We start from the raw sequence: 57,671 nt of genomic DNA, 5'->3' as shown, positions 1-57,671 counted from the left end.
TCGTTGCCCTCGAAGTAGGACACCACCCGGCCGGCGGGCACGACGCCCAGCGCCTGGGTCAGCCGGCGCAGCCGCCGGGTGTCCTCGGCCGCGATGACGTCGGCCCCGGCGAGCTCGGCGCGCAGCCGGGGCGGCGCGTCCTCGACGTCGCCGATGGGGGTACCTGCCAGTACGAGAACACCAGTCACGGGCACCATCCTCCCCTACCGGCGGCCGGCCCGGGGCTGGTGGAGCGGGTGCGGGGGCGAGCGAGGGTCGGGGACCCCTTGTGACTTCAGCCATTGCCCCTACGATGTGGCCCGTGAACGGCGACATGGAGAGTGGTATGGACCACCCTGAGCGGGGCGGCGTGACCGTGCTGGAACCGGCCGACCCGGCCGCCGTTCCGGCGCCGCGCGCGGAGCCCGAACCGGCCTCCCGATGGGCCCGCGCACTGTCCGGCGTCGGCTACCGGGAGCGGCAACGCGCTTCCGCGGCCGAGCAGTTGGTGCCGCCGATGCCGGACGGCCCGGGGGTCACGCCCGCGGTCGTCGAGCCCTCCCCGGTGCTCGCCAGGTTCGGCGTCCGGCTGCCCGCCCCGCTGTGGTCCTGGCTGTGCCGGTGGGCCGGCTGGCTCGGGCCGGTCGGCGTCGCGGTCTTCGCCGGCGTGCTGCGCTTCGCCAACCTCGGCAGCCCGCACGCGCTGATCTTCGACGAGACGTACTACGCCAAGGACGCGTACACGCTCTGGGACCGAGGCTACGAGGCGAACTGGCCCGGCGACGCCAACGGCCTGATCACCGCGCCCAACCCGGTGGTGTCGCCGAGCGACACCGCGGCGTTCGTGGTGCACCCGCCGGTCGGCAAGTGGATCATCGGCCTGGGCGAGTACTTCTTCGGCATGAACCCGTACGGCTGGCGCTTCATGGTGGCCGTGCTCGGCACCCTCTCGGTGCTGATGCTGGCCCGGATCGCCCGCCGGATGTTCCGCTCGACCCTGCTGGGGTGCGTGGCCGGCCTGCTGCTGTCGGTGGACGGGCTGCACTTCGTGCTCAGCCGCACCTCGATCCTCGACCTGGTGGTGATGTTCTGGTTCCTGGCCGCGTTCGGGCTGCTGCTGGTCGACCGGGACAGGAGCCGCGCCCTGATCGCCGAGCGGCTGGCGCGGGGCGCGGGCGCCGACTGGTGGCACCTGGGCCGGCGGCCCTACCGGATCGCCTCGGCGGTCTGCCTGGGCCTGATGACCGGCACCAAGTGGAGCGGCGCCCCGGCGGTCCTCGCCCTGGTCCTGCTCGCCGGGTTCTGGGACTCCTCGGCCCGCCGGCTGGCGGGCAGCCGCCGCAACCTGCGCGGCCTGTGGGACTTCGCCTGGTCCGCGGTGTCGGTCGGCCTGACCGCCGGCGTCACCTACCTGCTGACCTGGACCGGCTGGATCGTCTCCTCCCCCGCGCCCGGCAAGGGCGGCTACCTGCGCGACTGGGCGGCCAACAACCCCAGTGACACCTGGGGCTGGATGCCGGACTGGGCCCGCAGCCTGTGGCACTACCACCACGAGATCTGGCACTTCAACGTCAACCTGCACGACCCGCACACCTACCAGTCCAACCCGTGGAGCTGGCTGCTGGTCGGCCGCCCGGTCTCGTTCTTCTACGAGTCACCGAAGAACGGCCAGGCCGGCTGCACCACCACCGAGTGCGCCCGCGAGGTGCTCGCCATCGGCACCCCGTTCCTGTGGTGGGCGGGCATCGTCGCGCTGATCTACTGCCTGTACCGCTGGGTGATGCGCCGCGACTGGCGGGCCGGGGCGATCCTGTGCGCGCTGGCCGCCGGCTACCTGCCCTGGTTCAACTACCAGGCCCGGACGATCTTCCTGTTCTACGCGGTGTGCTTCGTCCCGTTCCTGGTGCTCGCGGTGACCATGATGATCGGCGCGATGCTGGGCCGCGCCGACGCCTCGCCCGACCGCAGGCTCGCCGGCGCCACCGGCGCCGGGCTGCTGGTCGTCGCGATCATGTGGAACTTCCTGTACTTCTACCCGATCTACACCGGCCAGACGATCCCGATGGACGACTGGCGGGCCCGGATGTGGCTCGACAGCTGGATCTAGCGGGCCCGGCCGCCGCCGGGCCGATCACGTGTACCGGAACTGTCACAAAAGGGTTCCGTGTCGTGAGTGCACGGAAGACGTCTGCCTATGGTGTCGTGGCCGCTGAACTACGACGGCCACGACACTCCATGGGGGACTCGACGTGAACAAGGGCGCGAAGATCGGCGTCTCCGTCATCGCCGCTGCGGTGCTCCTCGGCGGCGGGTACGGGGCGTACGCACTCGTCTCCGGGGGCGACTCCGGCAAGGACGGGGCGAAGAAGCCGCGCACCGTGGTCGCCGAGCCCCCCGGCCCGGAGCTCGCCGCGTCCGGCGCCAAGGCCTTCCTGGACGCCTGGGCCAAGGGCGACCTGTACGGGGCCGCCAAGCTCACCGACGACCCGGACAAGGCGCAGGCCGCGCTGCAGGCCTTCCAGGACGGGGTGAAGCCGAGCGCCGTGCACCTCACGGCGGGCGGCCCGACCACCGCGCCGAGCCCCGCCGCGGCCAAGTCCGCGAGCGCGTCGGCCTCCGCCCAGGCGTCCGCGTCGGCCACCGGCAGCCCGGCGCCCACCGGCGTGCTGGAGGGCTTCAAGGCCTCGCTGGAGTTCGCCGACACCGGCACCCCCTGGAACTACGACGGCGTCCTCGGCGTGGTGAAGATGAGCGACGGCACCGCCGCCGTCCACTGGGCCCCCAGCGTCATCCACCCCAAGCTGGACGCGGGCGAGACCATCACGGTCAAGCCGCTCTACGCGGCCCCGGCCGCCGTCACCGACCGCAAGGGCAAGCCGCTCGGCGGCTACCCCTCGCTGGTCGGCCTGCTCAACCAGCTCAAGAGCGCGGCCCCGCAGGACGGCGACCCGGCGAACGCGGGCAGCGGGGTGGTGATCTCCACCCCGGCGTCCGCGGGCGGCAAGGCCACCGACGAGAAGCTGTTCACCGTCAAGGAGCCCAAGCCCGTCCCCAACCTCAAGCTCACCCTGGACGCGGACCTGCAGGGCGCCGCCGAGCAGCAGGTCGCCGCGCAGGGCGGCAAGCCCGCCTCGCTGGTGGCGATCGAGCCCAGCAGCGGTAACATCCTGGCGTACGCGTTCTCGCCCTCCACCGGCCAGAACCGGGCCTTCTCCGGCGCCACCGCACCCGGCTCGACCATGAAGGTGCTCACCTCGGCGGCCCTGCTGGAGGCCGGGGTCACCCCCACCACCGGGATGCCCTGCCCGGAGACCACCATGGTCACCGGCAAGTCGGTCTCCAACGACGAGCCCGGCGCGCACCCGGACTACACGCTCACCGACGCGTTCATCCACTCCTGCAACACCTCCTTCATCGAGAAGGGCAAGGACGTCCTCAAGCCGGGCAGCCTGCCCGCGATCGCCAAGGACGTGTTCGGGCTCGGCCTGGTCTGGCACACCGGCCTGTCCAACTTCGACACCGAGGTCCCGGTCGAGGGCAACATGGCCGGCGCGGCGAGCGAGTTCATCGGCCAGGGCAAGATCCGCACCAACCCGCTCGCGATGGCGTCCGTCGCGGCGACCGTGCAGTCCGGCGTGTTCCACCAGCCGATCCTGATCCCCGGCCTGGAGCAGGCGAAGGCCGCCCGCAACCTCTCCCCCGACGTCCTCGGCAGCCTGCGGTCGCTGATGGTGAAGACCGTCCAGTCCGGCACCGCCTCCGAGGTCTCGCCCGCGCTGCCGGCCGGCTCCGGTGCGAAGACCGGCACCGCCGAGGTCGACACCAGCCCGAACGCGAACTCCTGGTTCACCGCCTACTCCGGCAACCTCGCGGTGGCCGCCGAGGTCGAGGGCGGCGGCCACGGCTCCGCGGCCGCCGGCCCGGCGGTCTCCCGGGTCCTGGCGGTCGGCAACAAGGGCTGAGCGCCCCCGGCGGTGCTCAGCGCCCGCGGGCGAGGCGGGAGTGCTTGGCGCTGTAGGCGAAGTAGAGCACCGCCGCCAGCGCCAGGACGACCGCGAAGGCGACGAAGGTGTCGGCGTGCAGCCTGGTGATCAGGTAGACGCAGAACGCGGCGCTGAGCACCGGGGTGACGGGGTAGAACGGGACCTTGAAGCCGCGCGGCAGGTCGGGGCGGGTGCGGCGGAGCACGACGATGCCGATCGAGACGGCCGTGAAGGCGACCAGCGTGCCCATCGAGGTCATGTCGGCCAGCAGTTTGAGCGGGAAGACCGCCGCGAGGACGGCGACCGCGGCGCCGACCACCAGGGTGTTCCAGACCGGGGTGCCGGTGCGGGCGGAGACCCGGGTGAACGGCGGCGGGAGCAGCCCGTCCCGGCCCATCGCATAGAGGATGCGGGTCTGGCCGTAGATCACCACGAGCGTGATGGAGAAGATCGAGACGATCGCCCCGCCCGCGAACACCAGGGCGGGCCAGGTCTGCCCGGTGACGTTCTGCAGGATCTGGGCGAGGCCGGCCTCCTGGCCGTCGAACTCCTGCCAGGGCTGGGCGCCGACGGCGGTGACGGCGACGGCGATGTAGAGCGTGGTGACGACCACCAGCGAGATCAGGATGGCGAGCGGGAGGGTGCGCCGCGGCTCGCGGACCTCCTCGCCGGCGGTGGAGACGGCGTCGAGGCCGATGAAGGAGAAGAAGATCGTGGAGGCGGCGGTCTGCACGCCGTCCCAGCCGTTGGGGGCGAACGGGGTGAAGTTCCCGGCGGTGAAGCCGGTGAGCCCGACCGCGACGAAGAGCAGCAGGATGGCGAGCTTGACCGCCACCATCGCGGCGTTGACCTTCGCGGACTCGCCGACGCCGCGGATCAGCAGCGCGGTGACCAGCACGACCAGCACGACGGCGGGCAGGTTGACCACCCCGCCCGCGCCGGGCGGGGCGGTGAGCGCGGCGGGCAGGTGCACGCCGAAGGCCAGGTCGGAGAACTGGTCGAGGTACTGGCCCCAGGTGACGGCGATCGCCGAGGCGGAGACGCCGTACTCCATGAGCAGGCAGATGCCGACGCCGAAGGCGACCAGTTCGCCCATGGTGGCGTAGGCGTACGAGTAGGAGGAGCCGGAGACCGGGATGGCGGAGGCGAGTTCGGCGTAGCAGAGCGCGGTGAGGCCGGCGGTGACGGCGGCGATCACGAAGGACAGGACGACGGCGGGTCCGGCCTCGGGCACCGAGGTGGTGAGGACGAAGAAGATGCCGGTGCCGACGGTGGCGCCGATGCCGATGGCGGACAGCTGCCACAGGCCGATGGAGCGGCGCAGGTGCCCGGCTCCGGTGCCGCCCGCTTCGGCGATCAGGGTGTCGACTGGCTTGCGCCGCAGCAGGCCGGTGGTGCTCATCGGTGTCCTTCTGGTGGGGAATCGGACCGGGACATTACCAAATGACGCTCTTCCTACCGGTTTGGGCCCGGCGGCGGGACGGCCGGGCGCGGCGGGACGGCCGGGCGCGGCCGCCGGGCCGGGCCCGGCTACCGGTCGAGCACGGCCTGCATGACGGACTTGGCGATGGGCGCGGCGAGGCCGCCGCCGGTGACGTCGTCGGCCTGGCTGTCGGCGATGACGACGGCGACGGCGACCGGCGGGACGGCGGTGGAACCGGCCGGGCGGGCCCAGGCGATGAACCAGGCGTAGGGGGTGCCGGTGTTGTCGACCCCGTGCTGGGCGGTGCCGGTCTTGCCGCCGACCTCGGCGCCGGGGATGCGGGCGTTGCGGCCGGTGCCGTTCTCGACCACGCCGACCATCAGCTGCTGGAGCTGCTGGGCGACGGAGGACCCGAACGCCTGGTGGTAGAGGCGGGGGTGCATCAGCTGGACCTGGCTGCCGTCGGCCTTGGTGAGCTTGTCGACGAGCTGGGGGTACATCACCTGGCCGTTGTCGGCGGCCCCGGCGGCGACCATGGCCATCACCAGCGGGGTGGCGGCGGTGTCGTACTGGCCGATGGAGGAGAGCGCCAGCTGGGACTCGTTCATGTCGGTGTCGAAGTTGGAGCGGGCGGCGCGCACCGGGGTGTCCAGCCTGGTGTCGTTGAAGCCGAAGTTCTGCGCCATCGCGGTCATCCGGTCGAGGCCGGTCTGCACCCCGAGGTAGCCCATGACGCTGTTGCAGGACAGCGTCATCGCCTCGTCCAGCGACAGCCCGGCCCGGTTGCAGGCGCCGGTGTCGTTGTTGAGCGGGGTGGTGGTGCCGGGCATGACGTACGGGTAGGGGGCGTCGGTGGGCGCGTCGATGTCGGTGACGACGCCGTTGGCCAGCGCGGCGGCGGCGGTGACCACCTTGAAGGTGGAGCCCGGCGGGTAGATCTGGCGCAGCGCCCGGTTGAGCATCGGCTGGTCGGGGTCGGCCTGGAGCCTGTTCCAGGCGGCCTGGTCGGCGGCGGAGGTGCCGGCGAAGCTGCCGGGGTCGTAGCTGGGGGTGGAGGCGAGGGCGAGGATGCGGCCGGTGGCGGGTTCGATCGCGGCGACGGCGCCCTTCTGGTTGCCGAGCCCCTGCACCGCGGCGCGCTGGGCGGCCGGGTCGATGGTGGTGACCACGTCGCCGCCGGGCTGCTGCTGCCGGGTGACCGCGTCCCAGACCGCCCAGCCGGCCAGCTCGGGGGCGGTCCCGGAGAGCACGTCGTCGTAGACGCCCTCCAGCTGGGTGTTGCCGTAGGTCTGGGACGAGTAGCCGGTGACCGCGGCGTACAGCGCGCCGTCGGTGTAGGTGCGCTGGTAGGCGTACCGGCCGCCGGTCCCGGTGGAGCCGGTGACGGGTTGGCCGGCCACCAGCAGGTTGCCGCGGGGCTGGGAGTAGCGCTGGATGGTGGCGCGCTGGTTGGCGGCGTTGTGGTCGAGCTCCTTCTTCTGGAACACCTGGACGCGGGTGGCCTGGAGGGCGAGCGCGACGATCAGCAGCATGCAGAAGGTGCCGGCCCGGCGTCCGGTGGTGGAGATGCCGGGCAGCCCCTGCGGTCCGCCGTTGGTGCCCGGGGGCCGGGTGAACCTCACGCGTCCTCCTCGGGGGCGGGCCGCCGGGCGAGGTCGCTCATCCGCACCAGCAGCGCCACGATGACCCAGTTGGTGACCACGGACGAGCCGCCCTGGGCGATGAACGGCAGTGTCATGCCGGTCAGCGGGATCAGGTCGAGGACGCCGCCGGCGACCACGAACACCTGGATGGCGACCAGCGCGGCCAGGCCGATGGCGAGCAGCCGCCCGAACGGGTCGCGCAGCGCGATGCCGGTCTTGAAGCCGCGGGAGACCAGCAGGGCGTACAGCAGGAAGACCGCGAACAGGCCGGTCAGTCCGAGCTCCTCGCCGACGGTGGCCAGGATGAAGTCCGACTTGGTGGCGAAGCCGATCAGCGCGGAGTGGCCCAGGCCCAGGCCGGTGCCGAGCTGGCCGCCCCAGGCGAACGCGAACAGCGACTGGGCGATCTGGTTGGCGCCCTGCCCGGCGTCGATCGAGGCCAGCGGGTGCAGCCACTCGGTGACCCGGCTGTGCACGTGCGGCGACAGCCAGCCCACGCCGACGGCGGCCAGCGCGGACAGCAGCAGCCCGATCACGATCCAGCCGGTGCGGGCGGTGGCGACGTACAGCATCACCACGAACAGGCCGAAGAACAGCAGCGAGGTGCCGAGGTCGGTCTCCAGCACCAGCACGCCGACGAACGCGGCCCAGATCAGCAGCACCGGTCCGAGCACCCGGCCCAGCGGCAGCTGGAACCAGAGCACCTTGCGGCCGGTGAGCGCCAGCGCGTCCCGGTGCGCGGCCAGGTAGGCGGCGAAGAAGACCGCCAGCAGGACCTTGGCGAACTCGCCGGGCTGGAAGGACAGCGGGCCCAGCGTGATCCAGATCCGCGAGCCGTACACCGGCGGGAAGAACACCGGCAGCACCAGCAGGACGAGCGCGACGAACGCCCCGACGTACGCGTAGCGCTGGAGCCGGCGGTGGTCGCGCAGCAGGAGCAGCACCGCGATGAACAGGCCCACGCCGAGGGTGGACCAGAGCAGTTGGGTGGGCGCGGCCTCGCTGTTCGGGGTGTTGCGGTCCAGCCGGTAGATGACGACCAGGCCGATGCCGTTCAGCAGCACCGCGATCGGCAGCAGCAGCGGGTCCGCCCACCGGGCCCGCCAGCGCACCGCGGCGTGCGCCAGCAGGGCGAGCACGCCCAGCGCCCCGCCGTACTGGGCGGCGTCCGGCGGGGCCTTGCCGTCGAGGTTGACGCCGACCTCGACGTAGCCGAACACCGCCAGGCCCACCGCGGCCAGCACCAGCACCAGTTCGGTCCAGCGCCCGGTGCCGGCCCGCCGCGCACGGGGCACCCGGGCCGCCCGGGTCGCGGAGTCAGTCGCCACCGCCAGCCGTCCTCGCCAGCTCGAAGGGGCACGGACGGCGGGGCACCGGGCGACGCGCGCCCGGCACCCCGCCGGAGGGAGTCTGCGGGTGCGTCAGAGCGTGGACGCCGGGTACGCCGCCTTGGCGATCTCCCGCAGGTGCTCCTCCTCCTCGTGGCTCAGCGAGGTCTGGATCAGCTCGCCGCCGAACTGCGCGACCGCCGGGATCACCTTGTCCTGCGTCGCCGAGCGGACCAGGGCGAAGACCGCGGCCTTGCCCGGGTCCAGCTTCTCGCCGACCTGGCGCATGAAGTTGTCGTCGACGCCGGTGTCGGTGGAGGCGCCGACCGCCGCGCCGGTCGCGCCGCCGACCGCCGCGCCCAGGAACGGCATGAAGAACAGCAGGCCGATCACGCCGCCCCACAGCGCGCCCGAGGCGGCGCCCATGCCGGTGTTGGAGACCGCCTGGTGCAGCTTGATCTTCCCGTCCTCGCGGCGCTCGACCACCACGACGTCCTCCAGGTCGATCAGCTTCTGCTTCTGCAGGCCGACCAGTTCGTCACGGACCTTCTGCGCGGTGGCGACATCCGGGTAGGCGATCGCGAACAGGTTGCTCACGGCGGGCTTCCTTCCGACAGGCGTTGGGCACGTCTCCCAGCACCCTAGCCAGAATTCGCCATATTTAATCCGATCGAGGACGGTGTGTCCGTTTCCTGCCGGTGCGGCCGCGCTCAGTCGCCGTGCCGGACCGCGACCGCCACCGCCGCCCAGCAGCACCCCGCCGCCAGGGCCGCCGCGGCCGGGAGCGTCCACCACGGCACGGCCGGGGCCCGCCGCGCGCCAGCACCAGCGCCCGCACCACCGCGTTCGCGGGCGAGCCCGGCAGCAGCAGCACCGCCACCGCCCCGCCCAGGCCCAGCGGCACCGCGTACGCCCCCGTCAGCACCGGGCGGTTGCACACCGCGCCCACCGCCGCCCCCGACAGCGCGCACACCGCCGTGGCCAGCGCGCCCCCGGCGACCGCCGCGCCCGACCCGCCGCTGCCCAGCGCCAGCACCGCGGCCAGCCCCGCCGCGCCCAGGCCCAGCCCGGTGAGCAGCGCCGCCAGCAGCGCGGCCAGGTGCGTGCGCGGCCACCCGGCCGCCGCGACCAGGCAGGCCCGGGACTGCGGGGGCTCCGACCCCACCGCCGCACGCACCAGCCAGCCCGTCACCGGCACCAGCAGCCCCGCCGAGAAGGCGGCCGCCCCCGCCACGTCGTCCCCGCCCGACAGGCCGAGGCCCAGCACCACCGCGTACGTCAGGGCGGGCGCGAGCCAGCGCTGCGAACGCACCAGCAGTTCCAGGTGGTACCGCGTCAGGGCGCGCAGCGTCACGGCCGGACTCCTTCGGGCGCTTCGGGTGCTCCGGGTGCTCCGGGCCCGCCGGGCCAGCCGGGCCAGCCGGGCTCTGCGGGCCCGCCGGGCTCTGCGGGGGAGGCCACCCGGTGGACGTGCACGGCGGGCGTCGCGTCGAGGAGCCGGCGCAGCAGCACGTCCGAGTACGGGGCGGCCACCTCCAGGCGGGTGGAGCCGTCGGCGAGCGGCCTGCGCTCGGGGTCGCCGGGCAGGTGCGCGGGGAGGCGCTCGGCGCGGACCACGATCACCGCGCGGGGGCCGTCCCGGTCCGCCGCGGGGAGCGGGACGGCGTGCAGGGCGCCGTCCCTGACGAGGTGTCCGGCGGTGGTGAGGCCGGCCAGCCGGGCCGGGTCGTGGTCGACGAACACCACCAGGCCGCCGGCGGCGGCTCGTTCGGCGACCGCCGCGTCGAGTTCGCCGCGGGCCGCCCGGTCGAGCCCGGTCCAGGCCTCGTCCAGCAGCAGCAGGTCCGCCTCGGCCAGCAGGGCCTGGGCGACCGCGACCTTCTGGCAGGTGCCCTTGGAGAGCCGGCCGATCGGGGTGTCCGCGTACCCGGCGATGCCGAAGCGTTCGAGCCAGTAATCGGCGCGGCGGCGGCCCTGCTCGGCGGTGAGGCCGCGGACCCGGGCCAGGTGGCGCAGGTAGTCGCGGGCGGCGAACGGCAGTGCGGGCGGGAAGCGTTCGGGCACGTAGGCCCGGCTGCCGGAGACCTCGACGGTGCCCAGGTCGGCCCGCTCGACGCCCGCCAGGACCTTCAACAGGGTGGATTTCCCGGTGCCGTTGGCGCCCTCGATCCGGACGGTCCCGCCCGGCCGGAGCGTCAGGGCGACGTCCCGGAGGATCCACCGGCCGCCGCGCCCGTAGCGCTTGCCGACCCCGGCCAGACGCACCGTCATGCGCTCTCCTCCCCCGCTCCGCCCGTGCGTTCAGGGTAGGCGCCGCCCACCACCCGCGTTGGGCGGATCGAACTGACGGTCCCTAGGATCGGCGGGTGATCACAGCCACCACACCACGACGGACGGCCCGCGCGGCCGCCCTGCTCGGGGCCCTGACGATAGTCGTGGCCACCGGGCTGGGCGCCTTCCCCGCGCAGGCCGACGAGCCCGGGGCGCCGCCCGCCGCGACCGAGGCCCCCAAGGTCGACCTGATCCTGGACGGTTCGGGGTCGATGCGCACCACCGACATCCAGGGCAAGAGCCGGATGGAGGTCGCCCAGCAGTCGATCAACGAGGTGATCGACGCGCTGCCCGGGGAGACCGAGTTCGGCATCCGCACCCTCGGCGCGACCTACCCGGGCAACGACCAGAAGGAGGGCTGCAAGGACACCCAGCAGCTCTACCCCGTCGGCCGGACGAACAAGACGGAGGCCAAGACGGCCGTCGCCACCGTCCGTCCGACCGGCTGGACCCCGATCGGGATCGCGCTGCGCGCCGCCGCCCAGGACCTGGGCACCGGCCCGACCACCCGCCGGATCGTGCTGATCACCGACGGCGAGGACACCTGCGCCCCGCCGGATCCGTGCGACGTGGCCCGCGAACTGGCCAGCCAGGGCATCCACCTGGTGATCGACACCCTCGGCCTGGCGCACGACGACAAGACCCGGCAGCAGCTGCTCTGCATCGCCAACGCGACCGGCGGCACGTTCACCGACGTGCGCAGCCAGGAGCAGCTGACCAAGCGCGTCAAGCAGTTGGTCGAGCGCGCCCAGGACACCCACGCCGTCGCCCCGGCGAAGGTGGCCGGCGCCGACCGGTGCGCGGACGCCCCGATCCTGACGCCCGGCGTCTACACCGACCGGGAGAAGTTCTCCGAGCACCGGGTGTACCGGGTGCCGGTGAAGGCGGGCGAGGAGCTGCGCGCCTCGGTCAGCGTCACCCCGGACCGGGCCGTCGCCCGCGACTACGGGGTGCTGCTGCAGGCCACCGACACCACCGGCCAGGAGCTGGTGCGCGGCAGCGACGCCGGGTCGGGCCGCACCGACGTGGCGTCGACCGGCGTGCGCTGGTCCGCGTCCGAGGACGACTCCGACGCGGCCTCCGCCTCCCCGTCGAAGGGCTCGGGCTCCACGGCCGCCACCGCCCGGACGGTGTGCCTGGTGGTCAGCAACTCCTTCGCCCCGCAGGCGGCCGTGCAGGCCGACCCGGGCCTGCCGCTGGAGCTGACGGTGGACGTCGCCGCGGCCTCCCCGGCCCCGGACGGCCCCGCGATGGGCCTGGGCCGCGGCTGGATCCTGCTCGGTGTCCTGACCCTGGCCGGCCTGCTGGCCGGTCTGATCTTCGGCTGGCTGGCACGCTGGCGGATCGCCGTCTGGCGGGAGAACTGACGATGCGCACCTTCCGCACCGCCGCGGCCGCGGCCGCCGCGTTCACCGGCCTGCTCCTGCTGGCCCCGGCGCCGGCCTCCGCCGCGTCCCCGTCCGCCTCGCCGTCCGCGTCGGCGTCCGGCACCGCCAAGCCGGTGCTCAACTCGGTGGGCACCAGCTTCCTGACCGCGACCACCCTGGCCTCCGGCCAGGACGCGGACGTCCCGGTCTCCACCGGTGACTACCTGTACTGGGCGTTCCCCGCCGCCGAGGGCCAGACCCCGACCGTCCAGGTCAAGGTCACCCTGCCGGACGCGGCGGACCGGCACGGCGCGCAGACCTGGACGGTCGAGCTGTTCGACGGCCTGCGCCGCCGGCAGTCCTGCACCGCCGGGCCGCAGAACGGCACCGCCGAGCAGAGCGCGGCCACCCTGGAGCTGAGCTGCACGCTGCGGCAGATCCGCTCCTGGGCCGAGCCCTGGTCCGGCGACCCGCTGCCCGGCACGTACTACGTCCGGCTGTCCACCACGGACATCCCGCAGACCGACCTCGGCCTGGCCTCCACCGTCCACGTGCACGTCGCCACCAAGGGCGGCGCGGACGACGCCCAGCCCGAGGGCGGCTCGCTGAAGGACCCGCTGGTGCCGCCGGTGAACGCCGGTGCGACGGCGGCCGGGGCGGCGGCCACCCCGGCGCCGAGCGCGAGCGCGTCGTACGCCGCCGCGCCCGCCGAGGAGGAGGGCCACTGGTACTCGGACCTCTTCTCCGGCTGGAACACCCGCTGGTGGTGGACGGTCGCCGGCGGCGTCCTGGCCGCCCTCGCCGGTGTCCTCGGCTACACCCTCACCCGGCACCCCCGGGGCCACCGCCACCACCCGCGCCACCCGGCCCCGGCGCCCGTCCCGCACCAGGCGCCGCCGGCCCAGCCGCGGCAGGACAACTGGCAGTAGGACGCGCGCCATCCGCCCGGACCGGGGCGCGGGGGGCCACCCCCCGCGCCCCGGTTCTGCGTCTCGGCGGCCGGTGTCTCGGCGGCCGGTGTCTCGGCGGCCGGTGTCTCGGCGGTCGGTGTCTCAGCGGTCGGTGTCTCAGCGGCCGATGGTCTCCAGGATCCGCATCGCCGACGTGCCCAGTTCGGCCGGGACGGCGGTGCTCGGGGCGAAGTGCCGCCGCAGCGCGCCGTCCGTATACCGGACGCACCGCTGGTGCCAGTTGAGGACGGCGGCCATCCAGTCCTCCAGCTCGCGGACGTACCCGTCGAGGGCCTGCTCGGCCTCTCCCTCGATGGCGAAGTCCTGCTTGAGGAGCGGGAGTTCGCCCTCGACCACGTGCGCGAACTGGCTGAGCCGGGAGACCGCCAGGTCGGTCACGATGTCGACGGCGACGGCGCGCTCGCAGGAGAAGAAGTTCTCCACCACCCGGACCAGGTTGTGGAACTCGCCCTCGAACTCGACCTCCTTGCGGTACGAGTGCAGGTCGTTGACCAGGCAGCCGTAGTCCGCGGCGGAGTTCTCGATCGCCCGCAGGGTGCCGCTCGCGTAGACCTCCTCGGGGAGCACCCCGCCGCGGCCGATCCGGGCCAGGCCCATCGTCAGGTCGGAGCCGAAGGTGGCCCGGCGCATCTCGATGTAGTCGACCGGGTCGGGGATGCGGTTCTGGGCGGTGTTGGCGAGCTCCCAGAGCCAGCTGTCGAGCATGTCGCCGACGGCCTTGCGGAACGCGGCCCGGGCGCCCCGGTCGAACGGGGCGGTGGTGCGCCGCCAGAGGTCGGCGAGGCCCGCCTCCAGGGCGTTGCGCGGCTCGAACGGCAGGCTGCCGTCCAGCGTCATCAGCGCGTGCAGCCGCTCGTTGGCGGCCTTCGCGCCGGTCAGGTCCCGGGGGCGGCCGAAGACGGCGGGGTAGTAGTCGTCGGCGTAGGTGCCCCAGGTCAGCCAGGCGGAGGAGAGGTCGAGCTCGGCGGGGGTGGCGTCGGGGTCGATGCCCGCGGCGCACAGCGCGAAGTCGTAGTCGCGGAGCTTGCGCTCGTCCCAGACGTCGGACGCGGGGACGCCGGGCTCCGGGTCGAGCAGGCCGAACTCGCGGGCCCAGCGGACCACGTACTCCCGGGAGCCGTCCAGGTGCGGGCTGAGCGAGAGGGGGTACGGCATCGGGAGGACGGGCGACGGCACGGAACCGACCTTGCGGTACGGGGCGTGGACGAAGCTGCGCAGGCCGCGGACGCCCGCCGCGAGCCGGAGGTCGGCGGCGGAGGTGCCCAGGCCCCGGGGGCCGAGCGCGGGGGCGGCCGCGCCGCCGCCGTTCATGTACCGGCTGGAGCGCAGGTGCCACTCGTGGCCGCCGGACTGCCAGTCCTGCAGGCCCTTGACGTAGGCCAGGACCCGGGCGACCTCCCCCGGGTCGAGCGCGTGCTCGACCACCAGCGGGGCGAGTTCGGTGAGCGCGGTGTTCTCGAACTGCTGGAGCCGGGAGGTGAGCAGGTCGTTGACGGCGTCCGCGGCCTGCTGGGTGGAGCAGCCGAGGAAGGTCTCCAGCACCAGGACGCCGTTGGAGAGTTCGCCCTCCTCGCCGATCTCGCGCTCGTACGAGAACAGGTCGTTGCGCAGGTGCACGCCGTCCGAGAAGGCGTCCCGCAGGACGCGCAGCGGGCGGGAGTGCGCCACCGCCTCGGGCACCTCGGCGCCGGCCGCGTACTCCACCAGCCCGGCGGACCAGGGGGCGCCGCCGACCTTGCGGCGCATCTCGATGTACTCGACCGGGTTGGCGACCCGGCCCTCGTTGATGTTCGACAGCTCCCAGAGCGACTCGTTCAGCAGGTTCCTGGTCGACTCGGCGAACCTGGCCCGCCAGTCGGCCGACATGTGCGGGACGGTGCGCTGCCACAGGTCGGCCAGGCCGGCCTCGACCGGGTTGGTGGCCTCGGGGTAGCCGTCCGCGAGGTCCATCGGCATGAACGCGGGCAGCCGGTCCAGGTAGGCCTTGCCGCCCTCGCGGTCGAGGGTGCGCTTGAAGGTCTCCAGGAAGTGGTCGTCGAAGAAGAAGACCCAGGTGTACCAGTCCGTGACGAGGTTCAGCGCCTCGCTGTCGCAGTCCGGGTGGGTGTAGGAGCAGAGCAGCGCGTAGTCGTGCGAGTCGAGGTCGTGCTCCTCCCAGACGCCCGAGCCCTCCAGCATGCCGAAGCCGCGCGCCCAGTCCTTGGTGTGGACCCGGGCCTCCTCGTAGTGCGGGTTGATCCGGGCCGGGTACGGCACGTAGAAGTCCGGCAGTTCGAACGGCTGAGCCACTGGGTCCCGCCCCTTGTGCGTCTTGGTCTGCGTCTTGGTGTACGACTTGGTGTGCGTCGACGGAGATCGGCGCGCTGCCTAACGAGCCCGGGGGCCCGCGGTCACCGGTACCCCGCTGGGCCACTCGGATTCCACAATCCACTCGTACGGGTGAACCCCGCGCGTGCCGCCACCGCACCCCGGGGGAGCACTCGGCGGACCGGCGCCCGGCGGCGAGAATGGCGGTCCGTCCGAACGGATCCGCCCCGAGGAGGAGAGCCCGTGCTCGCCGAACCCCCGGTCACCCGACCGCAGACCGAGGACGCCGCGGGCGGCGCGGGGGGCGGGGGACGCGAGCCGTTCTTCGACCACGTGAAGCTGCTGGCGATGGTGCTGGTGGTGTGCGGGCACTTCTGGGAGCCGCTGGTGCGGGCGCCGGGGCACCGGGTGCTGCACGCCGGGTACCTGCTGGTGTACGCGTTCCACATGCCGGTGTTCGTGTTCGTCTCCGGCTGGTTCTCCCGGTCCTTCGCCGCCCGCCCGGACCAGCTCGGCCGGCTGCTGGGCGGCGTCCTGGCGCCCTACCTGCTGTGGACCACCCTGCTGGGGGCCTACACCGCCTGGCTGGACGGCGGGACGTTCGCGCTCGACCTGCTGACCCCGGTCTGGGTGACCTGGTTCCTGCTGTCGCTGTTCCTGTGGCGGCTGAGCGCCCCGCTCTGGCACCGGCTGCGCGCGCCGCTCACCACCGCCGCGGCCGTCTCGCTGCTGGCGGGGGCGCTGCCGCTGACGCCGCAGCTGTCGATCGGGCGGACGCTGCAACTGCTGCCGTTCTTCGTCGCCGGGCTGACCCTGGACCGCCGCCGGGTGCTCGCGCTGCGCGGCGACCGGCGGCTGCGGGCGGCCGCGCCGGCGGTGTTCGGGGCGGCCGCGCTCGCCGCGTACTGGCTGGTGCCGCGGCTGGACGCGGCCTGGTTCTACCGGAGTTCGAGCGCGGCCGGGCTGCACGCCGGCTACCCGCGCTGGCTGCTGGTGTCGCTGGGGATCAACCTGGCGGGGGCGCTGCTGGGCGCGGTGTTCCTGGCGCTGGTGCCGGTGCGGGCCGACCGCTCCGGGCGGTGGGCCGCGCTCGGCGCGGCGAGCATGGCGGCGTTCCTGGTGCACCCGTTCCTCCAGGAGGCGCTGGTGCACGCGGGCTGGTACGGGCGGGGCTTCCTGCCGACCGCGGCCGGGCAGGCGGTGCTGACCGCCGGTGCGGCGGCGCTGGCCCTGCTGCTGTGCACCCGGCCGGTCGCCCGGCCGCTGCGGCCGCTGCTGGCGCCCCGGCTGCGGCTGCTGCTGCGCGGGTAGCGGCCGACGGCGGCGGGCCCGGTGTTCGAGCCGTCTATGATCCCGGGAACACACCGTCCCGAGGGGCGGAGCACCGGGGGGTAGGGATGTCCGCTGTCCGCGCCTGGCACCGCAGGCCGTTGATCTGGGTCCTGGTCGTGCTGTTCGCCCTGGGCGGCGGCGTGGCCGGTGCCCGCGAGGCGTGGGGCGACTGCTGGCCGATGCACCCGCACGACGCCCGCGCGTACCGCCAGTACGACTGCGCCAACCTGGGCGGGCCCCGCAACCTGGCCACCCTGCTGCGCTACTACGGCGTGACGCTGCCCGCGGGGGCGGGCGGGGTGCGGTACTACAGCGACGACGACTCGGTCTCCGGCCCGGACGTCCTCTTCCTGCGCTTCACCGTCCCGGCCGGGACGGCCGCCGACTACCTGTCGGCCCTGCGCGCCACCGAGGCCGGCACCGACCCGGAGGCCGCCCTGCGGGACACCGCGGAGCTGCGCCGCCGCGACCGGGTCGACTGGACCTTCCCCGCCGACGTCCCCCACCGGGTGCTGACCTTCGGCCCCTCCCCCGCCGGCACCGCCGTCGCGTCCCCGGACGGCGACGCCACCACCGTCCTGCTGACCGTCCTGCACCCCTGACCCCGTCCGGATGGCGAAAACGGCTCCGGCCCGGTGGAGGGCGTCCACCTGCTCCCCGGCCGGGCCGGGGACGCGCCGCCGGTGGAACGGCCCGCCCAGGACGCCCGTTCGAAAGGTGGTCGTCGGCGGCACGGGAATCGGGTTCAAGCCCGCCGGCTGAGCCGTCGGACCGTCCCCGGCGCGGTCGGCCCGGCCGTCCGGCGGCGGTGGTAGGCGAGGGTGACGGCGGCGAGCAGCGGGGGCCACAGCAGCAGCGGGAGGTAGCAGGCCGCGAACAGCACCCGGGACCAACCGCTGACCTCCAGGTGGGAGTCGGGGGTGCCCTTGTCGCCGACGCTGGGGGTGAAGTGGACGTGGAACAGCAGCGGGTCGAGGACGTACCAGGCGGCGATCAGGGTCAGCAGGACGACGCCGGTCGCGGCGGGCAGGACCGCGGCCCGGACCGGGACGCGGCGCCCGCCCAGCAGCGGAACCCGGCGGGGCACCCGCTCGCCCCAGGGCTTGACCAGCCCGAGGGTGAGCAGCGCCAGGCCCTCGCTGACCAGCGAGAGTGCCAGCACGTACGCGTAGTCGGCGAGCGTGGAGCGGTGGCCGGGGTCGGCGGAATGGTCGACCCCGGCCGCTCCGGCGGTCATCAGCAGTCGCCACAGGCCGGAGGGCAGCACCGCCAGCGGGACGGCGTGGGCGGCGATCCGGGCCCAGCGGGGGGTGCCGGGGACGTACGTGGTGGTTCGCATGGGTCGAGCCTGCTGCGGCGGGGCGGGGTGCGGGCAGGTGCCGTTCGGCAGGCGGCGGGCGGCGCGGCGGGCCGCGGGGGTGCCGTTCGGCAGGGGCGCCGGGCGTCAACTGCCGCGTAGGGTCTGGTGCGTGCTGTTCGTTCTGCTTCCCGCTGCCGCCGCCGGGTGCGCGGCCCTGGCCGTGCTCGTCCGGTGGCCCCGGTCACGGGCGGCGCTGCCCGGTGCGACCGGTGCGGCGGCGGCGTGCTCGCTGGCGGTGACGGCCCTGCACCCGGACGGCGCGGGCGGCCCGCCGGCGGGGACGGTCGGCACCCTGGAGGCACTGCTGCTGGTGGCGCTGGTCGTGCCGACGGCCCGGTTCGCGCCGCCGCGCCGGGCGGTGCCCGCGGTGGCCGCCGCGGGCCTGGCGGCTGCCCTGTGGGTGCTGCGCAGCTGGTCGCCGGGGATGGGCGGGACGACGGCGGGCGGCTGCGCGTTCTGGTCGCTGGCGGCGGGGGCGGCCGCGGCGGGCGGCTGCTGGCTGCGGTCGCTGGACGGGCGGCGGGCCCGGGAGGCTCGGGAGGCGCGCCGCCGCCAGCGCCTCGAACTGGCCGCGGACCTGCACGACTTCGTGGCGCACGAGGTCAGCGAGATGCTGGCGCAGGCGCAGGCGGGCGGCTACCTCGGGGAGTCGGACCCGGCGGTCGCGGTGGCGGCGCTGCGGCGGATCGAGGAGGCGGGCCTGCGGGCGCTGGCCTCGATGGACCGGACGGTGCGGATGCTCCGCGAACAGGCCCCGCCGGCCGCCCCCGGTCTGGAGGAACTGCCGTCCCTGGTGGCCAGGTTCGGATCGGCGAACGGTGCGCCGGTGCACCTGGAGGTGGACCGGGAGCTGCCCGGCCGGGTGCCCCGGGAGCTGTCGGCGACGGCGTACCGGGTAGTGGTGGAGGCGCTCACCAACGTCCGCCGGCACGCCCCGGACGCACCGGTGACGGTCCGTGTCGAGGGCCCGTCGCCGCTGTTGGTGCGGGTGGGCAACGGCCGCCCCGGCGGCCGGGCCCGGCCGTCCGGCGGCCGCCGGGGCGGGATCGGGCTGGCGGGCCTGGCGGAGCGGGTGGCGGCGCTCGGCGGCACCCTGTCGGCGGGGCCGGACCGGGACGGCGGCTGGCTGCTGACCGCCGAACTGCCGGGCGGCGCGCGGTGATCCGGGTCCTGCTGGCGGACGACCAGGAGAGCATCCGCAGCGCGTTCCGGATGATCCTGGACGCCCAGCCCGACATCACCGTGGTCGGCGAGGCCGCCGACGGCGCGACCGCCCTGGAACTGGCCCGGCACCTGCGGCCGGACGTGGTGCTCGCCGACGTCCGGATGCCCCGGCTGGACGGCCTGGAGCTGACCAGGCGGCTGACCGCCGAGCCGGGGCCGGCCCCGATCCGGGTGGTCGTGGTGACGGTGTTCGACCTGGACGAGTACGTGCACGCGGCGCTGCGCGGCGGCGCGTCCGGGTTCCTGCTGAAGCGATCGGGCCCGGCCCTGCTGGTGGAGGCGGTGCGGGCGGCGACGGCGGGCGACACCCTGATCAGCCCGCAGGTGACCGTCCGGTTGCTGCGCGAGCTGGCCCGCCCTCCGGTCGGCCCGGCGGCGCACCCGCTGACGGACCGGGAGACCGAGGTGGTCCGGCTGGCCGCCCGGGGCCGGACCAACGCGGAGATCGCCGCCGAGCTGTTCCTCGCCCCGGGCACCGTCAAGAACCACCTGGCGGCGGTGCAGCAGAAGCTCGGCGTCCGCAACCGGGTCGCGGTCGCCGCCTGGGCCTGGGAGCACGGCCTGTGCCGCCCCGCGGACTGAGCGGGAGGAGCGGGCGGGCCCGGCCGCAGCCGTCCGGCCGTACGAATTGCGCAAGCCGTTGTTTCGACGAGTCCATGGGCCGGGCGTCCGTCCGGGGTGCTGCGGGGCCCGGCGTCAGGAGCGGGGCGGTCCGTCGGACGCCCGCAGGCCGTCCAGCAGTTCGGCCTGGCCGGTGATCACGCCGCCCGGGATCGCCCGGGCCACCGCGAGGAGTTCGGCGACCTGCGGGCCGGTGAGGCGGTAATCGCGCGGCGACCCGCCCCGGCGCGAATGCCCCCGGAATGCGAGAAATCCCGCCCGGTCTCCCGGGCGGGATTTCTGTTGGTGGAGCTGAGGGGATTCGAACCCCTGACCCCCTCGATGCGAACGAGGTGCGCTACCGGACTGCGCCACAGCCCCAACAAGAAAGAACTCTATCACCTCTGCCGGGGTACTCGTGACCATGATCGGCACGCCCGGGCCGCGGGGTGCCGGGGGACGCGAACGCCCCGGCGCAGGTGGGGCGTTGCGGCCGGGGCGGGCGGGTGGAGCGGGTCACTCGTTGGCGGCGCGGGGGCGGGTGCTCCAGTCGGCCGCGGGCTGGGCCGGCTGGGCCGGTTCGCCGTACTGGTCGAAGAGCGGGGTCGCCGGGCGGCCGGAGTCCCAGGTGTTGGGGGCCGAGAGGTCGAGGCCCCGGGTGGTGCGGGGGGCCACGGGGGCGGTGACGTAGGTGGGGAGCGGGACGGGGACGGGCTCCCAGGAGTCCGGCCCGGCGGCGGCGCGGGCGCGGACGCCGTCGGCCCACTCCTCGTGCTCGGTGGCCTCGGCCAGCACGGTCGCCCGGGTGGTGCTCGGGTCCGCGGCGGGGGCGGCCGGGGCGGTGCCGNGCGCGGTGCGGGCGGCGGACGGCTCGGCGGCCGGGCGGGCGGCCCGCTCGCGCTCCCGTTCGCGCAGCCGCTCGGCGGCCTGCGCGGCCCTGGCCCGGTCGAACTTGACCTCGTAGCGCTGCCGCTCCAGCCGGCGCAGGTGGCCGATGTAGAGGGTGAGCAGCACGCCGGGGACGGCGGGCACCCAGAGGAAGGCGAAGCCGGCCACCGCGGCGACCACGGCGCCCAGCGCGAAGGCGAGGAACAGCATGGTGACCATCCGGCGCCGCCGGGCGAGCAGCCTGGCCCGCCGCTCGGCGGAGCGCCGGTCGTCGAGTTCGCGCTCGCGCTCCCGCTCGCTCCGGGCCTCGGCGGGCTTCGGCGCGGCGGTCGGCTCCGCGGCGGTCGGCTCCGCGGTGGACCCGGTCGCCGGTCCGGCCGCGGGCCCGGTGCCGTCCCGGGCGGTGGGCCGGGTGGCCGCGTCCGCCGGGTCGGGGGCGCGGTCGGCCGCCGGGCCGCCCGCGGAATCGGCGAACGCCCCGTCCGGGTCGTCCCCGGCGGGGTGCTGCTGGTCGTCGGCGGTCTGGTCGCCGAGAGCCCGGGCCGCGCGCCGCTCCATGGCCGATCGACCGGCCAGCAGGCGGATCGCGGTACTGAAGCGTTCCGTCGGACGCGACTCGTTGAGCTCGTCCTGCCTGCGGAGCCACATCGGCACCAGATAGGCAGCCCAGGCCCCTACGATGACCGCGTAGATAAGGCCGCTACTGCTCACGTTTCACACGGTACGGGCGCGGGCGAAGGCACTGCAGCAATTTGGCGCGGCGTGTCGTGTGATCAAGCTGATTCTCAGACTATTTTGCCGGTATTTGTGACGGCTCGACCCGACCCCGATGCCATATCGATATCAATTTCGAACAAGTATTCAATTCTCCTGCGGCGGCCGGTTCCTGAGCGCGTGCCAGCGGTGCAGCAGCCCGTCGGCGGCCTCGTCGGCGGTCAGCGCGTACACCAGGTGGTCGCGCCAGTCGCCGTCGATGTGCAGGTAGCGCGGGCGGAGCCCCTCCTCGCGGAAGCCGAGCTTCTCCACCACCCGGCGGCTGGGCCGGTTCTCGGGGCGGATGCACACCTCGATCCGGTGCAGGCCCAGGTCGCGGAAGCAGTGGTCGACGGCGAGCGCGACGGCGGTGGGCATGATGCCGCGCCCGGCGACCGCCTCGTCCACCCAGTAGCCGACGTTGGCCGAGCACATCGAGCCCCAGGTGATCCCGCCGACCGTCAACTGGCCGACCAGGCGGCCCTGGTGGAGCACCACGAAGGGCAGCATTCGGCCGGCCGCGGCCTCGGCCCGCAGGTAGCGGACCATCTGCCGGTAGGTGGGCCGGGGCAGCGGGGAGCGGCCGGGCGGGACGGGCGGCACGGTGGCCTCCCAGCGGCGCAGCCAGTCCCGGTTGCGGCGGCTGACCTCCTGCCACTCGGCCTGGTCGCGGCGGCGGATGGGCCGCAGCACGACGTCCCCCTCGGCCAGTTCGACGGGCCAGCCGGCGTTCAGCGCGCGCTCCCGGAGGGATCGGTGGGTCGCGGATGGTCGCCGCCTGCCAACTGGTCGACGGCGTGCGGCAGCAGCGGGGCGAGCACGGCCAGGCCGTCGCGGACGCCGCCGGTGGAGCCGGGCAGGTTGACCACCAGGGTGCGCCCGGCCAGGCCGGCCAGGCCGCGGGAGAGCGCCGCGGTGGGCACCTTCTCCCGGCCGTGCGCGCGGATCGCCTCGGGGATGCCGGGGATCTGCCGGTCGATCACCCGGGCGGTCATCTCGGGCGTGAGGTCCTGCGGGGAGATGCCGGTGCCGCCGGTGGTCAGCACCACGTCGTACCCGGCGGCGACGGCCCCGCGCAGCGCCGCCTCGACCGGCTCGCCGTCCGGGACGACCAGCGGGCCGTCGGTCTCGAAGCCCATCCCGCGCAGACCGGCGACCAGCAGCGGGCCGCCGCGGTCCTCGTACACGCCGGCCGAGGCCCGGTTGGAGACGGTGACGGCGAGCGCCCTCACGCTTCCTCCCCGCGGTGCCAGTCGCCGCTCTTGCCGCCGGTCTTGCTGAGCACCCGGACGTCCTCGATGGCGGCGGCCTTGTCGACCGCCTTGACCATGTCGATGACGGTGAGCGCGGCGGTGGCGACGGCGGTCAGCGCCTCCATCTCGACGCCGGTGCGGTCGGCGGTGCGGACGGTGGCGGTGATCTCGACCGCGGTGTCGGTGACGGCCAGGTCGACGGTGGTGCCGGTGAGCGCGATGGGGTGGCAGAGCGGGATCAGCTCGGGCGTCCGCTTGGCGCCCATGATCCCGGCGATCCGGGCCACCGCGAGCGCGTCGCCCTTGGGGACGCCCTCGCCGCGCAGCAGTTCCACCACCCGGGGGGCGACCCGGACGCGGCCGGCCGCCACCGCGACCCGGGTGGTGGCGGCCTTCTCGGAGACGTCGACCATCCGGGCGGCGCCGGTGTGGTCGACGTGGGTGAGGCGGTCGCCGGGGGGTGTGTCGGTCACGAGTGGGCTCCAGTGGCACGGTGCGAATCTCGCGCTACCGTACAACCCCCGCCCGGTCAGTCCGTGAGAAGGACCACATCGACGGCGCTCCCCGCGGGCAGCGCGGTGACGTCCTCGGGCACGGTGATCAGGCAGTCGGCCTTGGCCAGCGCCCCGACCAGGTGCGATCCCTCGCCGCCCACCGGGGAGACGGTGCCCGCCGCCGGGTCGTACCGGCCGCGCAGGAACTGCCGCCGCCCGGCCGGGGAGCGAAGCGCCGCGGTGGTCGCGGCCCGCACCACCGGGCGGTGCACGTCGGGGGCGCCGAGCATGGTGCGGATGACCGGGCGGACGAACAGCTCGAAGGAGATGTACGCGCTGACCGGGTTGCCGGGCAGCGCGAGCAGCGGCACGCCGGGGCCCGCGCCGATCCGGCCGAAGCCCTGCGGCTTGCCCGGCTGCATCCGCAACCGGCGGAAGTCCACCCCGCCGTAGTCGGCGAACACCTCCTTGACCACGTCGTACGCGCCGACCGAGACGCCGCCGCTGGTGACGATCAGGTCGGCCCGGCCGAGCTGGTCCTCCAGCACGGCGCGCAGGGTGTCGGCCTCGTCGGGGACGCCGCCGACCCGGAAGGCGACGGCGCCGGCGGCGATCGCGGCGGCGGTCAGGGTGAAGGAGTTGGAGTCGTGGATCCGGCCCGGTCCGGCGCTCTCGCCGGGCTGGACGAGCTCGCTGCCGGTGGACAGCACGACCACCCGGGGGCGGGGCGCGACCCGGACGGTGCCGCGGCCGATCGCGGCCAGCAGGCCGAGCTGGGTGGGGCCGAGCACGGTGCCGGCCTCCAGCACGGTGTCGCCGGCGGTGACGTCGCTGCCCCGGCGGCGGACGTGCGCGCCCTCGGCGACCGGGCGCAGCACCCGGACCTCCTCGTCCGCGACGGGCGCGCCCATCGCGTCGGCGGCCTGGCCGGTGCCGCTGCCGCCGTCGGTCCACTCGACCGGGGCGACCGCCTCGGCGCCGGGCGGGACGGGGGCGCCGGTCATGATCCGGGCGGCCTGGCCGGGGCCGACCCGGGGCAGCTCGGCGGCGCCGGCCGCGATGTCGCCGACCACGGCCAGCACCGACGGGTACTGCTCGGTGGCGCGCACGGTGTCGGCGGTGCGCAGCGCGTAGCCGTCCATCGAGCTGTTGTCGAAGGGCGGCAGGTCGTCGTCGGCCCGCACGTCCTCGGCGAGCCGGCAGCCCTGGGCGTCCAGCAGCTGCAGTTCGATGGGCGGCAGCGGGGCGACCGCGGCGAGGACGTCGGCGAGGTGCTCGTCGACGGTCCACAGGCGCGGTGAGGCCGGGGAGCCGGCTCCCTCGCAGCAGGGGTCGTGCTTCCCGGTCATCGCCTCACGCTCGCCTTCGGTGCCCGTCTTCGTGGTGGATCAGCCCTGCATCTCGGTGGCGACGAACTGCCGCAGCCAGCTGCGGAACTCGGGGCCGAGGTCGTCGCGCTCGGCGGCCAGCCGGACGATCGCCCGCAGGTAGTCGGCCCGGTCGCCGGTGTCGTAGCGGCGGCCCGTGAACAGCACGCCGTGCACCGGGCCGCCGGTGCTCTCGTCCCGGGCGGCCAACTCGCGCAGCGCGTCGGTCAGCTGGATCTCGCCGCCGCGGCCGGGCGGGGTCTCGCGCAGCACGTCGAAGACCGCCGGGTCGAGGACGTAGCGGCCGATGACGGCGTAGTTGGAGGGGGCGTCGGCGGTGTCGGGCTTCTCCACCAGGTCGGTGACCTGGAAGACGTCCCCGCCGAGGTCGGTGGCCTTCACGGCCGCGCAGCCGTACAGGTGGATCTGGGCCGGGTCGACCTCCATCAACGCGACGACGGAGCCGCCGAGTTCCTGCTGCACCTCGATCATCCGGGACAGCAGCGGGTCGCGCGGGTCGATCAGGTCGTCGCCCAGCAGGACGGCGAAGGGCTGGCCGGCGACGTGCTGCTCGGCGACCGAGACGGCGTGGCCCAGGCCCTTGGGGTCGCCCTGGCGGACGTAGTGCATGCTGGCGAGCTGCACGGACTCCTGCACCCGGCGCAGCCGCTCCTGGTCGCCCTTGCGGCTGAGCAGCTCCTCCAGCTCGTAGGCGCGGTCGAAGTGGTCTTCCAGAGCACGCTTGTTGCGACCGGTGACCATCAGTATGTCGGACAGGCCGGCGGCGGAAGCCTCCTCCACCACGTACTGGATGGCCGGCTTGTCGACGACCGGCAGCATCTCCTTCGGCGTGGCCTTGGTGGCGGGGAGGAACCTGGTGCCGAGGCCGGCGGCCGGGACGACTGCCTTGGTGACCGGCTGGCGGGCGTGCTTGTTCGTCATGCGTCGACCTTACTAAGGCGGGCATTCCACCCTGCTGAGAGCGGAGTGAATCGATGGTTAGGGCCTGTCACCTGTCGGGCCCGGTCCGACGGTGGTCGCGTGCGGGGTGAGGGGTGCCCCGCCGGGGCCGGAAGACACCTTACCCGGCGCGGATGAGGCGTTCGGACCGGTCAGCTCGGCCGGGAGCTGCTCGGTGGAGCGCCAGCAGTCCCCGCCGGCGGCTCGCGCGGCGGCCAGTGCCCGGTCGGCGGCCCGCAGCAGCAGCGCCGCGTGGGCGCCGTCCCGGGGCAGCACCGCCAGGCCGACCGAGGCGGTCAGGCCGCTGCGCTCGTCCGGATCGGCGCTCTCGCCCGGGTGACGGTCCGTCAGCCGGTGCCGCCGCACCGACCAGCACAGCCGCTCGGCGACCTGCGCGGCGCCCTCCGCTCCGGTGTCCGGCAGCAGGGCCAGGAACTCCTCCCCGCCGTATCGGCCCAGGGTGTCGCAGCCGCGGATCTCCATCGCCAGGCGCTGGGCGAGGTCCCGGAGCATGGTGTTGGCCCGGGCCCGGCCGTGCTCGGCGACCACCGCGTCGAAGCCGGCCACCTCCACCAGCAGCACCGCCAGCGGGCGGGGGTCGATCGCGGTGGCCTCGGCCCGGCGGGCGCGTTCGATCTCGCGGTCCAGGGTCAGCTGCAGGTGGCGGTAGTTCCACACGCCGGTCAGCGGGTCGCAGGAGGCGGTGCGCGCCAGTTCGTCCCGTTCCTCCGTCAGTTCCGCGATCTTCGCCAGAAGTTCCTCCTCGCGGGCGCCGTCCTCGGCCCGGCACCGGCGGCGGCGCAGCGCGAGGACGCCGGCGGCGGCCGGGGCGGCCGCGCCGAGCGCGGCCAGGGCCTGGAGCAGGAGCGGGGTGGACATGCGGCGGCCTCGGCGTGTCAGGCTCGTGTCACTGCACGGGACAGAGCTGAGAGGAATCGAACGGTGACTGCGGATCGGTTGTCCAACGACAAGGCGGCGCTGAGGTCACGGCTGCTCGCCGAACGGCGGGCGCTGGGCGGCCCGGAGCGCTCCGCCGCGGCGGAGGCCCTGGCCGGGCACGCCGCCGCGCTGGTGCCGCCGGGCGGGACGGTCGCCGCGTACGTCTCGGTCGGCGCGGAGCCCGGCACCCGTCCGCTGCTGCGCGCCCTCGCCGGTGCCGGGGTCCGGGTGCTGCTGCCCGTGCTGCTGCCCGACAACGACCTGGACTGGGCCCCGTACGAGGGCGACGACCGGCTCTCCCCCGCCGCCCGCGGCCTGCTCGAACCCACCGCGGCCCGGCTCGGCCCCGACGCCGTCCTCACCGCGGACGTCGTCCTGCTGCCCGGCCTGGCCGTCGACCGGCGCGGCGTCCGCCTCGGCCGCGGTGGCGGCTCCTACGACCGCGTCCTGGCCCGCCTCGCCCGCGGCGGCGCGGAGCCGCTGCTGGCGACGCTGCTGTACCCGCACGAGCTGTGCGGGGCCGTGCCGGCCGAGCCGCACGACCTGCCGGTGCACGCGGTGGTGACCCCGGAGGGCGTGACGCGTTTCTGATTCCAGGGGCTCGGGGAACGGCGGGCCCGGGGCTGCTGGCGGTGCACTGCCGCCCGGCGCAGCTGCTTCCGGTTCCTGTTTACGGCACGCAGCAGCACGGACACTCCGATGGGCTCCGGCCGCCAGCAGCACGGACTCGCCGTTCCCCGAGCCCCTGAGGGGGCTAGAGGTCTCAGTTGGTCAGGGTCAGGGTGTTCTTGCCGGCCTTGGTGACCGCGTCCTTGGTGTAGGCCCAGGGCAGGAGCTGGCCGGAGGCCCAGAGTTCGGTCTGGTCGTTGTAGTTGGTGTGGAAGGCGTGGCCGGAGGCGCCGCCGACGTTGATCCAGCGGGAGGAGTCGAAGTCGCTGAGGTCGACGACCATCCGCATGGAGGGGATCCAGTCGACGTCGTAGCCGGCGGCGGCGTTCCAGCCGGTGGCGTCGACGGCGGCGCTGCCGCCGGAGAGCTTGTAGGGGCCGCGGTTGAGGAGCTTGTGGACCAGGCCGGAGGCGATCGAGGAGTCGTCGCTGCCGAGGGTGGGCTCCTGCAGGGTGAGCTGGTGCAGGCGGCCCCAGCTCCAGGTGGAGATGTCCTTGCTGAGGCGCGAGGTGAGGTCCTGGCGGGCGTCCTTGAGCGCCTCGGCGAGCAGGTTGTCGAGGCCCTGCTGCTGCTGGTGGTCGGAGTCGATGTACTCCCACCAGGGCGACTTCGGGTCCTTGAGCAGCTCGCGGACGACCTCCGTCCAGCGGTCGCCGCCGTCCGGCTGGGCCTGCGAGGCCTTGCGGGTGCCGCACTCGGTGACGGCCTGCGCGGCGCCGCCGAGGGCGTCGTCGGGCAGGGTGTTGTCGCGCTTCTGGCGCACCAGCAGGCAGTCGCCCTCGACCCGGAGGTCGGCCGGGAACTTCTGGCCGAAGGCGAGGGTGAGCAGGGCCCGCCAGACGCCGTTGTAGTAGGCGGCGGCGGCGGAGTCGGCGTCCTGGTGGTAGTTCCAGTCCTTGAGCAGGTCCTGGGCCTCGCGCACGTACGGGTCGTCGATCTTGACCTTGAGCAGCAGCGGGACGAGCTCCTTGGCCATCACGCTGGTGTTGTCGAGCTGGATGGACTGCATGTCGTCCAGCGAGATCTTGCCGCCGTTCTTCAGCTTGTCCTGGATCTGGTCGGCGATCTCCTTGGCGCGGGTGCCGTACTCCCAGTCGGTGGTGAGCAGCGGCTTGTAGGTCTCGTCGACGACGGCCTGGTTGGCCGTGACGATGTAGCCCTCGGGCGGGTTGTACGCGTAGGGCAGCGACTTGAACGGCAGGTAGGAGGCGTTCCAGGCGTAGGCGGAGTCCCAGCCGGGGGCGGGGTAGCGGCCGTCGCCCTTGCCGCGGACCGGGATCAGGCCGGGGGCCTGGTAGCCGATGTTGCCCTTGGTGTCGGCGTAGATCAGGTTCTGCGCGGGGACGGCGAAGTCCTGCGCGGCGGACCGGAAGGTGGCGAAGTCGGTGGCCTTGTCGAGCTTGAAGACGGCGTCCATGGTCTTGCCGGGGACGAGCGCGGTCCAGCGCAGGGCGACGCCGTAGCCGGCGGCCCGGTCGGGGGCGGCGTTGCCGGCGGGGGCGTACTGGCCGACCTTCTGGTCGTCGGAGGACTGGTCGGAGATCAGCGGCATGCCGTCCTGGGTGGTGCGGACGGTGATGGTGTGGTCGTCGCCGCCAGCCACCTTGATGGTCTCCTTGCGGACGGTGAACTTCACGTCCTTGCCGTCGAGGAGGTAGGTGTCGGGGCCGGTGACCTTCTCCAGGTACAGGTCGGTGACGTCGGCGCCGAGGTTGGTGAAGCCCCAGGCGACGTCCTTGTTGTGGCCGATGACCACGCCGGGCATCCCGGCGAAGGTGTAGCCGGCGGTGTCGTAGCCGCAGGTCGGCGAGACGGTGCGGCAGTGCAGGCCCATCTGGTACCAGATGGACGGCATGCCGGGGCCGAGGTGCGGGTCGTTGGCCAGCATCGGCTTGCCGGTGGTGGTGTTGGCGCCGGACACCACCCAGGAGTTGGAGCCGATGCCCTGGCCCTGCGGGCCGAGCAGCTGCGGGAGCGCGGCGACCCGGTCGGAGACGCCGCTGATCAGGGCCTGGGTCACGGCCCGGGCCTGCGAGCTGTCCGCGGGGGCGGCGCCGCCGGGCACGGCGGGCACCGTGGTGCCCTCGCCGGGGATGTAGGTGCCGTCGGCGGAGAGCTTGCCGGTCTTGACGATCGTCCCGTTGCGGTCGTACGGGTAGTCGGGGTAGAGCTGCGCGACCTGCTCGGTGGTGAAGTCCTGGGTGAGCAGCGAGCGGTCGATCTCCTCCTGCATGTTGCCGGACAGGCTCCAGGCCATCGCCTTGAGCCAGGCGACCGAGTCGACCGGGTCCCACTTCTCGGGCTGGTAGCCGGAGTTGACCGTGCCGAGCAGCGCGTACTCGAGCGAGGCGCCGGCCCCGCCGGGGTGCTCGGCGAGCCAGGCGTTGACGCCCTCGGTGTAGGCGGTCAGGTTGCGCTTGGTGTCCTCGGACAGGACGGTGTCCCACTCCTTCTGGGCGACCTGGCGCCAGCCCATGGTGCGCAGGAAGGTGTCGTTCTCGACCGAGGAGGAGCCGAACATCTCGGAGAGCCGGCCGAAGGTGATGTGCCGGCGGACGTCCATCTCCCAGAACCGGTCCTGGGCCTGGACGTAGCCCTGGGCGCGGAACAGGTCGGCGTCGGTGTCGGCGTACAGCTGCGGGATGCCCTTGTCGTCGCGGACCACGTCCACCGGCGCGGACATGCCGGCCACCTTGACGGTGCCGCTGACCTGCGGGAAGGAGGAGCGAACGGTGTCCACCGCCCACCAGCCGCCGCCTACCAGACCCGCGATCAGCAGCACGGCGAGCAGGATCATGATCAGACGTGCGCGCCGGAACTTCTTCGAGCGGGGCATCCGAGTCCTTGTATGAGGGAGCGTGCGGCCGTGACAGGTCACCACATTAGGGCGAGCCCCCCGGCGGCCGTGCACGGGGGACACCGGCGGCGGTTCGAGGGCTCCGCAGGACCCTACCCGGCGGGGACGAATGAAGGGACTAGCGTAAAGATCAAGTAAAATGTTAGGATGGGTAACGATCCGTCAGCCGCCCCTTCCCTGCCCGAGGTGCCCCTGCGTGACCGTTGACCACCTGAACGCCCTGCTGCTCGAGTCCGCCGTGATCCTGCTGTTCGCCGTGGGGGCGGTGCGGATCTCCACCCGCTCGGGGCTGCCCTCGCTGCTGATCTACCTCGGCATCGGCGTCGCCCTCGGCCAGAACGGCATCGGCATAAGCTTCAACAACGCCGAACTCACCCAGGTCATGGGCTACGCGGCCCTGGTGGTCATCCTCGCCGAGGGCGGGCTCAAGACCAGCTGGCGGTCCATCAAGCCGGTGGTCCCGGCCGCCGCCGTGCTGGCCACCCTGGGCGTCGCGGTCTCGGTGTTCGTCACCGCCGCCGGCGCGCACTGGCTGGTCGGCCTGGAGTGGCGCACCGCGCTGCTGCTCGGCGCGATCGTCTCCTCCACCGACGCCGCGGCGGTCTTCTCGGTGCTGCGGATGGTGCCGCTGCCCAAGCGGCTGACCGGCCTGCTGGAGGCGGAGTCCGGCTTCAACGACGCACCCGTGGTGATCCTGGTGGTCGCCTTCGCCACGGCCGGCGAGCTCGACCCCTGGTACGTGCTGGTCGGCACCATCGTCGTCGAGCTGGTGATCGGCGCGGCCGTCGGCTGCGCGGTGGGCAAGCTCGGCGCGTACGCGGTGCGGCGGGTCGCGCTGCCGTCCTCCGGCCTGTACCCGATCGCGGTGCTGGCGCTGATCGTGCTCGCCTACGCGGGCGGCGCGCTGCTGCACGCCTCCGGCTTCCTCGCCGCGTACATCGCCTCGGTGATCCTCGGGAACTCCAAGCTGCCGCACGGCCCCGCGGTGCGCGGCTTCGCCGACGGGCTGGCCTGGATCGGCCAGATCGGCATGTTCGTGCTGCTCGGCCTGCTGGTGACGCCCGCCAGCATGGGCTCCGCGCTGGTGCCGGGGCTGGTGGCCGGCGCGGTGCTGGTGTTCGTCGCCCGGCCGCTGTCGGTGCTGCTGACCATGACGCCGTTCCGGATCCCCTGGCAGGAGCAGGCGCTGCTGTCCTGGGCCGGGCTGCGCGGCGCGGTGCCGATCGTGCTCGCCACCATCCCGCTGGTGACCGGCGCGACCGACGCCCAGCAGCTGTTCAACGTGGTCTTCATCCTGGTGGTGGTCTTCACCCTGCTCCAGGGCCCGACCCTGCCGCTGGTCGCCAGGTGGCTGAAGATCGGCGAGGGCGACATCGGCCAGGACCTGGGCATCGAGTCCGCGCCGCTGGAGAAGCTGCACGGCCACCTGCTGTCCGTCCAGCTCTCCCCCGGCTCCCGGATGTCCGGCGTCGAGGTCTCCGAGCTGCGCCTGCCCAAGGGCGCCGCCGTCACCCTGGTGGTCCGCGAGGGCTCCAGCTTCGTCCCGGACCGGATGACGGTGCTGCGCGAGGGCGACGAACTGCTGGTGGTCACCACCGACGAGGTCTCCGGGGCCGCCGAGCGCCGGCTGCGCGCCGTCGACCGGGGCGGCAAGCTCGCCGGGTGGCTGCACAACGCGGAGGCGCCGCCCGCCGACAACCGGCGCGCGCCTTCCAAGGCCAGGAAGAAGACCGGCTGAACCGCCGAACCGAAGGCGGAAAGCCCTGATATACGCTTGTACATTCTGAATCGACCCTGATTTTCCACATCTGCCTGATGCAGAGTCGGCGCCCCGGCCCCGGTCGGCGCGCAAGAGGACGACCCTCGGCGCCGCCCGGCGCTACCAGGCAGCAGAGAGGACCGACCGTGGCGGCGCGCCGACCGGTCGACGACACCATCTCCCACGGCTCCCACGGCACCGGCTACGGCGCGCTGCTGCGCACCCCCCGGGCCTGGACCTTCCTGCTCCCCGCCCTGGTCGCCCGGCTGCCGTACGCCATGCTCAGCCTGGGCATCGTGCTGCTGGTCCACGACACCACCGGCTCCTACGGCCTGGCCGGCGCGGTCGCCGCGTCCTCCGCCGTCGCCCAGGCCCTGGTCGGCCCGCAGACCGGACGGCTCGCCGACCGCCACGGCCAGGCCGCCGTGCTGGTGCCCACCGTGCTGGTGCACGGCTGCGCGGTCGCCGCGCTGATCGCGCTCGCCCACGCCGGCGCCCCCGACTGGACGCTGTTCCTGGCCGCGGCGCCGGCCGGCGCCGCCGTGCCGCAGGTCGGCGCGATGGTCCGCTCCCGCTGGGTGCACCGGCTGGCGGAGCGGCCGGCCCTGATGAACACCGCCTTCGCCTTCGAGTCGGTCACCGACGAGTTCACCTTCGTGATCGGCCCGATGCTGGCCACCGGCATCGCCACCCTGGTCAACCCGTCCGTCGGGCTCACCGCCGAGGCCGCGCTCACCCTGGTCGGCGGCCTGGCCTTCGCCGCCCGCCGGGACACCGCGCCGGTGCCCACCGGCCCCGCCGCCCCCGGCGACCGGCGGGCCTCCGCGCTGGCCTCCCCGGGGGTGCGGCTGCTGGCCGGCGCCTTCCTCGGCCTGGGCACCGTCTTCGGCACCCTGCAGGTCTCGATCACCGCCTTCGCCGAGGACGCCGGCTCCGGCGGGCTCAGCGGTCCGGTGTACGGCGTCTTCGCGGCCGGGTCGATGGCGGCCGGCGTGCTCTACGGCCTCGTGCCGTGGCGCAGCAGCGCCCGGCAGCGGATGGTGGTCTGCTACGCGCTGCTGGTGCTCGGCTGCTCCGCCCTGTGGGCGATGCCGAACCTGGGCGCACTGGCCGTGGCCGGCCTGTTCTGCGGCCTGGCCATCGCGCCCACCCTGATCACCGGTTTCACCCTGGTCGAGGGCCTGGTCGCGAACGGCGCCAAGACCGAGGCGTTCACCTGGCTGACCGGCGCGATCGGCCTGGGCCTGGCCCTCGGCTCCACCGCCGCCGGGCAGTTGATCGACCGCTCCGGGCCCTCGCTCGGCTTCACCGTCGCGCTGGCCGGCTCCGGCCTCGGCCTGGTGGCGCTCGTCACGATGCGCCGCCTGCTGCTCGCTCCGGCGCCCGCGCCCCGTACCGTGGCACGGGGAGGCGGCGTCCGGGCGGAGGCCGCTCCGGCCGCGCGGCGCGGCTGAGCCGCTGGACTCCACCAGCGGAATGCCGCATCATGGACCGTCGTTAGCACTCATAGCGTGAGAGTGCCAGGGGGAGTGCAGGAGGAAGCGGAAAGTGCCCACGTACCAGTACCAGTGCACCGAGTGCGGCAACGGCCTCGAGGCGGTGCAGAAGTTCAGCGACGACGCGCTGACCACGTGCCCCGACTGCCAGGGGAAGCTCCGCAAGGTCTTCTCGGCCGTGGGCGTGGTCTTCAAGGGCTCCGGCTTCTACCGCACCGACAGCCGCTCCAGCTCCAGCAGCTCGGTGAGCGGCTCGTCCTCCTCGGCGGCCCCGTCCTCCTCGACCTCGACGGCGTCCTCGACCCCGTCGTCCTCGACCGGCGGCTCCAGCAGCTCCTCCAGCTCCGCGTCCACCGCGAGCTGACCCCCGCTTCCCCGCGGAGCCCCCGTCCGGCCGTCGCCGGGCGGGGGCTCCGTGCTGTTCCGGGGCAGGTCACGGGGGTTCCTCCGGACGGCGGGCGGGGCCCGGTCACGGAGCGGGGGCCGAACGGCCCAGCGGTTCACTCCCGGGGGTGAAGGGGGTTTTCCACAGGGGCGGGTTGTCCACAGGCCGGGGAAATCCGCGGCCGGGCTCCAGTGGGCGGACGCAGGATGGCCGTCGCGGTCCCGTCCGGGGCCGCGGAGAACCGTCGGAAGGCCCGCTGCCGTGACCTCCTCCGTGCTGCCCCCGTTGCCCCCGCTGCCCGCGGTGCTGGTGCCGCCGCGCCGCGAAGTGCCCGATTTCCCACCGATCCTGGGGGCGGCGCGCGGCCGCCACCGCTTGCGGGGCGCGCTGCGGCGGCGTCCCGGGCGGTGCGCGGCGGGGTGCCTGGCGCTGGCGGCCGTGCTGCTCGCCGGGCCGCCGCGGGGGGCTCCGCCGCCGCCCGGCCGGGCCCCGGCCGGGGCGGCCGGCTGCCCTGCGGCGTCAACCCGGTGACGCCGGATTCACCCGTGACCTCCGGGGGCGTCCGCCGTTCGACGCGGCATGAAAGGCTTCAAGGAATTCCTGCTCCGCGGCAACGTGGTGGACCTGGCCGTCGCCGTCGTCATCGGCGCGGCCTTCACCAGCGTCGTCAACGCGTTCGTCAAGGGCGTGATCAACCCGCTGGTCGGCCTGTTCGGCACCAAGGACCTCGCGGCCTACAGCTCCTGCCTCAAGGGCCCGTGCGAGGTGGACGCCGCCGGCAACGTCACCTCGGGCATCTTCATCCTGTGGGGCTCGGTGCTCAGCGCCGCGCTCAGCTTCCTGATCACCGCCGCCGTCGTGTACTTCCTGCTGATCCTGCCGATGAACCACTTCATGCGCAGGCGCAGGACCGAGGACGAGGAGGCCCTGGACGCCGAACTGAAGGAGGTCGAACTGCTCACCGAGATCCGCGACGCGCTGGTGCGCCGGGGCTGATCAGCTCACTTCTCCCCGTGGTGCGGGGGCCGCTGGCTGCGGTACCAGTCCAGCCCCCGCTCCCCCGACGGTTCGCCCCAACCGCGGTCGGTGTCGTCGGAGGTCTGCTGGTCGAACGGGTCCTTGAAGACCAGTCGGGGCCGGGGGCCGGGTTCGGTCCGGGGCTCGGGCTGCTGCGCGTCCGGGGAGGTCATGCCTCCACTGTAGGACGGCCCCGGGCCCCGGTGGCCCGCCCGCTACGCCGCCTCGAAGCCTGCGTGGTCGGCGATCTTCTTCAGTTCGGCCAGCGCGTGCTTCTCGATCTGACGGATCCGCTCGCGGGTCAGGCCGTGCTGCTTGCCGACCTCGGTGAGCGTCCGCTCGCGGCCGTCCTCCATGCCGTAGCGGCTGCGGATGATGGAGGCGGTGCGGTCGTCGAGGCGGCCGATCAGGTCGTCCAGCTCCTCGCGGCGCATCATCACCATGACCGCGTCCTCCGGGGAGACCGCGCCGGTGTCCTCCACCAGGTCTCCGAACTGGGTCTCGCCCTCGTCGTCGACCGACATGTTGAGGCTGACCGGGTCCCTCGCCCAGTCCAGGACGTCCTTGACGCGCTGCTCGGTGGTGTCCAGCTCGGCGGCGATCTCGGCGGGCTCCGGCTCGCGGCCCAGCTCCTTGGCCTTCTCGCGCTGCACCCGGCGGATCCGGCCGAGCTCCTCGACCAGGTGGACGGGCAGCCGGATGGTGCGGGACTGGTCGGCGATGGACCGGGTGATCGCCTGGCGGATCCACCACGTCGCGTAGGTGGAGAACTTGAAGCCCTTGGAGTAGTCGAACTTCTCCACGGCCCGGACCAGGCCGGCGTTGCCCTCCTGGATCAGGTCGAGCAGCGGGAGGCCGCTGCGCGGGTAGCGGCGGGCGACGGCGACGACCAGGCGCAGGTTGGACCGGATGAAGACGTCCTTGGCGCGCTCGGCGTCGTCCGCTATGGCCCGGAGCTCCTCGGTGGTGACGCCGTCGAGGGACTCCTCCTCGTCGAGCAGGTGCTGGGCGAAGACGCCCGCCTCGATCCGCAGGGACAGCTCGACCTCCTCCGCGGCATCGAGCAGGGGCGTCCTGGCGATCTCGTCGAGGTACATGCCGACCAGGTCACGGTCGGCTTCGAGGTTGGTCGGGCGGGCGGTGCGAGTCCGATCGGCCCTGTCGCGTACGACGGCACGGGTGGCCATGCTTGCTCCCTCACTGACGCTGCCGGGGGCGCTCCGTTCCGCCACTCGGCACAACCGTGTGGGCCGTTCGTGGCTCACACGTAACGATCCAACGCACAGAAATCGGACAACATTCCCAAGTGGCTCAGGTTTCCGTCGGGGATGCAGTATCCTGCCGATTTTCACTCGATCGGTACACGCAGAGTGACGCGTCCCGCACACCGGGCGGCCACCGTCCGGCACCGAATCGGTGCGGGGCCTTCGCGGGGCGTCCGCACAACCGATGCGCAATCGCTATCGCCCCAGCGCCGGTTCGCCGCCCGCCGCTGGGAAGGTGTCTGTCATGCACCAGTCCGCCGACCACGACTCCCGGGCGGCTGCCGACGGCCCGGACGGCGGTCGGCGCGGCGGCCGCTCCCCGGCCCGTCCTCCGGTACAACGCGCGGGGGCGCTCCGTTGTGCCTGGCCGGCCCTGGCGGGTGCGCTGGCGTTCGCGGTGCTGCTGGTCCTGGTGCGCTCCGGCTGGGCGCCGCTGGCCCGGTTCGACCAGGGCTGGGTGGCGCTGCTGCACCGGTACGCGCTGCGGCACCCGGTGTGGACGGCGGCCATGCAGACGCTGGGCGACCTGGGCGCGCCGTGGATGATGCGGACGGCGCTCGGGGCGGTCGCGGTGTGGCTGTGGGTGCGGGGCGCCCGGGTGCTGGCGGGCTGGGCGGCGGCGGTGGTGCTGCTGGGCTGGGCGGTCGGCGGGGCCGGGCGGGAGCTGATCGGCCGCGCCGGGCCGCACCTGGCCGACCCGGTGGCGGCCGCCCCCGGGGCGTCCTTCCCGGCCGGGCACGCGCTGGCCACCGCGGTGACCTGCGGGGCGCTGCTGGCCCTGGCGTGGCCGCGGATCGAGCGGCCGGCCCGGGTGGCGGCGGGCACCGCGGGGGCGCTGGTCGTGCTCGCGGTGGGCTGGACCAGGATCGCGCTGGGGCTGCACTGGCCGAGCGACGTGCTGGCCTCCTGGGCGGCGGCGGTCGTGGTGCTGGCCGGGCCCGCGCTGGCGGTGGAGCTGTGGCGGCCGGGGCTGATCGGCCTGGACGCGCGGCTGCTGCGCCGACGGACCGGGCCGCGGGTGCAGCGGGTGCTGGCGCCGCCGCTGGAGCGGGTGGAACCGCCGTCCCCGCCGCTGGGGCCGCCGGGAGCGCCGACCCCGCCGCCGGAACCGCTGGAGCCGGTCACGGAGCGCGATCCGGGCCGCTCCTGACGCACCGTGAGCAACGTCACACCGCGTTGCCCGCATCCTCCGCCCGGGGGAACGGCGTGGGCAGCATTCCGCGTGTTTCCGGGCGCAAACGGCGCTCCCGGGCGGGTGCGGCAAGGCCCCCGGACACCGGTGCGACCCGGTCGAACACCCCGCCGGTCGGCACCCGACTCCCCATCGGGTGCCGAAGTGGGGCAGACTTCTGCGGCTGGTGCACCCTGCAACCGGCAGGCGGAGCCCGGCCCGGACGGACCGACTCACCGCACTCATCCCACGCAGCGCCGGACGGGCACCGATCGACGGGGGGTCCGATGACCACGCACACCGCGGACGACTCCGGCGACCCGTACTCCCGGCAGGGCGGCCCGTACCCGCCGCCGCAGAACCCCTACCAGCAGCAGCACCAGGGCGATCCGTACCAGCAGCAGCCGGGCGGGTGGCCCGGGCAGGACCAGCCGACCATGCAGCTGGGCCGGATCCCGGCGCAGGCCTTCGAGCAGGCCGGCTGGTCGCCGTACGCCCCCGAGTACCCGCCGCAGGCCCCGGAGCGCCCGGTGCCGCCGCCGCGGACCGGGCCGGACCCGGCCGCCGGGGCCCCGAAGCCCGCCGCGGCCAAGCCGGCCGCCTCCACCGGCCGCAACGGCCTGATCATGGCGCTGGGCTCGCTGGCCTCCCGGGCGCTGGGCTTCGTGCGCAGCGCGGTGATCGTGGCGGCGCTGACCACCGGCCCGGCCGGCGAGGCGTTCAACGTGGCGAACTCGCTGCCGAACATCGTCTACATGATGCTGCTCGGCGGCGTGCTGGCCTCGGTGTTCGTGCCGGAGCTGGTGCACGCGATGCAGACCCACGAGGACGGCGGCCAGGCGTACACCGACCGGCTGCTCACCCTGTGCGGGGTGATCCTGGTGGTGCTGACGGTCGGCGCCTGGCTGTTCGCCCCGCGGATCGTCGACCTGTACTCCGACTTCAACGACCCCGTGAAGCGCGAACTGGCGATCACCTTCGCCCGGTACTGCCTGCCGCAGATCCTCTTCTACGGCGTGTTCACCCTGCTCGGGCAGGTGCTGAACGCCCGCGACCGGTTCGGCGCCATGATGTGGACGCCGGTGCTGAACAACGTGGTCGCGATCGCCGTGTTCGGCGGCTACCTGGCGATGGGCCGGCACGCCCACGCGGCGAGCGACGTGAGCAGCGGGGACGCCCTGCTGCTGGGCCTCGGCTCCACCCTGGGCATCGTGGTGCAGGCCGCCGCGCTGCTGCCCTCGCTGCGCTCGGCCCGCTTCACCTACCGCCCGCGCTTCGACTGGCGCGGCGCGGGCCTGACCCGGCCGCTGCGCGCGGCGGGCTGGGCGCTGGCCCTGGTGCTGGCCACCCAGCTGTCCTTCGCGGTGATCACCAGCCTGAGCACCGGCGCGGGCGACGCCGCGTACCGCGCGGGCATCCCGGGCGGCCGCGGCTTCTCCGCCTACAACAACGCCTACGCGCTGTTCGTGGTCCCGCAGGGCGTGATCACGGTGTCGCTGGTGACCGCCCTGCTGCCGAGCATGTCGCGGGCCGCGACGGCGGGCGACTACCGGAAGATCGGCGAGGACCTGGCGGGCGTGCTGCGCTCCTCGGCGGCGATGGTGGTCACCGCGGCGGTGCTGTTCTTCGCGCTGGGCTCGCAGATCGCGATGGCCGCCTACGGCTACGGCTCCGGGTCGTCCGTGCACGACGACGCGATGGTGGTGGGCCTGCTGCTGATGGCCTTCGCGGTCGGCCTGCCCGCGTTCTGCGCCCAGTACGGCCTGGCCCGCGGCTTCTACGCGATGGGCGACGCCCGGACGCCGTTCTGGCTGACCCTGGTCTCCACCGGCACCAACGCGACGCTGTGCTGGGTGGCGTACGAGACGCTGCCGCTGCGCTACAAGGTGATCGGCATGGCGGTGGCGCACACCGTGGCGGCCACCCTGTCGGCGGTGGTGACCGGCGTGGCGCTGGGCCGCCGCCTGGCCAAGGGCGCGCCCCCGGCGGCGGTGCCCGCGCCGCGGCGGGAGGCGGCGGGCGGGAACCCGGACGCCACGATGGTGCTGCGCACCGACTCCTTCGCGCCGGGCGCCAACGCGACGCTGGACCTGGGGACGCGCGGCGGGCGGCGCGGCAGCGGGCTGGAGGGCGGCCGGCTGGTGGTCCTGCACCTCGGCCTGGTGCTGGCCTGCCTGCCGGGCGCGCTGGCCGCGCACTGGCTGGCGGGACGGTTCGGCGCGGGGCTGTTCGGCAGCCTGACGGGGCTGGCGGCGGGCGCGCTGGCGGTCCTGCTCTCGCTCTTCGTGCTGGCCCGCCCGCTGGGCGTGGGCGCCTCGGTGGCACCGTTCGCCCGCAAGCTGCGCATCCCGTACCCGACGCCGACGCCGAACAGCGGCAAGCACCGCCGCTGAATCCGCCCGCGGCGGACGGCGAACGGCTGTCGGGGCGGCCCCCTGCCACCCGCAGCAGGCCCCGGACAGGCGGGAAGCGCCTGCGGCGGGCCCGGACGGGCGGGCCTGGGCGGGCGGGCCTGGGCGGAAGCGCCTGCGGCGGGCCCCGAGCGGCGGACAGCCGTGACGGATCGCCTGCGGCGGGGCCGCGACGGCGGACAACGGCGACGGGCCGTGGTGCCCGAACCGCCTGCGGGGAGCCACCCCGGTGGACGCCGACCACCCGGACCGCCTGCGGCGAGCCGTCGACGACGGGCCGCAGCAACGAATGACGGCAGGACACCAGCACCAGGAGCGCCTGCGGCGGGCCCGGACGGGCGGGCCTGGGCGGGAAGCGCCTGCGGCGGGCCCCGAGCGGGGAGCAGCCGTGACGGATCGCCTGCGGCGGAGCCGCGACGGCGGACAACGGCGACGGGCCGTGGTACCCGAACCGCCTGCGGGGAGCCACCGCGGTGGACGCCGACCACCCGAACCGCCTGCGACGAGCCGTCGACGACGGGCCGCAGCAACGAATGACGGCAGGACACCAGCACCAGGAGCGCCTGCGGCGGGCCCGGACGGGCGGGCCTGGGCGGGAAGCGCCTGCGGCGGGCCCCGAGCGGGGGACAGCCGTGACGGATCGCCTGCGGCGGGGCCGCGACGGCGGACAACGGCGACGGGCCGTGGTGCCCGAACCGCCTGCGGGGAGCCACCCCGGTGGACGCCGACCACCCGGACCGCCTGCGCCAAGCTGTCGGCGACGGGCCGCAGCAACGAATGACGCACCAGGAGCGCCTGCGGCGGCCCCCAGCACCGGAAGCACCCGCAGCGGGCGCCGGACGGCGGGCCTGGGCGGAAGCGCCTGCGGCTGGCGGTAGGGGTCAGGCGGGGGCGTCCTCGGGGGTCTCCAGCCAGCCGAGGGCGGCGACCTGGATGCCGGCCTGGAAGCGGCTGCGGGCGTCCATCCGGACCATCAGGTCGGCCATCATCCGGCGGACGGTGCGCAGCGAGACGCCCAGGCGCTGGCCGGCGCGTTCGTCGGTGAGCCCTTCGGCGAGCAGGCGCAGCAGTTCGCGTTCCTGGCCGGTGAGGCCGCGCAGGTCGCGCTGGGGGCTCTCGCCGAGCGGGCGGGCGTGCTCCCAGACCTGTTCGAACAGGGCGCGCAGCGCGGCGACCACGCCGGGGCTCTGCAGCAGGACGGCGCCCTTGCGCGGGTCGTCGGGGTCGATCGGGACGATGGCGGTGGCGTTGTCGACCACGATCATGCGCAGCGGCAGGGTGGGCGTGGTGCGGACGGCGCCGCCGAGGCCGTGCAGCCAGCGGGCGTACTGGACGGTGGCGGGGTCGTTGCGGACGCTGTCCTGGTAGACGGTGCGCATCCGGACGCCGCGTTCCAGGGTCTCCTGGTCGAGGGCGCGGCTGGCCTCCATGACGGGGGCGGGCTGCGGGCCGCCGGGGGCGAAGGAGAGCACTTCGGCGGTGGCGTCGCAGGCGAGCTGGATCAGCCGGTCGCGGACCTGGTCGAGGCTGGAGAGCATCTCGATGCCGCGCTGTTCGCCGGCGGCGGGGGCGTGGATGCTGGCGTACTCGGCGATCAGGCCAGCCATCGCGGCGCGGCTGCGTTCGGCCTCGCGCTGGCGGCGGGCCTCCTCGGCCTCCTGGTGGGCGAGCAGGGCGGCGAGGCCGCGCTCGGGGTTGACCGCGCGCCAGCGGGTGCCGCAGCTGGCGGGGCGGGTGAGGGCGAGGTCGGCGAGCCGGTCGAGGGCCTCGCAGACCTCGGCCTCGGTGGAGTCGAGGTGGCCGGCCAGGCCGCCGGTGTCGAGGTCGGGGTGGAGCAGCATGGCGCGGTAGACCGCCTCGCCGAACGCGTCGAGCCCGACCGGGCCGTCGGCGGTCAACAGTTCGTCCGCCCTGTGCCCGGCCCGGTGCCCGTCCGCGTGGTTCTGCCCATCGTCGACCTCCCGCGCGCCGTGCCCCGGCGTGCCCCCCGGTTTCCCGCTGATGTCCGCCGGTTCCCGCTGACCGGGCGTCAGACTAGCGCTGACCGGTCACCCGGGAGAACCGGCTTGCGGAGATTCTGTCGCACAGTTGGGCGAACCGTGAAGGGTGCCGGGGAACTGTCATATTCGTGCCTGGCGGGGATGTGACACCCGTGGCACCGCCCGGATCGGCCCGCGGTTTGTCACGCTGGAGCGATGTACGCGATCCGCCTGGAGCTCCTCCCGCCGCCCGCGGGGGAGGGCTGCCCGGACGCCGCGGGGCCGGGCCCGGTGCGGACGGCGCTGCTGCGGCTGCCGTTGGAGGGGGCGCGGGTGTGCCACGCCCGGGTGCACGGCGGTGTCCGGCTGCGGGAGGGCGTGGACGGGCTGGCGGCGGTGTGCTTCCTGGCCGCCCCCTCGCTGCTGGCGGCGGAGTGGGCGCTGCGGGCGGGTACGGCGGGGCTGGTGGGGCCGGGCGGGCCGCTGGCGGGCTGGTCGGTGGCGCGCTGCGAGGCCGATCCGTGGATCGCGCTGGGCCGGTGGCAGGACCGCGCCCGCAGCTGACAGTACATCAACAACCCGGTGCGGGAGCTGTCCTCAGAGTGTCACGGCACTCTGGTGCCAGCCCCGGGTGCTGACACGGAGGTGCCACCGGGAGCACTCTCGTTGTTGTCGGCAGGACGACGGAGCGGGAACCGCGGCAGCAGCCCCCGGCGGGGGACGCGGAGCGCACCGGACGCCTGACGGCGGCTCACACCACACTCCCCGGTGGCAGCCCGGGGATCAGCCGAACGCGAGAGGACCGGGCACTCCCATGTCGCTGAACATCCGAATTGTCGCGATTGCCGTACTTGGTGCACTGACCGTGGGTGGCGTCGCCACCGCCGCCGAACTGGCCGGGCCGGCTCGGCCGGGCAGCGTGGTCACCGCCGACGGGGTGGTCCTGGACGGCCCGGGGCAGCCCGCCGGCGCGGGGGCGCAGGCGGTCGTGATCGGCCCCGGCGTCTCCGACCCGACCCCCGTCCCGTCCGGCAGCCCGACCCCGACCAGCAGCCCGTCCGGCGGTGCCCAGGAGTCCGGCACCTGGGGCTGGGGCTGATCGGGCCGGAACGGACCGGGGAGGCGCGCGGATGACGACCGCACTGGAACGCCCGCTGGGGCAGCGGGTCATGACGCACCGGTTCCCGTCCGCCGATCCGGCGGCCACGGGCTCCACCAGGGTGCTGCTGGCCGACGGGCACCACCTGTTCCGCTCGGGACTGGGTGCCCTGCTGGACCGGGAGGAGGACCTCGCGGTGGTCGCCGAGGCGGCCGGCGGCGAGGAGGCGGCGGCGGCCGCCGCCCGGGTGCGGCCCGCGGTGGCGGTGCTGGGCCTGGACCCGGACCAGCCGGACGGGCCGGCCCCGGCCCGGCAGGTGCAGCAGGCGGCGCCCGGCACGGCGGTGCTGCTGCTCGTCCCGGCCCTGCCGCGGACGGCGGAGCTGCGGCGGGCGCTGGTGGAGGGCGCGGCCGGGGTCCTGCTGAAGGACGTGCAGGCGCCGGCGCTGATCGCGGCGGTGCGCGAACTGGCCCGCGGCGGACGGGTGTACGACCCGCGGCTGGTGCTGGACGTGGTGCGGGCCGGCCAGGCCGGACCGCTGAGCCGCCGGGAGCTGGCGGTGCTGGGCGAGATCGCCGAGGGCAGCACGGTGCGGGAGGCGGCTGCGGCGCTGTCGCTCTCACCGGGGACGGTGCGCAACTACGTCTCGGCGGCGATCGCCAAGACCAGGGCCCGCAACCGCTGCGACGCGATCCGGATCGCCCGCGAGTGCGGCTGGCTGTAGGGCAGGCACGAGGAGACGCAGGCTCGCCGACGACCCGTCAGATTCCCGCTGACGGGTCGCAGGCGCGTCTGCGCACGGGTGTTCAGAAGTTCTCGCCGAAGCCCTCCCCCGCGCGGGCGGCGTCCACCACGTCCGCGAAGCCGTGCGCGGTGCGCGGCACCCCGGCCGGGCGGCTGCCGATCAGGAACTCGCCGACCGAGGACTCGGCCGTCCAGTCCAGGCCGAGCGCCCGGGCCGCGGCGTCGGTGTCGCCGGAGCCGAGGCCGCACGGGGCCAGGCCCATCGCGGTGGCCACCAGGTAGAGCGTCTGGTAGAGCACGCCGACGTGCTTGAGGGTCAGCGCGTACGCGATCTGGCTGTACTTCCAGGACAGCCGGCCGAAGCGGCTGGTGACGGTGAGCAGCACCTGCGGGTCGACGGTGCAGGCGGTGGCGCGCCAGGCGGCGGTGACCAGTTCGCTGAACGCGGCCTCCTCACCGGGGTGCTGGAACGGGCGCGGGCGCAGCCGGTGGGCGGCGGCGTCGTAGCGGTAGACGCCGGGCTCCAGGCCGACGCACTTGACCACCGAGAGGTAGACCTCCAGTTCGCCGGTGGCGCCGCCGGCCGGGTAGGGGCGTTCGACGCCGTCGTAGCCGTGCGGGTCGGCCGGGTCGCCGGGGATGACCCGGCGGACCCGGGCCACCCGGTAGAGCAGTTCGGCGAGCTGGTCGAGCGTGACGGGGGTGTCGGCGTAGCTGCGCACCGAGCGGCGGCCCTCCAGGACCTCGCTGAGCGCGGGGTCGCGGGCGACCACGGTGTCCCAGTCGGGCACCGGCAGGTCGATGCCCTCGCCCTCCTCGCGGGCGCCGGGGGCGGAGACGGCGGGCAGTTGCGGGACGTCCTGGTGGGCGAAGACGCCGCCGGTGGGGTAGTCGTGCCGGCCGGGGCGGCTGCGGGCGTGGAACAGCAGGTCGTGGAAGTCCCAGAGCGGGGCCTCGGCGCCCTTGCCGGCGTCCAGGAAGCCGCCGCCGGCCAGCAGTCCGGCCAGCGCCTCGCCCTCGCCGGTGGACATCCCGGCCAGCAGGGCGGCCTCCTCGGCGGTGCGGGAGGCGCTGAGCGCCGTCACGAAGGCCCCGGCGGCGGCCTGGTGGAGGGTCAGCCGGAACGGCGCCATCGGCGATTCGAGGACGCAGCTCTCGCCGTCCCGGCCCTGGCCGTCCGGCAGCCGGCGCAGGTAGGCGAACCGGGAGAGCACCAACTCGCCGGTGGGACGGGCGAATCCGGGCAGTGCGGCGGAGCGGGCGATCGGCACGGCGGTGGCCAGCGGGGTGCCGAGCGGGTCGGCGACGGTGGTGGTGACCAGGTACGGGAAGCGTTCGAGCAGCTTCAGCAGCCGGACGTGGTCGAGCGCCAGCAGGTCGAGGTCGGCGTCGGCGCGGGTGAGGTCGAGCAGGGCGGCGACGGTGCGCTCGCCGAGCGCGTGGACGCGCTGGCGGCCCCACGGGTGGGCGAGTTCGACGTCGCCGCCCTGGGCGGTGACCTCGACCTCGGGGCGCAGCCGCAGCAGGCGGCGCAGCGGGTGGTGGCCCCCGGTGGCGGGGGCGGGCGGCAGGGTTTCGATGACGGTCATGGGGACCTCCCCGGATGGGCGGGGCAGCCGGGCCCGGCTGCCCCGCGCGTCGGTCAGATGAAGATGGGGATCGGGTTGAGCTCGCTCTCCGGGGTCGGGGTGTCCAGCCAGCCGAGCCGGACCGGGACGTCGTAGAGCCGGCCGGGCGCGAACCTGGCCCAGAAGTGCCGCATGCCGGGGACGATCACCCGGGCGACGGGCAGCCCCACGTCGGGGCGGGTCTGGTCGGCGACCAGGAACTCCATGCCGCGGTCCTCGACGATCCGCTGGACGAGCGCCAGGTCGTCGGCGAGGTCGGCGCCCGCGAGCGGGAGCCAGCTGGCGGGGGTGGAGCGCGGGGCGTGCGGGTCGGGCAGCAGGTAGGGCTGGTTGGCGACGGTGGCGGTGGTCCACCAGGCCTTCTGCTCGGGGTCGGCGCCCGCGTAGCCGACCTTGCCGTGCTCGTCCCCGGCGACCGGGCCGAGGAACTGGTTCATCTCGGTCAGGGCCCGGGTGAGCGCGATGTGCGGGTCGAGGTGGGCGCCGAAGGCGATCAGCACGTCCTCGTTGGTGCCCGAGCCGGGCGCGGCGTCGATCCGGCGGGAGAACGCGCCGACGACGGGGATGCCGAAGTCGGCGGTCAGGTCGAGCGCCCAGATCTCCCGGCGCAGGCCGCGGTAGACCTCGCGGAGCTGGTCGACGTACGGGTCGCCGAAGGAGTCGAGGTCGACGGCCGGGCGCTGGACGCGGTTGTACCACCAGAGCGCGACGGCGTCCCGTTCGACGAGTTCCAGGAAGCCCTGGAGGACGGCGTCCTCGAAGGAGGTGCCGGCCGCGCAGCCGTTGGAGTCGCCCGCGGCGTAGAACCGGCCGCTGTGCCGGTAGCCGTAGTACATCGCCTGGGTGGGCAGCCAGCGGTGGCGCTGCTCGGTGAGCGACCAGGCCGGGGACCACTCGATCGGGTCGTCGGCGCGGAACGGGACGGGCACGATGTTGAACATCGACTGCTTGACGTTCCAGCGGTCGCGTTCGGCGTACTGCCTGGCGGAGTAGAGCAGGGTGCGCTCGGGGTGGATCGCGGCGTCGCCGAGTTCGGCGTAGGTCGCGGTGCGGCGGGCCTCGTCGCCCTGGAAGACGCCGGAGAAGCGCTCCATCGCCTCGCCGAGCGCGGAGGCCCGGGCCTGCACGTCGGTGCGGCCCTTGCCGCAGGAGACCGAGCGCAGGCCGGTGCGCAGCTGCTTGAGGTCGCCGCTCTGCCGGGACAGGTTCTGCCCGGAGACGTAGACCCGCAGGCCGGTAGGGGTGCGGGCGGCGGGGACGAGGGTGGTGACCACGCCGGTGATCGGGCTGAGCTGGGGGCGGTACTTCTCCAGCATGTCCTCCGGCGAGGCGGAGCGGTGGCCGCCGTCGGCGGTGAACGCCTTGGGCCGGGACTCGAAGCGGACGGGGGTGAGCTGGCGCAGCGCCACCATCGCGTCGTCGCCGCAGGACGGGCACTGCGGGCGGCGGACCAGGACGTGCTTCTCGCTCTCCAGCAGCACGGTGTCCAGGGTGGTGACGGCGGGCTGCGGCGGGCGGGCGCCGGCCAGCCACTTGGCGGTCTCCAGGGCGGCGAGCTGGGTGCCGAGGGCCAGGGTGGCGGGCAGGTGGGCGCCGGCGGTGGAGATCGGCTGGTCCTGGCCGAGGCGGTGCTGGAGGTAGCTGAGCGACTGCCGGTTGGCGGACAGCCGGTGCGCCAGGCACTCCCAGCAGCCGGAGCCCTCGGTGCCCCCGGCGTCGGGCTCGAAGACCGGGCCGACCCAGACGATCGAGCCGACCGGGCGGGCCAGCAGCCAGGGGCGGCCGTCGGCGAGGGCCTGCCGGTTGCGTTCGGCCAGGCCGGGGTGGAGGTAGTCCTCGGTGAGCGCGACGGTGAACTCGGCGTCCTGGTCGACGGTGACGCCGGCCGCGGCCAGCGCGGCCAGGAACGGTGCGGGGTCCAGCTCGCCGTGGACCTCGACCCGGACGGTGGCGGCGCGCAGCGCGGTCATCGCGGTGTCGCCGTCCTGCCCGGCCATCTCGAAGAAGGCCGCGCCGGGGCGGTCGGTGGCCGGGTCGGCGGCGGTGACCCAGCCGCCGGCCCGCAGCTTGTCGACGCCCGCGCGGAGCTTGTCGGCGGGGACGACGCCGTCCAGGGCGGCGCCGATCTGCTCGGCGGTGCGGGTGCCGTCCAGCAGCGGGGCGAGGGCCTGGGCGAGCCTGCCGTCGACCACCGAGACGCCGCGCTCGGAGACCAGGTAGACGGCCTCGCCGTCGACCACGTACGGGGTGAAGTGGCGTTTGAAGCCGATGAGTTCGGACATGGCGGGTACTCCTCGAAGCGGCGCGCGGTCAGCGCAGGGTGGCGAGCGGGGCGGCGGAGGCGTCGTGCAGGCGCAGCAGCAGCAGGCCGACGGCGACGGTGCCGTCCAGCGCGCCGAGGTTGACGGCGTCGTGCGCGGCCCGGTCCGGGAACCAGGTGCCGTGCAGGCGGTGGCGGGTGAGCAGTTCGCGGACCATCAGGGCGGCGGCCTCGCGGCCGTCGTAGAACGGGCCGGGCAGCAGCGCCTCGGTGTCTTCCGGCAGCGTGTGGACCAGGCCCGCCTCGGCGGCGGTGAGCGCCTCGGTGGCGGCGGAGAGCAGGGCGCGGCCGGTGAGGGCGGCGAGTTCGGGGCCGGTGACGGGCGGGGCGAGGGCGCCGAGGTCGGCCTGGTCGACGGCGTCGGCGCCGAGCGAGACGGCGGTGTCGAGGCAGGCGAGGCGGCCGGATCGGGTGCCGGTGGCGAAGCGGTGGGCGTGCAGCCGGGCCCGGACGTCCTCGGGGTCGGCGAGCAGCGCGGGGGCTTCGGCGAGGGTGCGGGCGAGGGCGGCGGCGATCGAGTCGGTGCCGCCGGGGACGAGCTCCAGGAAGTCGAACGCGGTTTGCTCGTCGGTGAGTTGGTCGAGCGCCCCGGCGGCCAGCACCCGGATCGCCTGGTCGGTGTCGGGGTGGCTGCCGCCGGCGGCGCGGCGCAGTCGCAGCAGGTTGAGCAGCAGGCCGGCGGTGCCCAGCGGGACGTCGCCGTGCGGGATCTTCACCGGGCGGCCGGGCCGGTTGGAGGCGGATTCGGCGACCGTCATGGCGCCGGGCACCAGGGCCTGGGCGGCGGTGAGGAAGTCGGTCTCGCCGAGCAGCAGGCCGCCGCGGGCCAGGCCGTGGATGATCGCGCCGGGGCCGAAGAAGCCGCCGGGGACGGGGGCGCCGGAGGCCAGCCGGGAGTCGCCGGCGAAGGCGAACGCCTTGGGTTCGGCCGGGTCGATGAGGGCGGCGGCCTCGGCGAGCAGGCCGTGGGCGGCCCGGTGGAAGCGGGGTTCGCCGGTGGCGGACCAGAGTTCGGCGAGGTACAGGGCGATGCCGAGGGTGCCGGCGGTCAGGTCGGGGCCGAGCACCTCGACCTGGCGCAGGCCGGTGCCCGGGTACCAGCCCTGGGCGACCCAGCCGGTGCCGCGCCGGGCGTCCAGGATCCGGTCGCCGATCGCGACGGCCTCGGCCAGCAGCTCGCCGGGGGTGGGCGGTTCGGCGGCGAGCGGGCGCGGCGGGGTGGCGGCGGCCGGCGGCTCGACCGGCTCGGCGGCGGGCTGCTCGGTGCCGGCCCGGGCGGCGTCCACGCAGCCGGAGAGCACGGCGACGTGGGTGTCCAGGTCGAAGCCGTCGAGTTCGGCGACCCGCTGCTGGAGGCGCTGCCAGCCGGTGGAGCGGAAGTGCCCGGGGATCTCGCGGCCGTCGGCGGTGAACACCGAGGAGGAGGTGGTCAGCGAGCGGAAGAACGGGATGTCCAGGGTGCGGAAGGAGTCGAGCTCGGCGAGCACCACCTCCAGCAGGTCGCCGCGCTCCGGGTCGCCGGAGCGGGCGGTGACGGCGCCGCGCAGGGCGCCCGCGATGACGGTCTCCCGGGTCGCGCCGTCGTCCAGGGCGAGCGGGCTGGTGGAGGCGCGCAGGATCTTGTAGCCGTCCCAGGTGTGCCGCCAGATGTAGCGCACCCACACGCCCCGGAACCCGCTCAACGGGCCGTCGTGGTCGGCGAGTTCGCCGCGGATGCGGTACAGCGCGCCGTGCATCTCGCGGTAGCCCTCGACCACCTCCTCGGTGTACTGCCACGGGTCGGCGGGCTGTCCGTCGTGGACCGGCCGGTAGGCGGTGATGGGCAGCGCGGGCACGCCGGGGACGACCTCCAGGCTGCCGACCCGGGACAGGCAGCCGATGTCCAGGGCGTCGGTGCGCCCGGCCGGGGTCCAGGCCTGGAAGGCCATCGCGGTGCGCACCACGGTGGTCTCCAGCTCGTCCAGCAGGGCGTGCTGGGCGTCCTTGAGCACCGGCGGGTTCTGCACCCGCGGGTAGAGCAGGCACTCCAGGTCGATCAGCACCGGGTGCTCGCCGTCGGCCAGCAGGTTGTCGGCCCACATGTCGCGGCCCTCCAGCAGCTGCACCAGCCGGATGGTCATGCCCAGGCGGCGGTAGAACCGGGCGAAGCCCGCGCGGTCGGCGCAGGGGCGGGACGGGACGAGCTCCTCCCAGCCGTAGTCGCCGGAGCAGTCGGTGCTGAGCGAGGCGCCGTGGCCGTCGTCGCCGCGGTCGGAGCGGATCAGCACGGTGCGCAGCGGCAGGTCGAGGGAGAGCTCGCGGTTGAGGCGCTCGACCAGGCCGAGGAAGGCGGTGGCGTGCCGCATGTCCTTGGGCTTGTAGACCACGCCGGCGCCGCTCTCGAAGCGCAGCAGCGCCACCGAGCGGCCCTGGGCGTGCCGGTCGCCGGCGTCGCCGTGCACCGAGTCCAGCGCGCCCGGGTCGGTGCCGCCCCACATCTCGGCGACCAGGCCGGCCCGGTCGGCGGAGAGGCGGGCGAACATCTCGGTGTACATCTCCTGCCACTGCCGGCACACGGTGCCGATCAGGTAGGCCAGCGCGGGCAGCCGCTCCAGCCGGGCCAGCCAGCCCGCGGCGGAGGCGTCCGGGCCGCCCTCGGCGTCCCAGGCGGTGGCGCGGGGGCGGCCGGTGGCGAGCTGGAACTCCTGGCACAGGGTGAGGTTGGCGACCTCGACCAGCCGTCCGGTGAGGGTGCCGACCACGTCGGCGCGGCCCTTCGCGGTGACCGGGACGCCCAGCACCGAGCCGTCCCCGGCGGGCAGCAGGGCGTCGGCGGCGGCCCGGAAGCCGGCCGCGACCGCGCCCGGGCCGGTGGCGGGGGCCTCGCTCTGGGCGCGCAGGAACACGGCCAGCGGGTACGCCCAGGAGGGCAGCTTGGCCGGGTCGGCCAGCCGGACGCGGCGCAGGCCCTCGCCGAGCGGACGGCCGGTCTCGGCGAGGTGGTCGAGCAGCACCCCGGCGGAGCGCTGGTCGCCCGCGGCGCGGCGCAGCCAGGTCTCGACGGCGGCGGCGCGGCTGCGCCGGTCCTCGCCCTGGTCGGGGGCGAACAGGGCCTGCCCGTCGTCGCGGGCGGCGGCGCGTTCCTCGAAGCTGGCCGCGGCGGCGATCACGGCGTGCAGCCGCTCGTCGGCGCCGGGCAGGCCGGGCAGCAGGGCGGTCGTCGGGGCCGCGTGGCCCGGGGTTCCGGCGGTGCGGAGCCAGGTCTGAACGTCGAGCGACATCTCACATCTCCTGGAAGCGGGCGAGGCGGGTGAACAGGGGGTCGGTGCCGAGCAGTTCGCGGTAGGTGCCCTCGGCGGACACCCGTCCCCCGTCCAGCACGTAGATCCGGTCGGCGGTGCGGATGGTGCTCAGTCGGTGGGCGATCACCAGGCGGGTGCGGTCGAGGCCGGCGACGGCGTCGGCGACCCGTTGCTGGGTGGTGTTGTCGAGCGCGGAGGTGGCCTCGTCGAGCAGCAGCACGGCCGGGTCGCGGACCAGGGCGCGGGCCAGCAGCAGGCGCTGCACCTGGCCGCCGGAGAAGCCCTGGGCGTCCTCGCCGACCCTGGTCCCCAGGCCCATCGGCAGGGCGCGCAACTCGTCGGCGATGCCCGCGAGTTCGGCGGCGTGCCAGATCCGGTCCTCGGTGACGTCGGGGTCGGCGCCGGCCAGGTTCTCCAGCAGCGAGCCGCGCAGCATCCGGCCGTGCTGGAGCACCGAGCCGAGCTGGCGGCGCACCAACCGGGCGTCCAGGGAGGCGAGTTCGCGGCCGTCGTAGCGGATCGCCCCCGACTCGGGCCGCTCGAAGCCGAGCAGCAGCCGGATCAGGGTGGACTTCCCGGCGCCGGACGGGCCGACCACGGCGACGAACTCGCCCGGCTCGGCCCGCAGCGACACCCCGTCCAGGGCGGGCAGCGCGCTGCCCGGGTAGCGGAACACCACCTGGTCCAGGGCGAGTCGGCCCCGGAGGCGGCCGGGGTCGGCGAGCCGTCCGGCCCGCTCGGCGGCGTTCACGGCCGGTTCGGCGAGGATCGGGCGCAGCCGCTCCAGCACCGGAGCGACGCCGTACGCGCCGGCCGCGGCGTGGGTGACCTGGCCGAGCGCCAGGGCGACCTGTCCGGCCGCCACCCCGGCGGCCATCAGGTGCCCGGCCTCGGCGGCCGAGCCGAACGTCGCCCCGGCCAGCAGGACGGCCAGCAGCAGCGGTTGGAGCGCGGTGGTGAGGGCGCCGGACAGCGCCTCGCTGCGCATCGCGGCGGCGTCGGCCCGCTTCTGCCCGGCGAACGGGACGGCCCAGCGGGCGAAGGCCTGGATCTCCCGGCCGGCGGTCTGGATCTTGTCGATGCCCAGCAGCAGCCCGTACAGCACGCCCTGCAGCTGCCCGTGCGCCGCGTAGACCTGCGACTCGTGCTCCTGGCGGCGACGGCCGAGCAGCAGCAGCGCGACCGTCACCGCCAGCACGGCGAGCAGCAGCAGCCCGCCGAGCCGCCAGTCCACCAGCAGCAGGACGGTCAGCCCGGTGACGGCGAACACCGCGCCGAGCACGGCGCCCACCAGCACCTCCGAGAGGGCCTGCCGGGCCTGCGCCACCGCGTTCGCCCGGTGCACCAGGTCACCCGTGGTGTAGTCGCGGAAGAACCTGGCGTCCTGGGCCAACAGCCGGTCCCAGACGGCGGGTTCGAGCGCGTGCTGCACCCGGCTGGTGAGCCGGACGGCGGCGGTGTTGCGGACCAGCGTGAGCAGCCAGGACGCCGCCACTGCGGAGCCCAGCAGCACGGCCAGCCAGCGCACCGGGTGCCGTTCGGCCAGCAGCAGGCCGGGCAGCAGCACTCCGGTGGAGAGCGGGACGAGCAGGCCGAGCAGCGCCGACACCAGACCGGCCACGCTGAGCACCGCCAGGTCCCGGCGGGCACCGGGCACGGCGAGGGCGAAGCGCAGCAGGTCGGCCGGGGTCGGGCACCCCGGCGGCAGCGGCGGGTACAGCAGCAGCGCCTGGCGGCTCAACTCCGCACGGGTGGCAGCCCGTTCGGAGTCCGGGTCGTGGCGGCGGTGCCGCCCGGCCCGGGGTATCAGGGCGATCGGCCGGCCGTCGTCGGCGGCGAACGCCACCATCGGCCCGGCCGTGCCGGTCTCGTCCCCGCCGGCCAGGGTGACCGGGCGCCAGCGCACTCCGGCCCGGCGCAGCAGCGCCGTCACCGGGTCGGCGGCGTCCCGCACCGCGGCGGGCACCTCGACGGGCACCGGTACGCCCAGCGCCCGCAGCACCTCCCGCGCCTGGTCCGCGCGGTGGCGGCGCTGCCGGCGTGGTGCCGCCGGGGCGCGGGGAGGTGTGCGGGCGGCCGGCGGCGGTGCCCAACTCGGCCAACGCGTCCGCGAGTGCGGTCCGGTTGGCGGCCGCGGTGGCGTCGACCCGGGTCGCCGGGTCGCGCTCGGTGTCCGCCGCGGCGGTCCCTTCCCCGCCCCGACGGGCGGCGGTGGTGGTGGTGCTCATGCCTGCTCCTCCGTCCGGACGGGCTGCTTGTCGGTGCTCTGGGGGGTCTCGGGGGTCTCGGGGGTCTCGGCGGCCTGCGGGGTCTCGGCGGCCGGGGCCGGGTCGGTGGTGGCGGTCGGCGCCGTCCGCTCCGCCTCGCGCAGCAGCTCCCGGTAGGGGCCGTCCTGGTCGGCGAGTTCGGCCGGCGGGCCCTGCTGGACGATCCGGCCGGCCCGGATCACCACGACCCGGTCGGCGGCCCGGATGGTGCTGAGGCGGTGGGCCAGGACGAGGCAGCTGACGCCGCGGCGGCGCAGGTGCGCGTTGACGGCGGCCTCGGTGTGGGCGTCCAGGGCGCTGGTGGCCTCGTCGAGCACGACCAGCGCCGGGTCGAGGGCCAACGCCCTGGCGATCTCGATGCGTTGGCGTTCGCCGCCGGACCAGTTGCGGGCATCCTCGTCGATCGGAGCGTCCAACCCGCCGCGGCGGCGGACCAGTTCGGCGGCCTCGGCGTCGGCCAGGGCCCGGTGCAGGGCGTCCTCGCCGACCGAGGGGTCCCAGAGCGTCAGGTTCTCCCGGACGGTGCCCTCGAAGAGGCGCAACTGCTGTTCCACGTAGGCGACCTGGCCGGTGACGACACCGCGGTGCCAGTCGTCGCGGGGGCGCCCGTCGAGCAGCACCTCGCCCTTCCAGGGGCGCAGCACGCCGGCCGCGAGCCGGGCCAGCGTGGACTTGCCGCTGCCGCTGCCGCCGACCACGGCGACCCATTCGCCGGGGGCGATCCGCAGCGAGATCCCGGTGAGGGCGGGCGGCCGGTTGGGGTCGTAGCCGAACTCCAGGTCGCGCAGTTCGAGTTCGCCGCGCAGCCGGGCGGGTTCGGCCGGGGCGTCGAGGACCGGGGCGAGGTACGGGTCGACCTCACTGGTCTCGATGTCCTCCAGCAGCGCGTTCTGCGCCCGGGCGACGGTGAACTCCGATCCGGTGCCGACCAGTTGGGAGACCGGCAGGAGGAAGCCGTTGAGCAGCAGCAGGAAGGCCAGCAGGGTGCCGAAGGAGAGCGAGCCGGCCAGCAGCAGGGCGGTTCCGGCGATCACGGCGGCGGCCGCGGCGGCGGAGTTGAGCGCGCCGGGCAGCGAGAGCGGCACCAGGACGGTTTCGGCGACCCGCTGCCCGGTGTGCGCGGCGCGGGCCTGCCAGCCGGCCCAGGAGCGGAACAGCGCGTCCTCCGCGCCCTCCGCCTTGACCGTCTCGATCGCCGACACCCCGGCGAAGGCGACGCCGTCGCGCTTGTGGCCCTCGGCGTGCAGCCGGTGGATCATGCCGCCGCGCCGCCGGTCCGCGGAGCGCAGCGCCAGCGCGTCCAGCACCGCGACGGCGACAGGGATGACGGCGAGCTTCGGGGCGAGCCAGAGCAGCGCGGTCAGGTGCACGGCGGCGGCGGCCAGCGAGGAGGCGGCGCCCGCCACCCGGTAGGAGAGCAGGTTGGCCAGGCCGTCGTTGAGCTGGACGCGGGTGACCAGGCCGCCGAGTTGGCGGCGGTGGAAGAACGCGCCGGGCAGCCGCAGCATCCGCCACAGGAAGGCCGCCGAGGAGCGGGCGGCCATCGCCTCCAGCACCCGGTTGACCATCGCGGAGCGCAGCCAGTTCCCGGCCAGGACGAGGCCGGTGACGGCCGCCCCGGCCAGGGTCAGCGGCAGCGCCCAGCCGCTCGCGCCGCCGTTGACCACGGCGGCCAGGTAGGTGCGCAGCAGGAACGCGGAGGCCACGCCGGGCACCGTCATCAGCATGCCGACCAGCACCGCGACCAGCATCGGCCAGGCGTACGGCCGCATCCGGGCGGTGAGCGAGCGCAGCAGCGGGAAGCGGCGGCCGCCGCGTTCGAAGTCGGGGCCGGGCTCGAAACCGACGGCGATGCCCGCGAACGACTCCCAGAACTCGGCCGGGGTGGCCGAGTAGGAGCCCAGCGAGGGGTCGTTGACGTGCACCCGGCCGCGCTTGACGCCCTCGAAGACGGCGAAGTGCGGGCCGGTGACCAGCACCATCGACGGCACCGGCACCGCGTCGAGGCCCTCCAGCCGCTCGTCCTCGCGGCGCACCACCCGGCGGCCGCGGGCCAGCAGCCCGTACCGTCCGGCGGCGCGGGCGACGGCGGCCGCGCTGACCCCGTCCCGGCTGACCCCGCAGGCGCGGGACGCCTCGTTCAGCGTCACCCGCCGCCCGAACGCGCCGAGCACCACGGCGAGGCAGGCCGCCCCGCAGTCCTGCTCCTCCATCTGCGGCACGACGGGCGTGCGCAGGTAGCTGCGCTTCTTGGCCTTCCCGGCCGCTCCGGTCTTTCCGGCCTTCCCGGCCTTCCCGGCCTTACCGGTCGCCTTCGGCGGGTTCGCCGTTCCGGTCTCCGGTGCGGCCGGGCCGCTGTTGGCGGTGCGCGGTTCGGTGACGGGCGGCTCGGCGGTGGCGGCCCGGACGGGCTTCATCGCTTGGCCTCCTGTCCGAGGACCGCCTGGTACGGGTGCCGGCTGCCGAGGTCGACCCGGACGTCCAGCGCCAGCGGGCCGTCCAGCACGACGCCCTGCGGGAGCCGGGCGTACGCCACCCAGACGGGGGCACTGCCGGCGGGCAGGCCGGGGACGGCGACCGGGAGGGTGCCGTCGAGCGAGTCGGCGCGGACGGGCAGCGCCTCGACCCGGTCGACGACGGCGCGCACCGCTCCTCCGCCGGGTGCCGGGACGAGCACGGGCAGGCCGGGGGCGAGCTTCGCCGCGTCCCGCGGGTTGTCCAGCAGCAGCCGGACGGTGGCCGGCGCGGCGGCCGGGTCCAGGGTCAACACGGGTTTTCCCGGCGCGAGTTGATCGCCGGGGGCGACCAGCAGGGCGCTCACGGTGCCGGCTTCGGGGGCGGTCAGCCGGGCGGTGTCCGTGCCGTCACCGACCAGCGCCAGCACCTGCCCGGCCGCCACCCGCTCGCCCGGACGCACCTCGAACTCGACGACGCTGCCCGCGCGTTCGGCGGCCACCCGGACGGGGGCGTCGCCGTGCGCGGCGACGGCGTGCACGGTCATGGTGTGCGGGAGCCTGCCCCACACCGCCCAGCTCGCGCCCGCGCCGACGGCCAGCACCAGAGCGGCACCGGCCAGCCACAGCCGGGTCCCGACCAGCCGCACGGGCTGGTCGAGTCCGGGCTCCAGCACGGCGGCGGCCCGCGCGGCGGCTACGGCGGTGCGCGACTGCTGCGCCTTGGCGTCCGGCGTCCCGGTGCTCGGCGTTCCGGTATCCAGTGCCTCGACGTCCGGCGCCTTCGCGTCCGGTGCGTCGGTGTTCTGCTCGGGTTCGGTCACGGTGCTCATGCCGCCACCTCCAGCGGTTCGGACAGCGGCGCGGACGGCGTCGCGGACGGCGGCGCGGACGGCGGCGCGGACGGCGGCGCGGACGGCGGTTCGATCTGCGATTCGACCTGCGGTTCAACCGGCGGCGCGGTCCGCAGCGGGCAGGCCACCGGCAGTTCGCGGACCCCGCCGAAGGCGAACTGCTCGTTCAGGCGGGCGGTGGACTCGGTCAGGGTGGTGCTCAACTCCCGTACGGCGTCGGCCTCGGCAAGGCCGCGCAGGACGGCGGAGCCGGCGATCAGCGAGAGCGGGGCGCCCAGGCAGTGGTGCGGGCCGTGGCCGAAGGCGAGGTGCTGGCGCTCGGGCCGGTCGGGGTCGAAGCGGTCGGGGTCGGCGAAGCGGCGCGGGTCCCGGTTGGCGGCGGCGTACAGCAGCATGGCGACGCTGCCCGCCGGGACGACGGTGTCGCCGAGCACGACCTCGCGGGTCAGGGCCCGGGCGCTGGCGCGCACGGGGCTGCCGAGCCGCTGGGCCTCGTCGAACACGGCGTCGGCCAGCGCGGGCCGGTTGCGGACCCGGGCGGCCAGGCCGGGGGTTCGGATCAACTCCCAGGCGGCGACGGCCAGTCCGGAGGTGAGCGTCTCCAGACCGTTGGCTAGCAGCATCACCACGAAGGCGAGCAGTTCCTCGGTGTCGAGCCGGCCCTCGCCGCGCGCGACGGTCAGCCGGCTGATCAGGTCGTCGCCGGGGGCGGCGGCCCGCGCGGCGCACAGCTCCTCGACGTAGGAGTGGAACGCGGCGAACTCGGCGTCCAGTTCGGCGGCTTCGGGCCCGGTGCCGAAGGGATCGAGCATCGCGCGGGCGACCAGGCCCGCCCAGCCGGTGATCCGGCCCTGCTCGGAGTCGGGGACGTCGAGGATGGCGCAGGAGACGGCGACCGGCAGCGGAACGGCCAGGTCGGCGACGAGCTCGAAGGAGCCGGAGGCGATCAGCGGGGCGAGCAGCCGGGCGGCGGTGGTCTCGATCCGCTCGCGCATCTGCTCCAGCCTGCGGTGGCTGAACGCGGCGGTGGCGAGCCGCTTGAGCCGGGTGTGGTCGGCGCCGTCGCGCATCGGCAGCATCCGGTTGACCACCTTCAGCAGCGCGGTGTTACCGGCCCTGGGCAGTCCGACGGTGGTCGGGTCGACGTTGGTGCCCGGGTTCATCAGGACGGTGAGGATCTCCTGGTGCCCGGAGACCACGTACAGCGGGCCGAGGTCCAGGACGGGCGCCTCGGCCAGCAGCCGGCGGTAGAGCGCGGGTGGGTCCTGCTGAGCGGCGGGCTGCTGGATGAACCGCGTCAGCTCGTGCCGGAGGCTGTCCATGCCCGGCTCTCCTTCAATCTGGCGGTATGGCTGGGTCGTTGGGGGCCGGTGCGGGGTGCGGGGGTGGGCCGCCGGAGAGCGGACCACCCCCGCACAGGACCCGAATTACTCGGCCGAGACCTCGGCGACGGAGTTCGACACCGAGCTGAAGCTCGACACCGGGCAGGCGGCGGAGAGCAGGGAGGAGACGGA

46 protein-coding genes and 1 tRNA gene (2 of these 47 only partly in view) are annotated in these 57,671 nt (G+C 74.9%); 18 read left to right on the top strand and 29 right to left on the bottom strand.

Translation table 11 applies throughout. The features are described from left to right. Positions 1–188, bottom strand: the beginning of a protein-coding gene (gene rsmI / locus HUT16_RS21295) for a 16S rRNA (cytidine(1402)-2'-O)-methyltransferase (RefSeq protein ID WP_176189707.1). Its footprint begins 658 nt before the window's first position; 188 of the gene's 846 nt are visible here — the first part of the coding sequence; the start codon lies at positions 186–188; the stop codon falls past the left edge of the window. Positions 189–325: 137 nt separating this feature from the next. Here rsmI and HUT16_RS21290 point away from each other — a divergent pair, with 137 nt between their 5' ends. Both HUT16_RS21290 and HUT16_RS21285 read left to right on the top strand, forming a co-directional pair. After that, on the top strand, positions 326–2,086 hold the full coding sequence (locus tag HUT16_RS21290) for a dolichyl-phosphate-mannose--protein mannosyltransferase (protein WP_176189706.1): 1,761 nt from the start codon (positions 326–328) through the stop codon (positions 2,084–2,086). Between the two features lie 142 nt (positions 2,087–2,228). Next, a complete protein-coding gene (locus HUT16_RS21285) occupies positions 2,229–3,941 on the top strand; it encodes a penicillin-binding transpeptidase domain-containing protein (protein ID WP_176189705.1) in 1,713 nt (570 codons plus the stop codon). Between the two features lie 16 nt (positions 3,942–3,957). Here the strand turns inward: HUT16_RS21285 and HUT16_RS21280 are convergent, their stop codons facing one another. The 6 genes from HUT16_RS21280 to HUT16_RS21255 form a co-directional block, all read right to left on the bottom strand. Beyond that, on the bottom strand, positions 3,958–5,364 hold the full coding sequence (locus tag HUT16_RS21280; RefSeq protein WP_176189704.1) for an APC family permease: 1,407 nt from the start codon (positions 5,362–5,364) through the stop codon (positions 3,958–3,960). A gap of 128 nt (positions 5,365–5,492) precedes the next feature. Continuing rightward, on the bottom strand, positions 5,493–6,917 hold the full coding sequence (locus tag HUT16_RS21275) for a penicillin-binding transpeptidase domain-containing protein (protein WP_176192788.1): 1,425 nt from the start codon (positions 6,915–6,917) through the stop codon (positions 5,493–5,495). An 86-nt stretch (positions 6,918–7,003) separates the two neighbouring features. Then, on the bottom strand, positions 7,004–8,323 hold the full coding sequence (locus tag HUT16_RS21270; RefSeq protein WP_254898338.1) for an FtsW/RodA/SpoVE family cell cycle protein: 1,320 nt from the start codon (positions 8,321–8,323) through the stop codon (positions 7,004–7,006). A gap of 126 nt (positions 8,324–8,449) precedes the next feature. Further along, complete coding sequence (locus HUT16_RS21265; protein WP_176189702.1) at positions 8,450–8,953, bottom strand: DUF1269 domain-containing protein; 504 nt, start codon at positions 8,951–8,953, stop codon at positions 8,450–8,452. Between the two features lie 64 nt (positions 8,954–9,017). Further along, positions 9,018–9,710 carry an ABC transporter gene (locus HUT16_RS21260; protein ID WP_176189701.1) on the bottom strand — a complete coding sequence of 231 codons (693 nt, stop codon included), beginning with the start codon at positions 9,708–9,710 and terminating at the stop codon, positions 9,018–9,020. Next, positions 9,707–10,627 (bottom strand): ATP-binding cassette domain-containing protein, encoded by a 921-nt coding sequence (locus HUT16_RS21255; RefSeq protein WP_176189700.1) that lies wholly within the window; start codon positions 10,625–10,627, stop codon positions 9,707–9,709. The genes HUT16_RS21260 and HUT16_RS21255 overlap by 4 nt, the downstream gene beginning before the upstream one ends. Positions 10,628–10,722: 95 nt before the next feature. Between HUT16_RS21255 and HUT16_RS21250 the strand changes: the two genes are divergently transcribed. Both HUT16_RS21250 and HUT16_RS21245 read left to right on the top strand, forming a co-directional pair. Further along, a complete protein-coding gene (locus HUT16_RS21250; RefSeq protein WP_254897919.1) occupies positions 10,723–12,054 on the top strand; it encodes a VWA domain-containing protein in 1,332 nt (443 codons plus the stop codon). Between the two features lie 2 nt (positions 12,055–12,056). Beyond that, the gene (locus HUT16_RS21245) at positions 12,057–12,983 is read left to right on the top strand and encodes a peptidase (RefSeq protein WP_254897918.1); all 927 of its coding nucleotides are present in this window, start codon (positions 12,057–12,059) and stop codon (positions 12,981–12,983) included. A 138-nt stretch (positions 12,984–13,121) separates the two neighbouring features. Here HUT16_RS21245 and HUT16_RS21240 read toward each other — a convergent pair whose 3' ends face one another. Continuing rightward, a complete protein-coding gene (locus tag HUT16_RS21240; protein ID WP_176189699.1) occupies positions 13,122–15,314 on the bottom strand; it encodes a terpene synthase family protein in 2,193 nt (730 codons plus the stop codon). Between the two features lie 261 nt (positions 15,315–15,575). On the opposite strand from HUT16_RS21240, the gene HUT16_RS21235 reads away from it, so the two are divergent. Continuing rightward, a complete protein-coding gene (locus HUT16_RS21235; protein WP_176189698.1) occupies positions 15,576–16,643 on the top strand; it encodes an acyltransferase family protein in 1,068 nt (355 codons plus the stop codon). Positions 16,644–16,729: 86 nt separating this feature from the next. After that, entirely contained in the window at positions 16,730–17,266 is a 537-nt protein-coding gene (locus tag HUT16_RS21230) for a hypothetical protein (RefSeq protein ID WP_176189697.1), read from the top strand. Between the two features lie 143 nt (positions 17,267–17,409). Here the strand turns inward: HUT16_RS21230 and HUT16_RS21225 are convergent, their stop codons facing one another. Beyond that, positions 17,410–18,003 (bottom strand): hypothetical protein, encoded by a 594-nt coding sequence (locus HUT16_RS21225; RefSeq protein ID WP_176189696.1) that lies wholly within the window; start codon positions 18,001–18,003, stop codon positions 17,410–17,412. Positions 18,004–18,133: 130 nt separating this feature from the next. Between HUT16_RS21225 and HUT16_RS21220 the strand changes: the two genes are divergently transcribed. Beyond that, on the top strand, positions 18,134–19,186 hold the full coding sequence (locus HUT16_RS21220; RefSeq protein WP_176189695.1) for a sensor histidine kinase: 1,053 nt from the start codon (positions 18,134–18,136) through the stop codon (positions 19,184–19,186). Continuing rightward, positions 19,183–19,830 carry a response regulator transcription factor gene (locus HUT16_RS21215; protein ID WP_303392086.1) on the top strand — a complete coding sequence of 216 codons (648 nt, stop codon included), beginning with the start codon at positions 19,183–19,185 and terminating at the stop codon, positions 19,828–19,830. The genes HUT16_RS21220 and HUT16_RS21215 overlap by 4 nt, the downstream gene beginning before the upstream one ends. 322 nt (positions 19,831–20,152) lie before the next feature. Here HUT16_RS21215 and HUT16_RS21210 read toward each other — a convergent pair. From HUT16_RS21210 to HUT16_RS21175, 8 genes are all read right to left on the bottom strand, one after another. Continuing rightward, positions 20,153–20,229 (bottom strand) — tRNA-Ala (locus HUT16_RS21210). 135 nt (positions 20,230–20,364) lie between these two features. Beyond that, positions 20,365–21,447, bottom strand: coding sequence for a gephyrin-like molybdotransferase receptor GlpR (glpR, locus tag HUT16_RS21205; protein ID WP_176189694.1), 1,083 nt, complete (start codon positions 21,445–21,447; stop codon positions 20,365–20,367). A gap of 150 nt (positions 21,448–21,597) precedes the next feature. After that, a complete protein-coding gene (locus HUT16_RS21200; protein ID WP_176192785.1) occupies positions 21,598–22,224 on the bottom strand; it encodes a GNAT family N-acetyltransferase in 627 nt (208 codons plus the stop codon). Continuing rightward, the gene (locus HUT16_RS21195; protein ID WP_176189693.1) at positions 22,221–22,721 is read right to left on the bottom strand and encodes a molybdenum cofactor biosynthesis protein B; all 501 of its coding nucleotides are present in this window, start codon (positions 22,719–22,721) and stop codon (positions 22,221–22,223) included. Before HUT16_RS21195 ends, HUT16_RS21200 begins: the two co-directional genes overlap by 4 nt. Continuing rightward, the gene (gene moaC, locus HUT16_RS21190) at positions 22,718–23,155 is read right to left on the bottom strand and encodes a cyclic pyranopterin monophosphate synthase MoaC (protein ID WP_254898337.1); all 438 of its coding nucleotides are present in this window, start codon (positions 23,153–23,155) and stop codon (positions 22,718–22,720) included. Before moaC ends, HUT16_RS21195 begins: the two co-directional genes overlap by 4 nt. A 116-nt stretch (positions 23,156–23,271) precedes the next feature. Then, positions 23,272–24,585, bottom strand: a complete 1,314-nt coding sequence (glp, locus tag HUT16_RS21185; protein ID WP_176189691.1) for a gephyrin-like molybdotransferase Glp — start codon at positions 24,583–24,585, stop codon at positions 23,272–23,274. Positions 24,586–24,624: 39 nt separating this feature from the next. Continuing rightward, complete coding sequence (galU, locus tag HUT16_RS21180; RefSeq protein WP_176189690.1) at positions 24,625–25,545, bottom strand: UTP--glucose-1-phosphate uridylyltransferase GalU; 921 nt, start codon at positions 25,543–25,545, stop codon at positions 24,625–24,627. A gap of 57 nt (positions 25,546–25,602) precedes the next feature. Further along, positions 25,603–26,442, bottom strand: coding sequence for a GGDEF domain-containing protein (locus HUT16_RS21175; protein ID WP_176189689.1), 840 nt, complete (start codon positions 26,440–26,442; stop codon positions 25,603–25,605). Positions 26,443–26,505: 63 nt separating this feature from the next. On the opposite strand from HUT16_RS21175, the gene HUT16_RS21170 reads away from it, so the two are divergent. Beyond that, complete coding sequence (locus HUT16_RS21170; RefSeq protein ID WP_254897916.1) at positions 26,506–27,093, top strand: 5-formyltetrahydrofolate cyclo-ligase; 588 nt, start codon at positions 26,506–26,508, stop codon at positions 27,091–27,093. Positions 27,094–27,265: 172 nt separating this feature from the next. Here HUT16_RS21170 and HUT16_RS21165 read toward each other — a convergent pair whose 3' ends face one another. After that, positions 27,266–30,007 (bottom strand): penicillin acylase family protein, encoded by a 2,742-nt coding sequence (locus tag HUT16_RS21165; RefSeq protein WP_176189688.1) that lies wholly within the window; start codon positions 30,005–30,007, stop codon positions 27,266–27,268. Between the two features lie 217 nt (positions 30,008–30,224). On the opposite strand from HUT16_RS21165, the gene HUT16_RS21160 reads away from it, so the two are divergent. The 4 genes from HUT16_RS21160 (at position 30,225) to mscL (ending at position 34,664) form a co-directional block, all read left to right on the top strand. Next, entirely contained in the window at positions 30,225–31,766 is a 1,542-nt protein-coding gene (locus tag HUT16_RS21160; RefSeq protein WP_176189687.1) for a potassium/proton antiporter, read from the top strand. A 167-nt stretch (positions 31,767–31,933) separates the two neighbouring features. Continuing rightward, on the top strand, positions 31,934–33,241 hold the full coding sequence (locus HUT16_RS21155; RefSeq protein ID WP_176189686.1) for an MFS transporter: 1,308 nt from the start codon (positions 31,934–31,936) through the stop codon (positions 33,239–33,241). Positions 33,242–33,335: 94 nt separating this feature from the next. Further along, a complete protein-coding gene (locus HUT16_RS21150; RefSeq protein ID WP_176189685.1) occupies positions 33,336–33,647 on the top strand; it encodes an FmdB family zinc ribbon protein in 312 nt (103 codons plus the stop codon). Between the two features lie 600 nt (positions 33,648–34,247). Beyond that, entirely contained in the window at positions 34,248–34,664 is a 417-nt protein-coding gene (gene mscL, locus HUT16_RS21145) for a large conductance mechanosensitive channel protein MscL (RefSeq protein WP_176189684.1), read from the top strand. Positions 34,665–34,669: 5 nt separating this feature from the next. Here mscL and HUT16_RS21140 read toward each other — a convergent pair whose 3' ends face one another. Further along, positions 34,670–34,858 carry a hypothetical protein gene (locus HUT16_RS21140; RefSeq protein ID WP_176189683.1) on the bottom strand — a complete coding sequence of 63 codons (189 nt, stop codon included), beginning with the start codon at positions 34,856–34,858 and terminating at the stop codon, positions 34,670–34,672. A 42-nt stretch (positions 34,859–34,900) separates the two neighbouring features. After that, entirely contained in the window at positions 34,901–35,872 is a 972-nt protein-coding gene (locus HUT16_RS21135) for an RNA polymerase sigma factor RpoD/SigA (protein WP_176189682.1), read from the bottom strand. Positions 35,873–36,194: 322 nt separating this feature from the next. On the opposite strand from HUT16_RS21135, the gene HUT16_RS21130 reads away from it, so the two are divergent. Continuing rightward, positions 36,195–37,100: a phosphatase PAP2 family protein gene (locus HUT16_RS21130; protein WP_176189681.1), complete on the top strand. Its 906-nt coding sequence runs from the start codon at positions 36,195–36,197 to the stop codon at positions 37,098–37,100. Positions 37,101–37,408: 308 nt separating this feature from the next. After that, the gene (murJ, locus tag HUT16_RS21125) at positions 37,409–39,514 is read left to right on the top strand and encodes a murein biosynthesis integral membrane protein MurJ (RefSeq protein WP_254897915.1); all 2,106 of its coding nucleotides are present in this window, start codon (positions 37,409–37,411) and stop codon (positions 39,512–39,514) included. An 899-nt stretch (positions 39,515–40,413) separates the two neighbouring features. Here murJ and HUT16_RS21120 read toward each other — a convergent pair. Next, positions 40,414–41,430, bottom strand: coding sequence for a LuxR C-terminal-related transcriptional regulator (locus HUT16_RS21120; RefSeq protein WP_368662704.1), 1,017 nt, complete (start codon positions 41,428–41,430; stop codon positions 40,414–40,416). Between the two features lie 297 nt (positions 41,431–41,727). Here HUT16_RS21120 and HUT16_RS21115 point away from each other — a divergent pair, with 297 nt between their 5' ends. The 3 genes from HUT16_RS21115 (at position 41,728) to HUT16_RS21105 (ending at position 43,334) form a co-directional block, all read left to right on the top strand. After that, positions 41,728–42,075 (top strand): hypothetical protein, encoded by a 348-nt coding sequence (locus tag HUT16_RS21115; RefSeq protein WP_176189680.1) that lies wholly within the window; start codon positions 41,728–41,730, stop codon positions 42,073–42,075. Between the two features lie 250 nt (positions 42,076–42,325). Continuing rightward, positions 42,326–42,610 (top strand): hypothetical protein, encoded by a 285-nt coding sequence (locus HUT16_RS21110; RefSeq protein WP_176189679.1) that lies wholly within the window; start codon positions 42,326–42,328, stop codon positions 42,608–42,610. A 31-nt stretch (positions 42,611–42,641) separates the two neighbouring features. Continuing rightward, entirely contained in the window at positions 42,642–43,334 is a 693-nt protein-coding gene (locus tag HUT16_RS21105) for a response regulator transcription factor (RefSeq protein ID WP_176189678.1), read from the top strand. 82 nt (positions 43,335–43,416) lie between these two features. Here the strand turns inward: HUT16_RS21105 and HUT16_RS21100 are convergent, their stop codons facing one another. From HUT16_RS21100 to HUT16_RS21065, 8 genes are all read right to left on the bottom strand, one after another. After that, complete coding sequence (locus HUT16_RS21100; protein WP_176189677.1) at positions 43,417–44,943, bottom strand: SagB family peptide dehydrogenase; 1,527 nt, start codon at positions 44,941–44,943, stop codon at positions 43,417–43,419. A 53-nt stretch (positions 44,944–44,996) separates the two neighbouring features. Next, a complete protein-coding gene (locus HUT16_RS21095) occupies positions 44,997–47,264 on the bottom strand; it encodes a TOMM precursor leader peptide-binding protein (RefSeq protein ID WP_176189676.1) in 2,268 nt (755 codons plus the stop codon). Between the two features lie 28 nt (positions 47,265–47,292). Continuing rightward, the gene (lanM, locus tag HUT16_RS21090) at positions 47,293–50,562 is read right to left on the bottom strand and encodes a type 2 lanthipeptide synthetase LanM (RefSeq protein WP_176189675.1); all 3,270 of its coding nucleotides are present in this window, start codon (positions 50,560–50,562) and stop codon (positions 47,293–47,295) included. A 1-nt stretch (position 50,563) separates the two neighbouring features. After that, positions 50,564–52,585 carry an ATP-binding cassette domain-containing protein gene (locus tag HUT16_RS21085; protein WP_176189674.1) on the bottom strand — a complete coding sequence of 674 codons (2,022 nt, stop codon included), beginning with the start codon at positions 52,583–52,585 and terminating at the stop codon, positions 50,564–50,566. Between the two features lie 222 nt (positions 52,586–52,807). After that, positions 52,808–55,267 carry an ATP-binding cassette domain-containing protein gene (locus HUT16_RS21080; protein WP_176189673.1) on the bottom strand — a complete coding sequence of 820 codons (2,460 nt, stop codon included), beginning with the start codon at positions 55,265–55,267 and terminating at the stop codon, positions 52,808–52,810. Next, positions 55,264–56,136 (bottom strand): acetyl-CoA carboxylase biotin carboxyl carrier protein subunit, encoded by an 873-nt coding sequence (locus HUT16_RS21075; protein WP_176189672.1) that lies wholly within the window; start codon positions 56,134–56,136, stop codon positions 55,264–55,266. Before HUT16_RS21075 ends, HUT16_RS21080 begins: the two co-directional genes overlap by 4 nt. Continuing rightward, positions 56,133–57,479: a cytochrome P450 gene (locus HUT16_RS21070; RefSeq protein ID WP_176189671.1), complete on the bottom strand. Its 1,347-nt coding sequence runs from the start codon at positions 57,477–57,479 to the stop codon at positions 56,133–56,135. Before HUT16_RS21070 ends, HUT16_RS21075 begins: the two co-directional genes overlap by 4 nt. A gap of 105 nt (positions 57,480–57,584) precedes the next feature. Continuing rightward, on the bottom strand, positions 57,585–57,671 hold the 3' portion of the coding sequence (locus tag HUT16_RS21065; RefSeq protein ID WP_157845508.1) for a hypothetical protein. 78 nt of this gene lie beyond the right edge of the window; only the last 87 of its 165 coding nucleotides appear in the window; its start codon lies off the right edge, out of view; the stop codon is at positions 57,585–57,587.

Source organism: Kitasatospora sp. NA04385 (assembly GCF_013364235.1).
Classification (GTDB): Bacteria; Actinomycetota; Actinomycetes; order Streptomycetales; family Streptomycetaceae; genus Kitasatospora.
This window is presented reverse-complemented; position numbering and strand designations above follow the sequence as displayed.

Excerpts from the sequence above, each read along its gene's own strand:
- moaC (WP_254898337.1), bottom strand. The coding sequence starts at position 23,155 with ATGGTCGACGTCTCCGAGAAGGCCGCCACCACCCGGGTCGCGGTGGCG.
- HUT16_RS21255 (WP_176189700.1), bottom strand. The coding sequence starts at position 10,627 with ATGACGGTGCGTCTGGCCGGGGTCGGCAAGCGCTACGGGCGCGGCGGC.
- HUT16_RS21130 (WP_176189681.1), top strand. The coding sequence starts at position 36,195 with ATGCACCAGTCCGCCGACCACGACTCCCGGGCGGCTGCCGACGGCCCG.
- mscL (WP_176189684.1), top strand. The coding sequence starts at position 34,248 with ATGAAAGGCTTCAAGGAATTCCTGCTCCGCGGCAACGTGGTGGACCTG.
- HUT16_RS21245 (WP_254897918.1), top strand. The coding sequence starts at position 12,057 with ATGCGCACCTTCCGCACCGCCGCGGCCGCGGCCGCCGCGTTCACCGGC.
- HUT16_RS21135 (WP_176189682.1), bottom strand. The coding sequence starts at position 35,872 with ATGGCCACCCGTGCCGTCGTACGCGACAGGGCCGATCGGACTCGCACC.
- galU (WP_176189690.1), bottom strand. The coding sequence starts at position 25,545 with ATGACGAACAAGCACGCCCGCCAGCCGGTCACCAAGGCAGTCGTCCCG.
- HUT16_RS21290 (WP_176189706.1), top strand. The coding sequence starts at position 326 with ATGGACCACCCTGAGCGGGGCGGCGTGACCGTGCTGGAACCGGCCGAC.
- HUT16_RS21075 (WP_176189672.1), bottom strand. The coding sequence starts at position 56,136 with ATGAGCACCGTGACCGAACCCGAGCAGAACACCGACGCACCGGACGCG.
- HUT16_RS21165 (WP_176189688.1), bottom strand. The coding sequence starts at position 30,007 with ATGCCCCGCTCGAAGAAGTTCCGGCGCGCACGTCTGATCATGATCCTG.
- HUT16_RS21110 (WP_176189679.1), top strand. The coding sequence starts at position 42,326 with ATGTCGCTGAACATCCGAATTGTCGCGATTGCCGTACTTGGTGCACTG.
- HUT16_RS21175 (WP_176189689.1), bottom strand. The coding sequence starts at position 26,442 with ATGTCCACCCCGCTCCTGCTCCAGGCCCTGGCCGCGCTCGGCGCGGCC.
- HUT16_RS21095 (WP_176189676.1), bottom strand. The coding sequence starts at position 47,264 with ATGTCCGAACTCATCGGCTTCAAACGCCACTTCACCCCGTACGTGGTC.
- HUT16_RS21105 (WP_176189678.1), top strand. The coding sequence starts at position 42,642 with ATGACGACCGCACTGGAACGCCCGCTGGGGCAGCGGGTCATGACGCAC.
- HUT16_RS21275 (WP_176192788.1), bottom strand. The coding sequence starts at position 6,917 with ATGCTGCTGATCGTCGCGCTCGCCCTCCAGGCCACCCGCGTCCAGGTG.
- HUT16_RS21100 (WP_176189677.1), bottom strand. The coding sequence starts at position 44,943 with ATGACCGTCATCGAAACCCTGCCGCCCGCCCCCGCCACCGGGGGCCAC.
- HUT16_RS21070 (WP_176189671.1), bottom strand. The coding sequence starts at position 57,479 with ATGGACAGCCTCCGGCACGAGCTGACGCGGTTCATCCAGCAGCCCGCC.
- glp (WP_176189691.1), bottom strand. The coding sequence starts at position 24,585 with ATGACCGGGAAGCACGACCCCTGCTGCGAGGGAGCCGGCTCCCCGGCC.
- HUT16_RS21225 (WP_176189696.1), bottom strand. The coding sequence starts at position 18,003 with ATGCGAACCACCACGTACGTCCCCGGCACCCCCCGCTGGGCCCGGATC.
- HUT16_RS21230 (WP_176189697.1), top strand. The coding sequence starts at position 16,730 with ATGTCCGCTGTCCGCGCCTGGCACCGCAGGCCGTTGATCTGGGTCCTG.
- HUT16_RS21115 (WP_176189680.1), top strand. The coding sequence starts at position 41,728 with ATGTACGCGATCCGCCTGGAGCTCCTCCCGCCGCCCGCGGGGGAGGGC.
- HUT16_RS21080 (WP_176189673.1), bottom strand. The coding sequence starts at position 55,267 with ATGAAGCCCGTCCGGGCCGCCACCGCCGAGCCGCCCGTCACCGAACCG.
- HUT16_RS21280 (WP_176189704.1), bottom strand. The coding sequence starts at position 5,364 with ATGAGCACCACCGGCCTGCTGCGGCGCAAGCCAGTCGACACCCTGATC.
- lanM (WP_176189675.1), bottom strand. The coding sequence starts at position 50,562 with ATGTCGCTCGACGTTCAGACCTGGCTCCGCACCGCCGGAACCCCGGGC.
- HUT16_RS21140 (WP_176189683.1), bottom strand. The coding sequence starts at position 34,858 with ATGACCTCCCCGGACGCGCAGCAGCCCGAGCCCCGGACCGAACCCGGC.
- murJ (WP_254897915.1), top strand. The coding sequence starts at position 37,409 with ATGACCACGCACACCGCGGACGACTCCGGCGACCCGTACTCCCGGCAG.